Below are 57,671 nucleotides of genomic sequence, written 5' to 3'. Positions count from 1 at the left end.
TTATTGACCATGTACTATTGTTATTATTGTTTTTATTTTTTCCGGATCTTTTCCACAAAAAGCTCCATCTTTGCTTACTTTTTCTACTGCGGAACTTAAATCGATCACATCCGGGTCAACTTCAGAAATGGCCCGTTTTACATTGGTTTCATCGATTCCACCCGCAAGGAAAAGCTCTGTTTTTTGTTTTTGTCTGATATGATCAAGCAGTTTCCAGTCAAATGTCTCTCCGCTTCCTGGATTCTTGCTGTCAAATACATACCCTTTGATCTTATCTTTTATTTCATATTCTTCTAACTTTTCCACATTGGAAATATTAAATGCTCTTAAAATCGGAAGCTGACACTGTTCATAGACTTCTTTGGTCATAGTTCCATGAATTTGAATAGAATCAAATCCAGCTTCTTCAATCTGCAGTAGTTGTTCTATTGTCGGTGAAACAACGACTGCTACTGTTTTTATTCGTTTATCTGCCTTGGCAAGCAGCTCTTTTGCCTGTTTTATCGAAATGTTTCGTTTACTTTTCGGAAAAAATAAAACAAACCCAATATAATCCGGCAAATACTTGTTCACTGCTTTAATATCTTCCTCACAAGTCATTCCACATATTTTAATTTTTGTCATATAAAGCCTTCCAATCTGCCGCCAGCTCTTTTGGATGTTCCGATAACATAAAAGCGCCTCCGATCAACAGGGCATCCACTTTGCATTCTTTTAAAAATGCGATATGTTCCTTTGTTGTCACACCACTTTCTGAAACAAATACCGTTCCTTCTGGAACCATCGGACGAAGTCTTTTTGTATTTTCAAGAGAAATCGTAAAATCCTTTAAATTCCTGTTGTTTACACCAATAATCTTTGGATGAATTTTTAATGCCCGTTCCATTTCTTCTTCATCGTGTGTTTCTACTAACACATCCATACCAAGTTTCGCCGCAAGCTTATCATATTCTTTCATTTGATCATCTGAAAGAATTGCCGCAATCAAAAGGATACAATCCGCTCCGATTACTTTTGCCTCATAAATCTGGTATGGATCAATGATGAAATCCTTTCGTATCATCGGAAGTGGCGAAATCTTTCTGATTTCTTTAAAATATTCTGTATTTCCAAGAAAATGGTCTTCTTCTGTCAGACAGGAAATGGCATCTACTGACTCATTATATTCATCAATTCTGTCGGTAAGCTCCATCGTCATCTTAATCTTACCCATACTTGGAGAAGCCTTTTTAAACTCTCCGATGATGGATAATCCCGGCTTTGCCAGCGCTTCATAAAAAGAAATACTTTTTCTTTCACAGGCAAGTGCAAGCTCTTTCATTTTTTCTTCACTGATGCGGTTTTTATGCTCTTTTAATTTCTTTTTCTTATCTTCTACAATTACATCTAAAATCATCGTTTTTATGTCACCTCTTTTTTGTCATGAGTACTTATCATAATTTCAAAAAATTCTCTATCATCTTTTTGCCATGATCGGTATAAATAGATTCCGGATGAAACTGAATTCCAATTAACGGATATTCTTTATGCTGCATCGCCATAATTTCTCCATCTTCTGTTCTTGCCAATATTTCAAAAACGTCCGGCAGCGTCTTTTCATCTACCGCAAGAGAATGATATCTTGCTACATGCACCGGACTTGGAATTCCTTCAAAAATTCCTCTTCCATCTTGTGTGATCAAAGACTGTTTTCCATGCATCAGTTCCTTTGCATGAACAATTTCAGCTCCAAATGCTGCTCCGATGCTTTGGTGTCCCAGACAGATACCAAGAATCGGCTTTTTCTGATAAAAATGTTTTACAACATCTATGCAGATTCCTGCTTCTTTCGGACTTTTCGGTCCCGGTGAAAGAACGATTCTATCCGGATTTAACTGTTCTATTTCTTCTATCGTCACCTTATCATTTCGAACAACCTTAATGTCTTTTTCAAAGATTCCCATATACTGATATAAGTTGTAGGTAAAAGAATCATAATTATCAATCAGCAATATCATAAATTTTCCTCCTGAACTAATACCTTGGCAAGCGCCCTTACTTTGTTGCAGCATTCGTTATATTCACTTTCCGGATCACTATCTGCTACAATACCTGCTCCTGCCTGAATATAAACCTTATCCCCTTTTTTAATCATCGTTCGTATCGTAATACAGAAATCCATATCGCCGTTAAAATCAATATAACCGATCGCTCCACCGTAAAGTCCTCTTCTTACGGATTCGAGTTCATCAATAATCTCCATCGCCCTTACCTTCGGCGCTCCACTTAAAGTTCCTGCCGGAAGAAAAGCATTTACAAGATCAAGCGGATGGAACTCCCCTTTTTTTCTTCCCTCTACCAGCGAAACAATGTGCATTACATGCGAATATCGTTGAATATGCATGAAATCTTTTACCTTTACCGTTCCAAACTCTGCGATGCGCCCCATATCATTTCTTGCAAGGTCAACAAGCATCACATGCTCCGCTTTCTCCTTTGGATCTTTCATCAATCCATCCGCAAGCAGCTGATCTTCTGCCTCATTTTTTCCACGAGGTCTTGTTCCCGCAATCGGACAGGTCAACACCTTATTATCCTTCTGCTTAACAAGCATCTCCGGAGAACTTCCGATAATCTCAAACTGTTCAAAATTAAAATAATACATATACGGAGAAGGATTGATCTCTCTTAATTCTTTATACAGATCAAAACCTTTCTGTTTCGTCTCAATCGTCCATCTCTGGGAAAGTACCGTCTGGAATACATGTCCATCTATAATATACTGTTTGATTTTATTTACTTTTTCACTATATTCTTCTAAAGTATCTGACTGCTTTATAATCTTTCCATCTGGTTGAAATTCTGACTTCTCATCTTTCTGGATATTCGCAAACGCTTCCTTTACCATTTCTTCACAGCGGAACATCGCTTTCTTTCTTCCTGCTTCTGTATCATCCTCCACAACAACCGCTGTCATTGTTTCTGCGAAATGGTCAATAGATAAAAACTCTGTAACAAGCATCAATGAAATCGTACTAATTCCAATCTCATCCGGATTCTTATCCGGCAGCTCCTCCTTATACCTTACAAAATCATAGCCAAGACCACCGACAAGACCGCCTGTAAACGCAAGCTGTTCATCATCCTTATGGATTTCAAAATCACTGTAATACTCTTTTAAAAGATCCACCGGATTCCCGTTAAGTTCTTTTGTTATGCCATCTGCCCTTGCAATAAGCAGCCCGTTTTCTTTACTTGTAATGACCTCTTCCGGGTCCTTGCCTATAAAAACATACCGCCCGTTATTTTTATCGTAACTCTCAAGAAGAAATCCTCTTCTCTTCCCTACAAAACTTCCATAAATCTGTACTGCTGTCTCATCAATAAGACTGACTGTTTTACTGTATGCCCTTCTTATACGCTTCATATGTACTCCCTTCTTTCTGTAGGCGATAAAATAGTATAAAAAAATCCCTGACGTTCATAAAAAACGTCAGGGACGAAATATTCCGCGGTGCCACCCTTAATTAATCACTTAAAATCATTCTTAAAAAATCATTTCCTGCCATCCGCTCTGCCTAAGATGTGCCAGACAACATATACAAAGATTCTTCCAGATAATTCTATGTTATTCTCTCTAAATCCGATACGGACAAAAGCTCTCTTATAACTTCCATCGATATCCTACCCCTGTAACGCGAGGACGCGGCATCAGCTACTGTTACTTTCACCTTGCATCTCCCAAATCCATTCCCTCTTCCCTCACATATCGGCTTCCACCTGACCCGACTCTCTGGTATGCTGTGGATAAAAGGTACTATTTTTGTTCAACGATTTTCCTACAGTCTTAATATGATTTACAGTATAGCAACTTTTACGCTTTATGTCAATAAATTATTTTAAATTAGTGAGGAGGTGGGAATAAACAGACGAAGTCCCGAAACCTCTAATATGTAAAAATGCTTCGTATCACTGCACTCTTAATGCCCGTCCGCATTAAGAGCTTGCTCTAAGGCGCATTTTTACATATTAGGAGCTTCGAGACTTCTGTTCTTTCTAAGTCTTAACTTACAATTTTTTCTCTGCTTCTGTGTATTCTACTCCCACAAATTAGTGATGGAGAATCAGGAAATGCGAATGAGAGTACTATACTTTTGCTATTATACTATACTTTCATAAAATCGTAATCCTCTGAAAAATCCTCAAATCTCTCGACATAAAATTCTGATTTCTTTCCAACAGCAAAAAAACAGCTCTCTTAGGAGCGTCTACCTTGCCTGCGGCAAACCAGAATTCCCTATTCTCTTATTGTAGTTAAAAGTGCATCACACACACCTTCTACGCTATATTCTCCGCTTCCGGCGGTAAGAAAAATACTGTCTCCCTTTTTATAGGATACACACTCACCATTACTGGTAATTTCTCCTTCGCCGTCAAGTACAAGAATGCTTAAGAAGGATTTTTCCGAAACAGTTCCCTCCATTTTGTTAAAGGTTTTACCATCGAGGTTAAGCTTATCTACTGTAAAATAATCACAGTCTGCGATATGTGGATAATGGCTTCCATCCTTTTTCGCCGGTGCACGATTCGTTACGTCCAAAGCTTTCTCGATGTGGAGTTCTCTCTTCTTTCCGTCCTTTCCAACTCTTCCGTAATCATATACACGATACGTTACGTTAGAGTTCTGCTGAATTTCTGCAATAATAAGTCCCTTACCGATTGCATGAATGGTTCCGGCTTCGATAAAGAATACATCTCCTTTATGGACCGGTACTTTATTCAACACTTCAAGAAGAGTGTCTTCTTCAATTCTTTTTGCAAATTCGTCTTTGCTGATTTCTTTTTTAAATCCATGATAGAGATAAGCACCTTCTTCTGCATCCACTACATACCACATTTCAGTTTTGCCATATTGCCCTTCATTTTTTAAGGCATACTCGTTATCTGGATGTACCTGGATTGAAAGGTTATCCTGTGCATCAATGAATTTTGTTAAAATTGGAAAGTCCTCAAAACGCTCGCAGTTTGTTCCAAGTACTTTCTTTCCATGTTCCTCAATATACTGTCTTAATGTCTTTCCGGCATCTTCGCCATTTGCAACAAAGCTTGGACCATCTGGATGACAGGATAATTCCCACGTTTCTGCGAGTCTGTCACCTGTCATTTCTTTTCCGTAGTTATCTACAAGTTTATGTCCACCCCAAATGTAATCTTTTCCGCTTGGTTTTAATTTTAAAATTGCCATCTTCGTTCTCCTTTTAGCAAAAAGTACTTTTAAGTTTTCTGAATCGTTTCAATCAGAATCATTATAATACTTCCATCATAAAATGTTAAGGTCAAAAGGTATTTTGTCCCTAACTTGATGTCACTGATATTTACTTTTTAAAAGCTCTTTTTAACACGTCAAAAAAGCTTAAGGAGCGAACCATATGGTCAGATGGAACATAATTTCTTACCGCACGAAGAAGTTCTTTTGGTTTCTTTGCTGCAAAGGTAAAGGTTCCGCTTTTTTTTGTCTGAATGGCGAAGCGAGGAATATATTTGCCCTTAAACATAACAGATGCTATGACATAATCAACCTCTTCCCATGGAATCTGGATATAGTCATTCATCTTTTTTTCGTTATAATATTCGAAACCTCTGTCGCCAATCATAATTTTTCCGTAATTATTCATTCCGTGAAAGGAAGTGGCATCCATAACCAGATCCACTTTAGTATTGAGTGATTGTGCCATTATGCATCCTCCTTTGTATACATAACATAGCAAGGGCTGTGCAAAAATATCGGAAATATTTTTGTCACAGCCCCCTTTGTATTGTTTATTCCGCTTTAATTAAACTTAAATTACAGAATACCTACTACATGTCCTAAGATACCTACTATGAACAATGCAAGGATGATTACGATAGGAGAAACTTTCTTCTTAAGTAACCACATACATAACAGTGTCAGTAATAATGGCATAAGACCTGGGATTAAGGAATCTAAGTTATCCTGTAATGTTGTAATCTTTGTAGGCTCTAAAGCCATTCCGGAAGCATACTGGGAAATTGCTGTCTTAATACCTTCTGCTCCTGCTGGAAGGCTCTTCCAGTCAATGTAAGCACCCTCACTTAATGTTACTTTTGATACAACTGGAGTAAAGTTGATACTTACCCAGCGTTCAATCAGCGAACCGAGTACGAACATACCAAGAATAGATGCAATCTTTGTTACTTTCTGTAAAAGTCCGCCAGAAAGGTCTTCAGAAATCTTGCTACCAGCCTGGTAACCAAATTCCTGTGTATACCACATGAATGCCCAACGGATCACATTCCATAATACGAAGAATAAGATTGGTCCTAAGATACTTCCACCCATAGCGAGGGATGCACCTAACGCACCAAGCATCGGACGAGCAGTAAACCAGAATACCGGATCACCAACACCGGCTAAAGGTCCCATCATACCTACTTTCACACCCTGGATAGCTGCGTCATCTACCTGCGCACCGTTTGCTTTCTCTTCTTCTAAGGCAAGTGTTACACCAAGTACAGGAGAAGCTACATATGGATGTGTATTGAAGAACTCAAGGTGTCTCTTTAAAGCTGCCTTCTGATCTTCTTTGTTTGTGTACAGTTTCTTAATCGCCGGAATCATGGCGAAACACCATCCACCGTTCTGCATACGTTCATAGTTCCATGAACCCTGAAGGAAAGTAGAGCGGAGTGCAACAGATCGACGATCTTGTTTTGATAAAGTAATTTTTTCTTCTGCCATTTCTATACCCTCCTTACTTCTTAATAGTCATTTAAAATGTCATCGAGTGGATCACCAACGTTTCCGCCACCGTTTCCGTTTCCACCTTTTTCAGATAAGTTGATGTAGATGAAAGCGATTGCAAGAGCGATTGCACCAAGTGCGATCAGTGTAAGGTCTGAAATAGCTGCCAGACAGAAACCGATTGCGAAGAATGGCCAAACTTCTTTTGTTGCGATCATGTTGATAACCATTGCATAACCAACGGCTACTACCATACCACCACCGATGGACATACCATCTGTTAACCATGCAGGCATAGACTGTAAGAAGTTCTGTACTGTTTCAGTAGGGATTGCAAGAAGACATGCTGCCGGGATTGCAATACGAAGTCCCTGTAAACAAATGGCAATGATGTGCCATAATTCAATACCCTTGAAGTTTGCTTTTTCAGCTTCAGCGTCCATACGGTGAACACATGCTACAGAAAGAGTACGAACAACCATTGTTAAGAATAAACCTGCTACAGCAAGAGGGATAGCTACAGCAATCGCTGTACTTACACCTTTTACTCCCTGTCCACCAAGAACAAGAATAATAGCAGATGCAACAGATGCTAAAGCTGCATCCGGTGCTACAGCAGCTCCGATGTTAGCCCATCCAAGAGCGATCATCTGAAGACTACCACCAAGAACAATACCTGCCTCAAGATTGCCTGTTACCAGACCAATCAATGTACATGCTACCAAAGGCTGATGGAACTGGAATTCATCAACAACACCTTCGATACCAGCGAGAAAGGCAACTATAACAACTAAGATCATTGAAATAATTGACATGACGTTTCCTCCTAATATTAATTGTTAAATACTATTTTGCTAATTCAGCTTTTGCTTTTTTCAGGATTTCATCCATGTTATCCTGAGAATCACTTGGAACTTTACGAACATCAAACTTAACGCCTAACTTCTTAAGTTCTTCGAATGTCTCAATATCTTTTTCATCTAAAGATAATACTTTGCTGACTGCTACCTTGCCAACAGAGTGAGCCATAGAACCAATGTTAAGTTCCTTAATATCTACTCCACCTTTGATTGCTGCAAGAGCATCCTGCGGTGTTTCAAATAATAATAATGCCTTTGTGTTTCCAAAACGGGTATCTTTTGCTACCTGAATCATCTTGCTGATTGGAACTACGTTCGCTTTTACCCCTGGAGGCGCTGCTTCACGAATCATGCTCTTACGAAGGTCATCGTGTGCTACACCGTCAGATACAACGATAATTCTGTTTGGTCCTGTAGTCTTTGTCCATGCTGTTGCTACCTGTCCATGGAGCAGACGGGAGTCGATACGTGCAAGCACATATTTAATCTTTCCATCTCCTACTACAGTTCCTTCTGGTAATGCTCCCCTTGGCTGTCCATCAGAAGTAGCTGCTACCTTTTTCTCTTCCTTTGGCTCTAAGCTTTCTGGGTAAATCTTAACGCCTTCTTTTGCACTTCCGGAAATCTGAACAGCAAGTTCATGTGCTGTATCCATCATCATACGGGAAGCGTAAGCGTCAATGAGCATTGGCAGGTTAAGACCAGCAACAATTGCCCATGTATCCTCGTGACCAGCGATCAGGCCATTAGCCTGATTAAATGGAGTACCTCCCCATAAATCAACGAGAATTAACACCTGTTCCGGGTCTTCGAAAGATGCAACTGCTTCTTCCATTTTCTTTCTCACATCATCCGGTCCTTCGTTAGGCTGCAGTGTTACGGCTGCCACGTTTGGCTGTTCACCAAAAATCATGGAAGCTGACTGCTGGATACCGGTCGCAAAATTGCCATGTGTTGCGAGAATAATTCCTACCATGTTAACTTCACATCCTTTCCTCTCCTGTTAGAAATTATTAGTTACTCTATCTCAATATTTGAAACAGCTTTTGTCTAAAAACCTCATCTGGAAGATTCTTTTCCATCTGAAGTTTTTTGATACTTTCCTCTACTTCCGGATCTGCCATCGTCCGATAAAATGTATTAAAAAGCATCGGTTTTTCTTTGAGCATCTCTGAGGATACTGCGAATAAAAATGCACAGCTTACTTTAGAATCATCCCACAAAATCGGATGATTCATTCTTCCAATGACAAGTCTTGTATTCTGAACCATTGCCGGATTTCCATGTGGCAGGGCAATGTGGTTTAAACTTGTGGAAGACATCTCCTCTCTTTCGAGAACAGACTGCAAATATTCTTCTGTTACAAAATCTTCTTCTAAAAGTGGCTGTACCATCGCTTTTACTGCGGATTCCATATCTTTTTCTTCTATTGGAAGAATAATTGCTTCTAATATATTTAATTCCAATAAATGGTTTACCTGAATTTCTTTAATTCCTTCCTTAATCTTTTGCATCTCACGCTCCGGAAGAGCCATTGAAATGTAGATAATCGGAAAATCAGCTTTGAGAATGCGCTCGGTTGTCACAATGCAGTCGCAATCTGGATTCTTAAGCTGCTTAAATTCCTGCAGGGAATACATTCCCGTGACTTCCACACCAACAAGCTTTCTCTCGATTTTAGAGCGGATAATTCTGGCCGCTGCCGCACCGAAATGACAGACAATAATAATTTTCGTCTTCTCACCCGCATCCTTCATTCGCTCTATCGCCGCCTGAAAATGAATGGCTAAATAAATAAGATCATTCTCTTTCATAGACAGATTATAGATATCTGCTATGTAATCTGCCGCAATGGCCGCCATCTCAAATCCAAAAGGATACTGACGTTTCATGGACTTTAACATATATTCATCTGTCTCAACATCCAAATGATTTCCACGAAGAATCGTCGTATAAATATGAGAAGATAACCCCTCAATCAAATCTTCGTCCTCGCTGAAATCTGCACTGAGTCTCTCGCTGATTCCTTTAAGAATCTCCTTAATCGGATGCCGCATCTTATCTATAATCTGGTCCTGACAGGCGATTTTTTGTTTACGTAGCGATAACAGTAATGTATACATATATCGCAGTTCTTCTTTAGAATCCGGCAGACGAAATTCCTGACACCATCCAGGTATCCATTCATACAATCCGTCAAATTCCTGCGTATTAATAAAATCTTCCTGTACCGCAACCAGCTTTTCTGTATTCTCACGGTCTGCATGACGCGTGAGAAACAAAATATAAAGGAAAAGCTGCTGCAAGGATTCATCAGTAAGCTGAAACCATTCCAGCCTCTGCAATGCCTGAATTGCTCCTCTTGTCCTTAACATCTGTTCCTTTGTAAAATAATGAAACAGTGGAAAATGGAGACTATCAAACTGCTCCAAAGCTACGATGTAATCCTCCCCGAATAAATATGGAAAAAGTATCTTTACAAATACCTCTCTTCTCTTATTCTGGGATGCTGCATAGCGGATACCATAATGCCGCTGTGCCTGAATATCTTCCTGATACTTTTTCATGATTGCCGCTAAATGCTTCTCTGCGTAAGACTTGCTTACTAAAAGCTCATCTGCAATTTCCTGTATGGTAAGGAAATTATCATGTAGTACCAGAAGTAAGAGGAATCTTCTCTCAAATTCCATCTCAAAGCGAGGGATGCTCACACTCATCACTTCCGCAAACTTCTCATGCCCCTTTACAAGTATTTGATTACTCGAAACAAACTGGACATCCACTCCGAATTCTTTCAGTGTCTCGGACAACTCCTTTAACTGATTCTTCAAAGTCTTTACAGATACTCCCAGATACTCTGACATAGCCTTAAATTCGACAACTTCATAATCTCTTAAGTACTCTATCATCTTCATATCCCGTCTTGTGAATCTCATGTTTACGAACCACTCCTCACTCACCAAAAATTCTATCAAATTCTTCAAAAATGTAAAACTCATAGTTTGACTTATTTTTGAACAAAAGATGTGCTTAACTTAAGATTTTATTTCATTTTACTTGCAATTTCAATATGTGAAAGGGTATTTTTTTGAAAAAAATGTCAACTTTGTACTGTTGTTTTCTATCTACTGGAATTTTATCTATTTTTTTCTTGTCGTCTCTTAAATGCTAATACGATTGCAATAGAAAGTGCTGTTCCTGCCATCACACAAAGAAAATATAATGACATATAGTTCGTAGCTTTAAATAAAGCCACAACTAAGCCCCCATGTGGCACAGCCGAAGTCACGCCGCACACAGCAGCAGCCGCTCCAGTAAGTGCAGAACCTGCAACAACTGCCGGAAGAACGTGTCCGGGGTCAGAAGCTGCAAAAGGTATCGCCCCCTCGCTGATTCCTATGATTCCCATAAATATAGTATATATTCCTGCACTCTTTTCCTCAGGTGTGAACTTATCTTTTCCAACAACTGCTGCGATTCCCATAGAGAGCGGAGCCACTGCAATGGAAGTAGATACAATCCCCATAATCTGAAGATTTCCCTGTGCAATTGAAGTCACACCAAAGAAAAAGGCGACCTTATTGATCGGACCTCCCATATCTATGCCAACCATCGCACCAAGCACAATACCAAGCACAACTGCACTGGAAGGATTCTTCGCAAGTTCCACAAGCAAACTGTTTAACAGATCCGTTATCAGTGTAACTGGCTTTCCAACCACAAATATAAACAAAGCGGATACTACTGCGACACCGGTCAGCGGAATAATAAATATTGGCATCATCGGCTTAAACTCCTTAGCAAGATTCCAGCTGTTCATCCATTTCACAAGATAACCAACAAGATAGCCGACAATAATACAACCGATAAATCCCGTTCCTCCCTCCGTTCCAAGAATCTCTCCATCTGTTGCCACCATCGCCCCGATCATCGCCGGAGCAAGGGTTGCCCTTCCTGCAATAGAAAAAGCAATAAAACCTGACAAAATTGGATACATCAGCGTAAAGGCAAGATTCCCGATAGCATGAATCTTATTCCATAAACCAATATAGACAACCGTTCCATCTGCAGAAGTCTGTGCTCCCATTGATACCGACAGCGATACTAACAGCCCTCCCACAACAACAAATGGTATCATATAGGAGGCTCCATTCATAAGCTGTCCTATAATATCAATATCTGAAAGATCTTTGGGCTCTTTCTCCTGTTTTTTTTCTTTTTTTGTTTTTACTATCTTATTCTTATTATTTTTATCACTTTGTTTTGCTTTATTGTTCCCAGCTATTGACTGTTCATTTTCCAGTTCTTGCCTATAGCCTTTTCCGACTATCTTTTCAGCTTTCTGATTTTCTTGCGTATTTTCAACTATTCTACTTCTATTTATCGCATTTTGGTACGTTATATTTTGGTTTACCGCATCTCCATTTTTTTCTCTGTTTTCAATATTTTTATCTTCTGTATTTTCAGCATTTTTATCTTTTGCATTTTTATTTTGAAAATTCTCTATATTTCCAGAGTTTTCATTTCTGTTTTGATTATTCTCATTTTGAAAAGAAGCCCCTCCCATAATGAAACTATCTTGTTCTAACCGCTCAAAAACACCCTGTGTATTCTTTAATAACGGTTTGATTCTTGTTTTTAAAACCCACTTGCCATAAAATCTCTCTGGCTCCTCAATTACTACATCCGCGGCTATGATTACATAATCCGCTTTTGCAATCTCCCGTTTGGTCAGCTTATTTTCCGTCCCCTGCGAGCCTTGTGTTTCTACTTTCACCTCATAGCCCAGTCTCTCACATTCCTTTTCTATGCGGGCTGCTGCCATATAGGTATGTGCGATTCCGGTAGGGCACTTGGTAACTCCAATTATTTTCATATCTTTCCTCTATAATTGCTCTTTGAACATTATTCTTAAAATATTCCAAAATCATTCCAATTCATTCTTTACATACTGATAAACTGCCTCTGTGCTCCTGCAATTACGAAAATCAGCAATAAACTTCTCATCCACAAGTTTTCTGGCAAGCCTGGACAAAAACACCAGATATTTTTCCTGTCCCTTCTCTTCTGGTGCGATAATCGCAAATGCAATATCTACTTTTTTGTCATCAAATGACTCCCACTCTATAGGATATCGAAATCGGACAATAAATAACTGTACTTCATCAATTTCTTTTATAATTGCATGAGGAATGGCAATCCCCTCACCACATCCTGTCGAATCCCACTCTTCTCTCTTCCAGAATGCTTCCTCTAACTGTGTCGCATCCAACATAGTCTGTTTTGCGCAAAGTCTGCTTATCGTTCTTATTGCTTCCTTTTTTGTACCAGAAACTGCTACGATATTGTCAAATATTTTTTCCTTTTTTACTAGCATATCCAATTACTGCTCTCCCTTATTTCCAGTCTTATTTTCCAGAGTATATTTGAAAATGCAAAAAGTAATCCACCTATCTCAATTACAAAAAAATTTTCAAACACACTCTGATTTTCATTTTTTACCATCAGTCGCAATACTTATTGATAACACAGCTCTCTTCTATATTCTATTTTCCCTATTCTACTGTCTTTATTGTACCAAAAGAAAAACAACGGTAAAACACTTTCTTTTTCCGTTTTTATTCCTTTCTATACGTCTTTCAACCGTCATTTTTTGTTTGTTTTCAGGAACAATTAGTTATTTTGCTCATAATAATTGTTCTCCTATCAATGCAATATAACCCAATTTATTCATAATGCCAAGAAAAAACGAAAAAAAACGGTTATTCTTGGCAAACTCATGCATAGACATTTTTATCGAAAATTGGTATACTTAAGCCAAGATGAGTGATACGATTTCATCTCGTCTCAACTATTCAATTAAATTATCCAATAGAGCAGTCACTCCTCCTCCTTCAATAGTGACTGCTCGCAAGAACACCGTTTCCTATCAGCCATCAGAACGGTGTTTTTTTGTATCATTTTTTCCAGAAGGCAGTGAACTGAACATATAAATAATAGAAGTAGGTTACGTATGATAAGTATAGAATAGACACAAAAACAGAAATGTTTTTTGCATGTCTTTGTTATCTTTTTCATATGATGGTAAAAAGATTTTAAGACAGGACTTTTATTATGAAAGATTACATTGAATTACGTGCGATTGAAGTAGGAAGATATATTATTGATTCTAAGGCTACCGTACGAAAGACTGCTACAAAATTCGGAGTTAGTAAATCGACTGTACATAAAGATCTTACAGAACGTCTCCCACAGATCGATCATCATCTCGCTGAAGAGGTGCGTGATATTTTAGATATCAATAAATCTGAGCGGCATATACGAGGGGGTATGGCTACCCGGCAGAAATATCTGCTTTTACATCGGGTAAATTAACAGACATTTTTTATTAGCAGACATTTTCTTATAGAAAAACTTCTGTTTATTTTTGCTTTATTTCTACCGAAATTTTTAAATTCGAGCCAAACGTACGCAAGCGGCTCAATGCATAATTTCGGTCAATGTCAGCTAAAATAAACAGAAGTTTTCTCTCTTAATTATCCAATTGTTTCTGCAGGTACTCAAGCTTCTCACCTACTATATCAAAATGTCTCTGCATCGCAAAGCTTCCCGCTACAAAATCCTTCGCTACTAAAGAATCATAAATATTCCAGTGCGCTCGCCTTAACGCTTCTGCCTGTCTTGGATCTGCCATAATACGAACACGAAAATCTGAGATAAACCGATTCATTAATTCTGCGATCATTGATGAATATAATACGATCAGACGATTATGAGATGCTGCGATCAGCTTGTTATGAAACTCCATATCCAGCCTACCACTCTCTTTTGGATCTTCAACCTCATCCATCTTTATTAAAATCTGATGAAGCTGTTCAATTTCCTCTTCTGTTGCATTTTTAATCGCTAACTGTAACGCTACGGTTTCATATCCCATACGGATATCATATACTTCTGTATACTCAATTTTATGAAGCGCCATGACCATATTCATGAACTGTATCATATATTCCTGCGGTTCACAGCGGATATAGTTCCCGCTTCCCTGACGACAATCAAGCAGTCCGTTAATTTCTAACATATGCATTACTTCACGAATGGAATTACGACTTACATCCAGCTTCTCTGCGATTTCTCTTTCTGGTAAAATCTTGTCATTTATCTTTAATTCACCAGATAAAATCTGCTCAGAAAAATAATCAAATACATATTGGTATATCTTTTTATTCTTCATTTTGTAGGTTTTAAAATCTGTGAATTCATTCATTTTTTTGTCGCCTCCCCGTCACATTTCTGTTAGATTTTTATCATTCTTTATTTCTAAATGTTTATTTTATAGGATTCCTGCTTTTTTTGCAAGTGCAAAATATTAACAATACAAGGGAAATAAATGCGCATCCCAAATTTCTCTGCTACCGAATCATTATACTAAAAAAATGGCGGACCTGCTGCTCATTTGCAGGCCCGCCTACAAAATGCGAAAAATGAATTTCACATTAAGCAAACATGTTTGACTATTAATTTTCTGGTTTTTTTACCATAACGGAAACTCCATCCGGAATAATTGAAATATGGGCATCTTTTCCCTTTTCTTTTATTGCCATCTCAAGAGCTTCGTTTACATCATTTGCAACAGCAAATCCCATCTCCTGTGCCATCTTACGATTTTCTTCGCACATAACATAGATGACTTTGTGCTGCATTAAGATACGACATTGTATCTGATATTCCCACTGATCTGGTTTTGTCTGATCCTGTGGAACTTTTAAGATTTCTTCCATAAGGTCTGCCGGACTGGAGCAGTTTTTCAAAGCTTCATAGAAACCTTCTCCTCCATGTCCGTCACCACAATTGGAAACCATGATAAGAATACCATCATCTTTGGCTGCTGCCTCTGCGGCAGTCATTCCTTTTACGGACTGATACATATTCTGGTCAAGCGGGTATCCGCCGTTGGTTGAAATAGCGATGTCTGCGGCTTTTTTAGGAACTACCTGACAATAATCCTGCAGGAATTTGCATCCTGCGGCATGGGCTTCTATCGCATCGCCTGCAACGGCGTGTACCACTTTTTTATCTGCGTCAATAATTACATTAACAATATATTTCTGATGTGCCATTTTACTGGCAGCTACCATATCTTTATGAATCGGATTTCCTTCTAAAATTCCAGTTCTGCTATATGGAGAATCAATAAATTTAGAACAGTGATTTCCAAGCACTGTGACTTTACTAGATACTCCCGGAAGGATGCTCTTTCTTCCTCCGGAGAAACCTGCAAAGAAATGTGTTTCAATGAATCCCTCACTTACAAGAAGATCTGCATTTGCTGCAACCTTGTTAATCAAAAGAGGGGCCCCAGATGGCAAAGTTCCTATGTTCTCCATTGCGTCCATATCCTGGCTGTCATGAATAACAATATGTTCATGATCTACGATTTCTTCTCCAAACTTACCAACTAACTCTTCTCTCGTTGTTGCTCTGTGAAATCCTGTAGCAATTAAAAGGGTGATCTTTGCATCCGGATTACCTTCTCTGATTTCCTTTAACATAAAGGGAATAATATGTTTACTTGGAACAGGTCTGGTGTGGTCGGAACAAATGATTACTACATTTTCTTTTCCTTTTGCAAGCTCAGAAAGCTTTGGAGAACCAATCGGATGTGCCATTGCATCAAGAACGATCTCATCTTCTGTCTTATCGCTCTTTGGCATGGACTCGATGGACGAGGATAAAACCTCGTAGTCCATCGAATCGTCAAGATGCAGCATCATACCGGTAGTTGAAAAAGGTAATTTCATATCCATGCTGCTCAACTCCTTATTTAACACCCATCCATCCAGAGATAACCATCATCTGTACTTCAGAAGTACCTTCATAAATTTCTGTAATCTTAGCATCACGCATCATTCTCTCGATTGGATAATCTTTTGTATATCCATATCCACCGTATAACTGTAAGCAGCGTGTTGTTACATCCATAGCGTTTCTTGCTGCTACAAGTTTTGCCATAGCTGCTTTATGTGAGAATGGTTCATGATCATCTTTTGCACATGCTGCCTGATATACAAGAAGCTTAGCTGCTTCTGTCTGTGCACGCATCTGTGCCATTTCAAACTGTGTATTCTGGAACTGAGAAATTCTTCTTCCGAACTGTTTTCTCTCTGTGATGTACTTTGTTGTTTCCTCTAATGCACCTTCTGCAATACCAAGTGCCTGTGCTGCAATACCAACACGTCCACCATCTAATGTCATCATTGCATATTTGAAACCTTTTCCAAGTTCACCAACAAGGTTTTCCTTAGGAACGATACAGTCTTCAAAAATAAGTTCACATGTAGAAGAAGCACGAATACCTAATTTATCTTCATGTTTTCCGATAGAGAATCCTTTGTATCCTTTTTCTACGATAAATGCGGAGATACCTTTTGTTCCCTGAGATTTATCTGTCATAGCAAGTACGAAGAATACATTTGCTGCTCCTGCATTTGTAATAAAAATCTTAGATCCGTTTAATACCCAGTGGTCACCAGCATCTACTGCAACTGTCTGCTGGCCTGATGCATCTGTACCAGCGTTAGGTTCTGTTAATGCGAAAGCACCAATCCATTCACCTGAACATAATTTAGGAAGATATTTCTTTTTCTGTTCTTCGGAACCAAACTGATAAATAGGTGTTGCACATAAGGATGTATGAGCGGAAAGAATAACACCTGTAGATGCACAGTATTTACTTAATTCTTCTACTGTCTGGATATATGCTAATGTATCCATTCCAGCTCCGCCGTACTCTTCTGGGAAAGGAATTCCCATCAGTCCCATTTCAGCCATCATTTTGACATTCTTCATTGGGAACTCTTCTGTTCTGTCGATTTCAGCAGCTAAAGGTTTTACTTCGTTTACTGCAAAGTCATGCACCATTTCTAATATATCCTGATGTTCCTCGTCCTGTCTAAAATTCATAACTATTTCCTCCTGTCCGGTCATTTTTAACACATTGTTTTTTAATTTTGAATTTAAAATATTGAATTTAAAATAATACCACAATAAATATTATTGCTGTTATAATTGCTTGTTTGATTTTTTTTTAACAATTTGCCTGTGACTTCATTCACAATACTATTATCTGACGGCTATTTCATTTTATATCGTACTAGAAATCTCTGTCTGATTAATATATTGCTTTTATATGTTCAGGTCTGACCTTCCGTTAAAGGAAGGTCGGCCATTGACAAACTTTTTAATATTTTTTTCTATATATGCTATCAAGCTTTAAGCTTTCTGTGCTTTGAATGCTTCTGTTAACGCTGGAACTACTTCATTTAAGTTTCCAACGATTCCGTAATCTGCTACATCAAAGATTGGAGCATCTGGATCCTTATTGATTGCTACAATCGTATCAGCACCGGAAATACCTGCTACATGCTGAATTGCACCGGAAATACCGATTGCGAAATATAACTTCGGAGCAACTGTTTTACCAGACTGTCCTACCTGATGTGCATGTGGCATCCAGCCTGCATCTACTACTGCACGGCTACATCCAACAGTTGCGCCAAGTACATCGGCAAGATCCTGTAATAACTGGAAGTTTTCCTGAGAACCAACTCCACGTCCACCGGAAACAATAATCTCTGCTTCTTCAAGATTAATAGATTCAGCAACTTCTTTTACTCTCTCTATGAGGGTTGTACGAATTTCATCTGCTGCTACCGTAATCTCTTCTTTTACGATCTCACCTGTTTTTGCTTCATCATAAGCACCTTTTTTAAATACTGCCGGACGAACAGTACCCATCTGAGGGCGGTTTTCCGGACACATGATTGTTGCCATCAGGTTTCCACCAAATGTAGGACGTGTCCATGCAACATTTCCTGTCTCTTCATCGATTGCGATTGCTGTACAGTCTGCAGTAAGACCTGTTTTTAATCTACAGGAAACTCTAGGTCCTAAATCACGACCATTGTTTGTAGCACCAATCATCAATGTTTCTGGTTTATATTTTTCTACTAATGCAACAAGTGCTTTTGCAAAAGCATCTGTTGTATAGTATTCATATTCTGGTCCATCAACGATAATTGCGGAATCTGCACCATAGCAGATGGCATCTTTTGCAACACCTTCAATGTCTTTACCAATAACAACTGCGATCAATTCACAGCCTTTTTCCTGTGCAAGTGGTTTTGCTGCGTTGATTAATTCAAAACCAACATTTTTTGGCTTACCACATTCTGTTTCAATAAAAACCCAAATATTTTTATAATCTGCAAGATTCATTCTTCAGTCCTCCTTACAAAATTTTTGCGTCGTAAATTAATTTAACAACCTGTTTTGCTGCATCTTCTGCTTCAATATCCTGAAGTTTTACACCATTCTTTTCTGTTACTGGTGTATATGTCTTCTTTACTTTTGTTGGAGAACCACTTAATCCGCAACGCTCCAGATTGATTGCAGGAATGTCTTCTTCTGTAAGAACAGGAATCTCTTTTTTCTTTGCAGCCATTTTGCTCTTGATGGTTGGGTATCTAGGTTCGTAAGGAAGTCTAACTACTGTAACTACTGCCGGAAGCTGTGTAGAAATCATATCATAACCTTCATCACATTCACGTTTTACCTGGATATCTCCGTCTTTTTCAATGATGTCTAATGCATATGTAATCTGTGGAAGTCCAAGATGTTCTGCGATTTCCGGTCCAACCTGTGCGGTATCACCGTCAACTGCCTGTTTACCACAGAGAATTAAATCAAATTTTAATCCTTCTTTTTCCTCTACTGCTTTGATTGCTTCAGAGAGGATATAGCTTGTTGCTAATGTATCTGATCCGCCGAACTTTCTGCTGGAAATAAGATATCCTGCGTCAGCTCCTACAGAAAGACAGGTTTTAATTGCTTCTTTAGCCTGTTCTGGTCCCATGGAAATAACAACTACTTTGCCGCCTAATTTTTCTTTTAAGCGGACACCTACTTCCTGTGCATAGGTATCAAAAGGATTTACAATACTTGGAACTCCCTTTCTTACCAGTGTATGTGTAACTGGATCTACCTTAATCTCATTAGTATCAGGTACTTGTTTGATACAAACACAAATATTCATTCTTCTTCCTCCTTAATATTACAGACGGTAGCAAACTTTGCCTGGATTTAAAATCATCTTAGGGTCAAATACTCTCTTGATGCCTTCCATGATTGCCATGTTTGTTTCTCCAACAGAATCAACAAGATATTTTACTTTACCTGAGCCAATTCCATGTTCACCGGAAACAAGACCGCCGCAATTTGTTGCTTCTTTATAAATAATGTCAAAGAATTTATCTACTCTCTTCTTAAACTCTTCTTCTTCCAGATCATTGGAGCACTGGTAGATATGAAGGTTTCCATCTCCGGCATGTCCGAAGGATTTGATAACAAGACCACATTCTTCTCCGGTCTTATTTACAAATGTAAGGTATTCTGCAATCTTATTAACAGGTACAACTACGTCACACTCGTCAAGAAGCTTTGTTTCTTCCATGATAGCCTCTAAGAAAGAAGAACGTGCTGCCCATGCATCTTTCATCTTAGCAGATGTATCTGCTACTAATACATCAATTGCTCCCGCTTCTAATACAAGCTCTGCAGCCTGCTCGATCAATGCATCTACTTCATCCTCACTGTTACCATCTAATGTAACAAGAAGATATGCACCAATCTGAATTCCGTCCATTTCCTGTGGGAATACAGACTTTCCAACATAGCGTTCAGAAGCAAGTACGATTTCTCTCTCCATGAACTCAATCGCCTGTGGATTCATGTGAGCCATTTTAAATTTAGGTACGGTTGCAAGTGCTGTCTCTAAATCTTCGTAAGGGATAATTAAAGATGCAACAGCTTTTGGTGCTGGAATAATCTTTAATGTTAACTCTGTGATAATACCAAGTGTTCCTTCAGAACCAATCATAAGATTTAATAAGGAATATCCTGAAGATGTTTTGGAAACAGTTGCTCCAAGATGTGTAATCTCACCAGTTGGTAATACAACGGTCATAGCTCTTACATAATCACGTGTTGCTCCATATTTAACAGCTCTCATACCACCTGCGTTTGTTGCTACATTACCACCAACACATGCGAACTTTTCACCTGGATCCGGCGGATATAACATTCCTTTCGACTGACAATCCTCTGCCAAATCATTTAACAGAACGCCAGCTTCAATTTCAACAACGAAGTTTTCCATATCGTAGGATTTAATCTTGTTCATTTTTGAGATATCAATTAAAACACCACCATATAATGGAACTGCTCCACCAGCAAGACCTGTACCAGCTCCTCTAGGTGTTACAGGAATATTATTCTCATAACAAATCTTCATTACTGCTGCAACTTCTTCTGTAGAGCGTGGCTGTACTGCTAAATCTGGCATATGCGTACCATAAATCGGCATCTCGTCCTTCGCATAGTCCGGATTAATCTCTTCTCCCATGAAGACATTATTGGAAACTTTTTTAATTTCTTCGATAATTTCCGGTGTCAACTGATTGTACATATTTCTACCTCCTAATCATTTCCTCTTTATATAAAAAATAATAAAGTTCTTTAAAAATTTCTTTAACTTAATACATCGGTTAAAATCCTGCCATAGAACCTGCATAACAGATAATTCCGGCAATAACTACATAAATCACAAAATACTTAAATACTTTTCTTAATATCTCACTTTCAGAACCAACTGCACCAATCGCACCGGCCCCAATCGCAATACCCTGTGGACAGATCATCTTTCCAATGCCGGCTCCCATAACATTTGCCGCTGCCATCCATGAAGGATTCAGTCCAAGAGAGAGCGCTGTCTGGCTTTGTAATCCACCAAATAATACACAGGTAGATGTTCCGGAACCTGTAACAAATGCTCCAAGTGCTCCAACCAATGGGGAAATCAATGGATAGAACGGACCTGCTACAACAACTAATGCTGCTGCAATATCAGAAATCATTCCGCTGTATCCCATAATCTTTGCTGTTGCCATAACGCAACAGATCGTAAGAATCGTCTTCCAGTATTTTTTCAGAGTTTCTACAAGAACTTTTCCCATTGTTCCAAAAGAAGCTCCCTGAATCAGTCCACCGATAATTGCGGCGATGAAAATCATAACACCTGGCGTATTAATCCAGCTAAAGGAAAGAGAACCAGGATTCTCTCCCGCATACACAGTAACTGTCGTCTTTATATCGGCAATCAGATTATGAATTGGCGGACATAACGTTGAAGTAAACATCAAAAGTAAAAAGATTAAAATAAATGGGCTCCAGGCTTTAACACCTTCCGAAGCAGTAAATCCACTGCTTTCTTCTTCACCAGATAATGCTACTCTGTATTCTTCTTCCGGATTCTTATTTAAAAATCTTGCTGCCACAACCATACAGATCATAGAAATAATCGATCCGATGATATTCGGAAGCTCACATCCAATTACCTGAGCAGCAATAAACCATGGTACAGTAAATGAAAGAGAAGCAATTAAAATCATTGGCAATACACTCTTTATTGCTTTGAATCCCTTTCCAACGATAAATACCATAAAGAACGGTGACAAGAATGTAAGAATTACCTGAATCAATGCAACATTTCCTGACAACTGTAAAACATCAAGATTTGTTACGGATGCAAGTGTTACTGTCGGAACTCCAACAGAACCAAATGCTGTCGGTGTGGAGTTAACAACCAAACAAGCAATAACCGAAAGAATCGGATTAATACCAATCGCTGCCAACATCGATGCCGGAATCGCTACCGCTGTTCCGAATCCAGCCATACCTTCCATGAAATTACCGAACCCCCATCCGATAATTAAAAGTAACACTCTCTGGTCAACGGAAACACTGGCTAGCATCTTTTTAATCAACTCCATCGCCCCGGTTTCCAACGTCAGATTATATGTAAACAATGCCGCTACAATAACCAGACAGATTGGCCACAATGCATTAAGCACGCCCTCAAGTCCTGCTGTCGCAGTACATACGAGACTCAACTTCCAGTAACCTGCTGCTAATACTGCCGTAATCACCAATGCGATTAAACAAGCTTTATGACCTGCAATTTTTAGTACACTCAACGCGATTATCAGCCATAAAATGGGCAGTATTGCTAAAAAAAACTTCAAAAACAACGATACAGCACCTCCTCTGCATACCCTCTAATGGGTCACCCAATGTTTATGTTTGTATTATACCACTTGACTAAAATAATGCAATACTTTTTATTTTTTTCGGCATTATAACATATATAGACAATATGTTTTTGGTGAAAATTTCAATATTGGGCATTACAATCTATACAACTTCAACAATGGGTCACCCATTTTAAATACACATTGCACAATAGATTACTCTCTAGATGCATTTTTTACCTCTTTTTTAGGCTTTTTGCATCTTTTATTCTACATTCGCAAAATGAATGATATTTTTTTGTTATTCTAATATGATGCCCCCATCCTTTTTTCAGACGAAACATACACAAAGCATTCCTTATATTCAACTTCAAATTGCTAATCTAGCATGGATGAGATATAATTTTTATATGACACCAGGGTCTCAAAGTCAAACGCCTTATCGTGCAAGCACGAACGGTGTTTTGACTTTTGGGCCCGCAGAACATGAGATTGTAATAAAATAAAATGTACTCTCGGAATCTTTTTGTGCTTGATTTTGTGAGAAGATTTTTTGTCAGTTGTGCCCAAATTTTTGAGGCGTACGCGGTGCGTACGTTAATGAAATTCGGGTACAACTGGCGGGAAATCAGCCACAAAAGCAAGTGCAAGAAAGACTCCGAGAGTACATTAAACAGACCAGGAGGTTTTTTATGAATTTTCGTGCTAAAACGGTACAAGAATCTATTGTAGAAACTGTACACATCATCCGTCCATCTGATCTCAATGATGCAGGCCGCCTTTTTGGAGGCGTTCTGATGCAGTGGATTGATGAAGTTGCCGCACTCGTGGCAAAACGGCATTCCCAGATGAATGTCACTACCGCTTCTGTTGATAATCTTCAATTCTTACATGGTGCTTTTCAGCGAGATGTCATTGTCATCATTGGAAAAGTCACACATGTTGGACATACTTCCATGGAAGTTAAGGTAGAGACTTATGTAGAAAATACAGATGGAAAAAGAGCATTGATCAATCGCGCTTTTCTAACTCTAATCGGTCTCGGACCAGATAACCGCCCTGCCATTCTCCCTCGCCTTATCTTAAAATCCGAAGAAGACAGAAAAGAATGGGAACGAGCAGAGATCAGACGGTCACTTCGGAGAAAACAACGAGAAGAAGGATTTCACTTCTACGGAGAATAACCATTTGATTCATTGAGAGGAAAACAGACGAAAATAAAAAGAATAGACCATAACAAATATAAAGATATCACTGCGTAGAAAATGCCTGTTCGGCATTTTTACTTGCTCTCACATTACATTTGTTATGGTCTATTCTTTTTATTTTCTGCTTGTTGGCCCCAGAAGTAATGAATGCAATAGTCTTTGGGAGGAATTAAGGGGGGAGAGGTCAGAAGTCTTCTGCTACCCAGAAAGTATGCCTGCCGGCATTTTTACTTGCTCTCACATTATATTGGCTATGGGCTAATATTTTTATTTTCTGCTTGTTGGCTCCAGAAGGAATGAATGCAATAGTCTTTGGGGAGGAATTAAGGGGGGAGAGGTCAGAAGTCTTCTGCTTGCTCGGAAGGTATCTCGTCCGAAGAGAAAAATGATATATTGCGACAATATAATGATAAATTTGTCATGTAAAGTAATAGCTTGCGGCATCATCTTATCATCAGTGAAACTTGAAAAAAAGATTCTGCATAGTGAAAATGACATCAGAATAAGCCACAACCTTCTGTCCCCTTCCCCTCTCTTTCCCAAAGACTATTGCATTCGTTCCTTCTGGAGCCAAAACACAGAAAAAAGAAATAATGCCATATTCCAGATGCGGCTCGGAGCAAGCAGTAGTCTTCTGACCTCTCCCCCTTATCCCTCTCAAAGACTATTGTATTCATTCCTTCTGGAGCCAAAACACAGAAAAAAGAAATAATACCATATCCCAGATGCGGCTTCGGAGCGTGTTTAAGATGCGGATAAGCATCTTAAACACAGCGACTACAGAGCAGATGGGATATGGTATTATTTCTTTTTTCGTCTGTTTTCTCTAATGAATCAAATAGTAAACTACTTTCTTTTTCCTGTGGAATGTCTTATTATTAATTGCGGTTCATATTCTAAACGCATGATTGGACGTTTCTTTTCTTTTTTATCGTCTTTTTGTTCCATGCGGGTTCTCTGATTTCTAAGCATAGATACCGCATAGGCTCCTTTTTCTCCAATACAATGATCGATCGTTGTAAGAGAAATTCCTGAGAAAGAAGCTACAAGTGTGTTATCAAATCCACATACAGAAAAGTCTTCTGGTATGCGGTATCCGAGGCTCGTGATTGCATCCATAATCCCAATTGCCACAAAGTCGTTCGTCCCAACAAAGGCTGTGATATTCTCCAGTTCTGCATTTGTTTCTTCTTTCTTTTTTAAGATATCTTCTCTTTTTTTGAAATATTTTCTTGTCAGGCCATATCCGGTGTCATAATGCTTATTTCCTGTAATCGTTTCCTGTTCTTCTCTTTTCCCTGAAATGACATGGATGAAAGAAGAATCCAGTCCCTGTCTCTCATACTCTTCCTGCATTCCTTCTAAACGCCTGCGTCTTGGCACTTCTATGGACGATAGCGGGGTGGTCATGTAACCGATGTCACGATGACCGAGTTCTAAAAGATGTGCTGCAATCAGCCGGCCAGACTTTTTACTGTCAAGTTCTAGTAATTCCATCTTTAAATCTGGATTGTGGTCATTGATCAGGACTAATGGAAGCTTTTCATATAAATGATTTAAAGAAGATACCGCTCTTGGCGCATACGTGTAGATAATCCCATAAAATCCGGTATCTGATGCCATATTAAGGTAATATTCTTCCCTTTCTTTTGAACGATTCGTATAGGCTATCAGCGTATACAACCCATGTTCCTGTGCTTCCTGCGTAATAAACTGAATCAATGTTGTATAATACTGTGTTGCCAGAGAAGGACACATGATCATAATCGTATCGTTTGTCCCTGTCTTTTTCTTTTTGGCTCTGCCCCTATATTCGTACCCCATCTCTTTTGCCGTTCGTTTTACCCGTTCAATTGTCTCTGGGGCAAAATGAATATCTTCCCGACCGCTTAATATCATCGAAACTGCTGACTGAGATACAAAGCATGCTTTTGCAATATCTCTTGTTGTAGTACGTTTCTTTCCGTTCATTCTACATTTCCTCTAAAATTTATTTTAATTAAACCAAATTGACTTTCTACCCTGTATTTCTCTTCATACTGCACATTACTAATCATTTTTGAAAAATTAATCAGAATTGCACTTCTCTCGTGTTTTCTTCTTGATTAGTAATCAAACTGACTGGTTTGCACCTATTTTTTCATACATTTTTACTAATCATTTTCTTGATTAATTGTACTATGATTTTGATTAGTAATCAACAGTTTTCACCTGTATTGACGGATGATTTTTTGTGAGTATACTGTGATATATCAAAACAACAGCACAGCATTTACCCGTCATTTTAATCACCCAATCACATAATAGACAGGTAAAAGAACACTGGCAGACAGCAATAGTACTCTCGGAATCTTTTTGTGCTTGTTTTCGTGAGAAGATTTTTTGTCAGTTGTGCCCAAATTTTTGAGGCGTACGCGGTGCGTACGTTGATGAAATTCGGGTGCGACTGGTGGAAAATTAGCCACAAAAGCAAGTGCAAGAAAGACTCCGAGAGTACATCAATAACTATGGAGGTATTTATCATGGCAACGAAACTTAATCTGAACGACTACTTAGGACACAACATGAATTGCACTTGTGGAGAAGAACATAAAACAAATCTTAAAATTGTAGACATTGACAAAAATGCCGTAGCCCGCCTTCCAAAGCATATCGAAACACTTGGATATAAAAATCCTTTCCTTGTTGCTGACGTAAATACATGGAATGCCGCCGGCACACAAGTTACAAAAGAATTAGAGACTGCTAATATTTCCTATAAAAAATATATTTTCAAGGACAAGGAACTTGTTCCTGACGAAAAAACGCTCGGTTCTTTAATGATGGCATTTCCAAGAGACTGTGATGTTATCATCGCAATTGGCTCTGGAACTCTGAATGATCTATGCAAATTTTCCAGTTTTCAGCTTGGTCTTGATTATATGGTTTTTGCTACGGCACCTTCCATGGATGGCTTTGTATCCATTGGAGCCGCCCTCATTACCGATTATGTAAAAACAACGTATCAGGCGCACGTCCCTCTGGCTGTAATCGGCGATACCGATATTCTCGCTGCGGCTCCGATGGAGATGATTACTGCCGGTCTTGGAGATATCCTTGGAAAATACACCTGCCTCTTAGATTGGAAAATGGCGCATATTATCACTGGGGAATACTACTGCAAGACCATTGCGGATATGGTAAAAGAAGCCGTTGAAATCGTTGTGGAAGAAAGTACAAGAATCAAAGACCGTAATCCAGAAGCAATAAAGGCAGTTACCGAAGCTCTTGTGTTAAGCGGAATCGCTATGAGTTTTGTCGGTAATTCCCGTCCGGCTTCCGGAAGCGAGCATCACCTTTCCCACTATTGGGAAATGAAATTTCAGGCAGAAGGCAAAAAACCCGTCTTACATGGCATCAAAGTTGGTATTGGCATGATTATTGTTACAAAAATGTATGAAATGCTTGAACAGGAACATTTTGACTTTACTTCTTTAAAAGAACGTTCCTTTGACTATGCCGCATGGGAGAAAAAAGTCAACGATTGCTATCAGGATGCAGCCCCTGGTATCATTGCTTTAGAAGAAAAAACACAGAAAAATAATCTTTCCGAAAGAAATAAACGTCTTACTATCCTTGAGGAAAAATGGTCAGAAATCGTGCAGACAATACGAGAAAGCCTTCCTTCTTCCGCAGAAATGGAATCTTTACTTTCCTGCCTTGGAGCACCGACGAAACCTGCACAAATTGGCATATCTCCTCAGCTTGTAGAAGATGCGATTTTACTTGCAAAAGAAGTAAGAAACCGCTTTACTTTATTACAGATTCTGTGGGATACCGGATTATCAGAAAGTTATGCAAAAACAATAGCAAATCTACATTAATTTTTACTGACCAATTAAATTCGACATAAAAATCATTTACTATTGTAAATAACTTTTTACTCTGATATCATAATATCAGGTTCACAAAAGTCAACTTATAAAAATATAAAACAAAACAACACGAAGGGAGAACGTACAAAATGAGTAAATATGCAATTGGGGTAGACTACGGAACACTTTCCGTACGTGCATTACTTGTAAACATTGAAACTGGAGAGGAAGCTGCAACTAGTGTTTATGAATATCCACATGGGGTTATGGAGGAACATCTTCCAACAGGAGAAAGACTTCCTTCCGGCTGGGCTTTACAGGAACCGCAAGACTATGTAGAAGGCTTAATTCTTACGATTCGTAATGTCCTCGCTGAGAAAAAAGTGCTTCCGGAAGAAGTAATCGGTATTGGCGTTGACTTTACCTCCTCTACTGTTATTCCTGTAAAGTCTGACCGCACACCACTTTGCCACCTTGAAAAATTTGCAAGAAATCCTCATGCCTATGTAAAACTGTGGAAACATCATGGTGCAGAAGAAGAGGCACTTCAGATTGACCGCATTGCAAAAGAACGCGGTGAAAAGTGGCTTCCACTTTACGGCGGAAAAGTATCCAGCGAATGGATGATTCCTAAAATCTTAGAAACATTACATCATGCTCCAGATGTTTATAAAGAAGCTGACCGCTTCATGGAAGCGCTCGACTGGATCATCTGGCAGATGACTGGCGAAGAAACAAGAAGTGCCTGCGGTGCAGGATACAAAGCCTTCTATCGTCACGATAGCGGCTACCCAACAAAGGACTTCTTTAAGGCACTTGATCCTGCTATGGAAAATATCGTTGAAGAAAAACTGGATGCTCCGATCAAATCTATTGGAGAAACTGCTGGATACTTAACAGATTCTATGGCAAGAGAACTTGGGCTTTTAGCTGGTACCCCTGTTGGAACAGGTATCATTGATGCACACTCTTCTCTTCCTGGATGCGGAATTGGAAAGCCTGGTACAATGATGATTATCGTAGGAACCTCTTCCTGTCATATGATGCTTTCTGAAACAGAAGCAGGAATCGCCGGTGTTGGTGGACTTGTAAAAGATGGTATCATGCCAGGCTACTTCGGATATGAAGCTGGACAGTGCTGTGTAGGCGATCATTTCGCCTGGTTCACAGATAACTGCGTACCGGAAAGCTATGAGCAGGAAGCCCGCTCCCGTGGCATCTCCATCCATCAGCTTCTCACAGAGAAATTATCTGGTTACAAGGCCGGACAGAGTGGATTATTAGCACTCGACTGGTTCAACGGTGTTCGTTCCCCATTAATGGACTTTAACTTAAATGGTCTGATCATGGGTATGAACCTCCTTACAAAACCAGAGGAAATTTACCTTTCTTTAATCGAAGCAACTGCTTACGGTACCCGTATGATCATCGAACAGTTTGAAAATGCAGGTGTTCCGGTAAACGCACTTGTATTAAGTGGCGGTATTCCAGCTAAAAACAAGATGCTTGTTCAGGTTTATGCAGATGTATGCAACAAAGAAATCCGCATTTCCGGAACAGATCAGGCAAGCGCTCTCGGTGCTGCAATCCTTGGTATCGCTGCTGCTCCTGAACGCATTACCGGCTTTAAAAATGCAAACGAAGCCGCTGAAAAACTTGGAAAAGTCCGCGATGAAGTATACAAACCAAATCCGGACAACGTAGCAGTTTATGATAAACTGTATCAGGAATACGAAACATTACATAAGTACTTCGGAACAGGAGAAAACGATGTAATGAAGAGACTGAACAAAATCCGCGAAGACAGATTAAGTGAATAAGTTCTGATCTGTAGATTTCGTATAGACGAAAAAAGGAAAAATGATATATCCCATCTGCTCTGTAGTCGCTGTGTTTAAGATGCTCGTCCGCATCTTAAACACGCTCCGAAGACGCATCTGGGATATATCATTTTTTCTTTTTTCTGACTATTCTAAATCCACAGCTGGCGAGAATGGGGATTCTCCAGAAAGTTATGACTTTCCATGGAATTAAATTATCCCTTCTACTCTGTAGTCACTGTATTTAAAGATGTTCATCCGTATCTTAAATACGCTCCGAAGACGCATCTGGGATATATCATTTTTTCTTTTTTCTGACTATTCTAAATCCACAGCTGGCGAAAATGGGGATTCTCCAGAAAGTTATGACTTTCCATGGGATTAAATTCTAAAGGGTTAACATTCAACAGGAAGTGTATTCCTTCTGGAGATTTTCATTCCAAATTCAAGTCGAGCAGCCGTAAATATCTTAGGCAATCCCCTCTTTTTTCTGACAAAAATATTGATTCCATCTGGTGCCAAAGAACAGAAAAGCAGAACTTTTATATAGAATCCAATGTGATGTCAGAGCAAATAAAAATGCCGGGCAGGCATTTTCTATGCCGCGACTATCTTCACATTGGATTCTATATAAAAGTTCTGCTTTTCGTCTGTCTTGCCCTACAAATCTATATTTATTGTTTTTACCTCTTCTATTGCTTCTTCTTTGAAATTCTGTTTTTGTACTTCGTCAATATCAGGAAGTTCTTCGATAGATGATACTCCGAAACAACGAAGAAATTCTTCTGTCGTTCCAAATACAATGGGATGTCCTATTGTATCGAGTCTTCCCAGTTCTTTTATTAATTGATACTCCAGCAATTTATTGACTGCAAAGTCACTTTTTACACCTCGGATAGCTTCGATTTCCTGTTTGGTTACTGGCTGCTTATAGGCAACAATCGAAAGTGTTTCTAACATAACATCGGTAAGTGAACGCTTTTTCGGCTGACTTACCAGCTTTTTCACATACTCGTACGTTTCAATCTTCGTACAAATCTGATATGCTCCATCTAATTCGATTAGACAGATTCCTCTGTCTTTACCTGCATAATCGCCTTTCATTTCCTCTAATAAATCTTTCAGGGCTTCTTCTTCTACTTCAAGAACTTCGGCCAGACGGGAAAGTGCAACGGATTCTCCCATCGTAAATAAAATCGCCTCAACGATTCCTTTTATTCTTTCTTTATCCTTCACAAACAAAATCCTTTCATTCTTGTTTCGTACATATTTTTATTGTTTTTTTATTGCTTTTTCATTCTTGTTCATCAGTTTCTTTTCTTATTCACAGGAATCCAGATAAATTTCTGCAAAGTTGTGTTCCTGAACTACCTTGACTTCTCCTACTTTCATCAATTCAAGCACCGCAAGAAATGTCACAATAACCATCTCTTTCACTGGCTGTATATCAAGTAAGGTACGGAAGTTAATTCTTTTCAGTCCCCGAATCTGACATCGTATATCGTCCATACGGTCTTCTACTTTATATTTTTCTTTTTGAATCTTTCCAAATTGGCTTCGTACCGGATCTTCTCTATCTTTTTTCCGGCGCATGACCATTTGAAAAATCTGGTTTAATTTTTCTAAGGTAACATCTCCAACAATTTCACCCGGCCGGATTGGTTCTTCATAATGCTTGATTTCTTCCGGCACAGTTTCAGATTTAAAAAATACTTTCTGCGCATCCACACTTAAATCTTTTAGCTCTTCTGCTGCATATTTATAAATCTTATATTCTGTAAGCCGGCGTACTAGTTCTTCTCTTGGATCTTCTTTCTCTTCTTTTTCCGGCTGCGGAAGTAGCATCTTTGACTTTATCTTTAATAATGTCGCTGCCATAACAAGGAACTCACTCATAGATTCCATAGAATAACTCTTCTCCATCTCGCGAATATATTCCATGTACTGGTTCGTAATCTCCACAATCGGAATATCATATATACTTACTTTATTTTTCTCTATTAAATGTAAAAGAAGATCCAAAGGACCTTCAAATACATCCAATTTAATATCAATTTTCATGCTCTGCTCTAATTTCATGCTCTGTTCTAAATCTCTTTCGATCAATATCTAACGATGCCTCATCTAGCATCGGTAAAGGTATTTCTTTTGGTTCCAGAAGAAATTCTACTTTATAAATAATCGCTGCTAATGCCGGAATCGTAATCTTGAACTTTCTCTTCCACCACTTATATCCTGTCAATTCTGTCAAGATATCTGCCTTTGACCCATCAAAATATCCGCCGTATTCCTTTCTCTCACCAGATAGCACCTCATGGAGTACAGCATAATGATCATATCCAAATTCAAAGTCATTATACTGTTCATCACTCATATTCAATACAATAATAAAATGATCTTCCCCACACATTCTCTCATAAATGTAAACTCGTTCTTCTACCGCTTCCACTTCAATCCAGCGGAAGTTCGCAGAATTATAATCTCCATTAAAAAATGCCGGTTCATTAATATAAATCTGATTTAAATCTTTTATAAAACGATGGAAATCCTGATGCTTTGGATAATCTAACAGCATCCAGTCACATTCTTTTTCTTCATCCCACTCTCTGAATTGTCCAATTTCGTTACCCATGAAATTAAGCTTCTTTCCAGGATGCGTATACATATAAGTATAGAGAGTCTTTGCCTGCTGGAACTTCAGATCATACTCTCCCCACATCTTCTGTAAAATCGTTGCCTTTCCATGTACTACTTCATCATGTGAAAATGGAAGCAAATAGTGTTCATTATAAAAATACATCATAGAAAAAGATAATTTATGATAATGGAACTTTCTATCATATGGATGAATCTTAAAATAATCTAATGTATCATTCATCCATCCCATATCCCATTTATAATCAAAGCCCAGACCATCGTACTCAACCGGTGCCGTTACTTTTGGAAAGTTTGTAGAATCTTCCGCAATAAGCATAACAGAAGGATGCAATTTTTGCAAACCTGAATTCATGCATTTGATAAAATCAAGTGCCCCTTCATTAATTCCCTTTGAAGAATCCCCCTGCCAGTAAATCGCATTACTGATCGCATCCATACGGATTCCGTCAAAATGAAACTTCTCCATCCAGAAATTCGCAGATGACTGTAAAAAGCTGCGCACTTCTCCCCGGTAATAATTAAAGTTGCAGGTTCCCCATTCACTGTAGCCTTTATCGTCATCCGCATACTCATAAAGAGCAGTTCCATCAAACTTATTAAGCGCATAAGTATCTGCAATAAAATGTACCGGAACAAAGTCCATAATCACTCCGATTCCTTCTTTATGGAAAAGATCCACCATCTCCATTAACTCCCCTGCTGTTCCATAACGGGAAGTTGGACAGAAATATCCACTCGCCTGATATCCCCAGGAACAATCTGCCGGATGCTCCGTAAGCGGAAGAAATTCAACATGCGTATAGCCCATTTCCTTTATATAAGGAATAAGCTGTCTTGCAAGTTCATTATAATGATACCAGCCGTTCTCCTCATCTGCTTCATTCTTTCTCCATGAACCAGCATGCACCTCATAAATATTCATCGGAAGATCATAATTCTTACATCTCTTCTTTATCCATGCACTATCAGAAAAATGATACTGGTCAAGATCTACGATAATTGATGCAGTATCTGGCCGCACCTGTGAACCAAAACTATACGGGTCAAAACGGTCAAGTACAATTCCATCCTTCTGATAAATTCGATACTTGTACATCATTCCCGGCTCTGCATCTTCCTGTACACATTCAAATACACCGCTTTGTGCATCCTGAATCATCTCATCCTCGCTGCCATCCCAGTCATTAAACTCTCCAATCAGTTCAATCTTTTCCGCACAAGGTGCGTAAACTCGAAACAGCACGCCTTCTTTCGTTATGTGTGCTCCAAAATATTCATACGCATCAAATGCTTTTCCAATATAAAATTCATGTAAATTCATACTCGTTATCCCCTCATTTTATTTCACCCAGATATTTACTTCTATTTTAAGCAATTTTCTTCAGAATGGCAACAAGGAAATGCATATTTTTAGTCACCAGCCATAAAATGTACTAATTCTTATTTGGAGTATCCTATGCTAAAATATTTTTCCAAACACTTAGGGCAAAAAACGTTTTATATTTTCATCTTCCTGCTTACAACAAGTCTTTTCTTTTCTCCTATTTTTTCTCCTGTAAAGACATTCGCCTCATCCACTTTACGGCAAGTAACTAAAAACAAGGAAACAAATCACCCATCTAGCATCGGTTTTCAATCTGCCGCCCCGAATGCCATTCTAATGGAAGCCTCCACCGGTACCATTCTATATGAAAAAGACGCTGACAAAGAAAAACCTCCTGCCAGCGTCACAAAAATCATGACTCTTTTACTTATATTTGATGCACTGTCAAAAAAACAGATTACTTTAAATGATACCGTTACCGTCAGCGAACACGCCGCATCTATGGGTGGCTCACAAGTATTTTTAGAACCCGGAGAAACACAGACTGTAGACACCATGATTAAATGTATTGCTGTCTCTTCAGCAAATGATGCCTGTGTGGCAATGGCAGAACATATTTATGGAAGTGAGGATGCCTTTGTTGCAAAGATGAATGCAAGGGCACAGGCTCTTGGCATGAAGCATACTCATTTTATTAACTGCTGCGGCTTAGATGCCGAAGGACATTATACGAGTGCAAGGGATATTGCCCTTATGTCACGAGAACTTATTATAAAGCATCCAGATATTTTTCATTATACGACTATATGGATGGAAAATATCACTCATGTGACAAAGCGGGGAGAATCGGAGTTCGGACTTTCCAATACGAATAAATTACTACGGCAATATCAGGGAGCTACCGGACTAAAGACTGGAAGTACTTCCAAAGCCGGTTTCTGTCTCAGTGCGACCGCAGAGCGTAATCATATTTCACTGATTGCCGTTGTTATGGCCTGTCAAAGTGCAAAGGAGAGAGTAAAAGATTGTGCCTCCCTCCTTGATTATGGCTTTTCTCTTTGTAAAGTTTATACAGACAAACAGCCACCTGCACTTTCCCCGGTTTCCATACATAATGGTACACAGGAAATGCTTTCCTGCAAATATGATAAAAACTTTTCCTATGTTTTTACTTCTGAAATTAATCCAAATAAAATTCAGAAAAAAGTGATATTTCAGAAAAATCTTTCAGCTCCAATTAAGAAAAATCAGGTAATTGGCAAACTGGAGTATTCTTATTATCAAAAAAATATAGGGTCTGTCTCCATACTTGCCTCGCACTCAGTAAAAAAAGCTACTTATCTCGACTACTTAAAAAAGTTAATTTTAAGCTGCTAAAATTTAAAGGATATCGATATGTTCTCCTGCTAATGCTTTGTTCATGCTTCGTACTGCACAGAACTTTCCACACATAGAACAGGTATCTTCATGTTCCGGTTTTCTGTCATCGCGGACTTTCTTTGCTGTTTCCGGATCCATTGCACATGCCCACTGAGCTTCCCAGTCTAATACTCTGCGGGCATCTGCCATTTTATCATCGATTTCTCTTGCACCGCGAACTCCTTTGGCGATGTCGGCTGCATGTGCCGCAATTTTAGAAGCCATGATTCCCTGTTTTACATCTTCAAGATTTGGAAGTGCCAAATGTTCTGCCGGTGTAACATAACAAAGGAAAGCTGCTCCGTTCTGGGCGGCGATGGCGCCTCCGATTGCTGATACAATATGATCATATCCCGGTGCAATATCTGTTACGATCGGTCCAAGTACATAGAATGGTGCACCAGAACAGATTGTAGACTGTAACTTCATGTTGGCGGCAATCTGGTCCATTGGCATATGTCCTGGTCCTTCTACCATTACCTGTACATTTTTCTCCCATGCACGTTTTGTAAGTTCTCCAAGACGAACCAGTTCTTCAATCTGGCATACATCGGAACCATCTGCAAGGCAGCCTGGACGGCAGGCATCACCAAGAGAAATCGTCACATCGTATTCCTGACAGATATCAAGAATTTCATCGTAATATTCATAGAATGGATTTTCTTCGCCTGTCATTGTCATCCATGCAAATACAAGAGAACCGCCGCGGGATACGATGTTCATTTTTCTTTTATGCTTTTTAATCTGATCGATTGTTTTTCTTGTGATTCCACAATGTAATGTTACGAAATCTACACCATTTTCTGCGTGAAGACGTACTACATCAATAAAGTCTTTTGCAGTAAGTGTATCTAAATCTCTCTGATAATGAATTACTGAGTCATAAATCGGTACTGTTCCGATCATAACCGGACATTCTGCAGTCAGTTTTTTACGGAATGGTTCGGTGTTTCCATGAGAAGATAAGTCCATGATGGCATCTGCTCCCATATTAACTGCTTCCATTACTTTTTGCATTTCTATGTCATAATCTTTACAGTCTCTTGAAACACCAAGATTTACATTAATCTTTGTCTTTAACATAGAACCAACGCCCTGAGGATCTAAGCATTTATGATTTTTATTCGCACAGATAGCAACCTTTCCTTCTGCAACGAATGCTCTGATTTCTTCTGGTGTCATACGTTCTTTGGCTGCAACTTTTTCCATTTCCGGAGTAATAATATTCTTTCTTGCTGCATCCATCTGTGTTGTATAATTTCTCATCTTCTGTTACCTCCAATTTATTATTAATATTTATCGTGTACTTTTTTATAAATCCCACATATGATTAAGCGGGCCGTTTCCCTGCCCAAGATTCAGCATCGCTCCAATGGCTCCGCTAATATAATCTTTTGCTTTTTTTACAGATTCTTCTATCGAAAATCCTTTTGCAAGATTCGCGGCTATCGCACTTGAAAGTGTGCACCCGGTTCCATGGGTATTTGGATTATCAATCCTGCAGGCTGGATACCAGACTTTCTTTGGGCACTTGAAGGCTTTCTCATACAAGAAATCATCGGCATTTTGCTCACTGTGCCCTCCCTTGCTAAGAACTGCACAGTTCCATCGTTTTGCAATGATTTCTGCCGCTTTTTCTCTCGTCTTCCTGTCTGTGATCTTCCCTCCTGATAAAAACTCAGTTTCCGGAAGATTTGGAGTCAGTAAAGAAATGTTCGGAAATAGTTTTTCATATAATACTTCTCTTACTTCCTCTTCTACAAGAACCGTTCCGCTCGTTGAAATCATAACCGGATCTGCTACTACCTGCTTTATTGAATATTTTTGCAAATACTTTGCAATAATCTCAACCTGTTCTTTGGATGCGATCATTCCAATCTTTACGACATCCGGCTTTATATCTGAAAAAACACTATCCATCTGTTCTTCAAAAAAGTCTGGCGGCACTGGCATAATACCGGTAATCCCTTTTGTATTTTGCGCTGTAAGTGCGGTAATACAGCTTGTAGCATAAACTTTATGCACCGTTAATGTTTTTATATCTGCCTGAATTCCTGCCCCACCACTTGCGTCACTTCCTGCAATTGTAAGAACTGTTTTCATTTTGCACTTCCTTATCTTCTTTCTGACAGTCTGTGTAGCTGCTGTTTTTTGCGTTGAAAAACCTGACAGCTTTCTATTTCATAAAAATCTTTTACATAAATATCAGAAAATGTTCGGATTTCTTCTGTATTATCCCTGCTATATGCATCATAAATACTACATACAGGAAACCCTGCTTTGGAAGCAGTCTTTACTGCATATAAAGAATCTTCAAACACCCAGGTTTCTTCTTTTTTCGTCTGTAAATGTTCTCTTGCCAGTTCGAATACTTTAGGACTTGTCTTTCCTGCTCCTGCCTCTTCACAGGTAATCATTCCGTCAAAATCTTTCCATATACCATTACGTATAAGAGCCGCCTTTGCCATCTCTGCATCCGTTGCTGTCGCAATAATTAACCTGACCTTATTTTTCTTTAACTTTTGTATCAGATCACAGACACCTGGTTTTAACACTGCCTCTTTAAAATAAAAATCTTTTACTACCTGATTGACACCTTCTAATATTTCCTCTATCGTTACGGAAAGTTTATATTCTGTTTGCATATATAAGGCACCTTCCGGAAGGGATAATGCATCAAGTCTTTCCTTTAAATCTGACCTGGCTTTTATGCCAAGTGTGGCAAGATATCTCGCCCCGGCGTTCTCCCAGACAGGCATCGAATCAAGTAAGGTTCCGTCGATATCAAAAATTGCTCCCTTTATCACACTCTAATGCCTTTCCTTGTCGTTTACCATCGCTGTTGTTTTTTCCAGTAAAACTCCTGTAGCATCTTCAATATCTTTTGCTGCAAAAATAGCACTGACAACTGCAATTCCACAAATACCGCTTCCTTTCAGCGTCAGAATATTATCGGCTGTAATTCCACCTATCGCAATAACCGGGATATGAACTGCTTCACAAATTGCTTTTACTCTTTCTTTGCTGATAGCGGATGCATCCTTCTTCGTCGATGTAGAAAAAACAGCTCCGACTCCAAGATAATCTGCCCCCATCTTCTCTGCAAGAACTGCCTGTTCTACTGTCTGTGCAGACACACCAAGAATCTTATCTTCTCCAAGAATCTTTCTTACATCATCCGCTTCCATATCGCTTTGTCCGACATGCACCCCGTCTGCATCCATCTCCTTCGCAATCTTTACATTATCGTTAATGACAAATGGAACATGGTATTTGTGACACAATTCTTTCAGGGCGATTGCTTCTTCTAGAAAATGTTCTTCATCTAATTCTTTTTCCCGAAGCTGGATAAATGTCGCTCCACCTTTTAATGCTTTTTCTACCTGTTCATACAGTGTTTCTTCTCCAAGCCAGGAACGATCTGTTACCGCATATAAAAGTAAATCTTTTTTTAACTGTTCTCTGTTAACACAGCTCATACTTTGCTCTCTCCTCCAATATACTGACTTCAGACTTCTAATTATTCAAAAAAACAAATACACTTACATGAATTATTATATATTCATAAAAGGGAAGTAAATTAAGGATATCCTCTTAGAATATGGATAAAGAAACGATAAAATAATAATAACTTCTGATACTGAAAATATGTATCAGAGAAATATCAGAATTTTTAACTGACTTTCAATGATTTTAAACTCTGAAAAGAAAAACGCATATACACCAATTACGGTATATATGCGAATCTATCTACGCTATCCCTACGTTGGCATTATCCAAATCAGGTTATGGGTCTAAGCACCTTAGCTTACTCTCAGCCTGCTCCTGCAAGCTCCCCGTGTATGAATTTACCAATATAGTACGCTATTTATTCAAAAAAAGCAAGCATAAATTCCAAAACAATCTGCAATCTATACATCAGTTATCCTAACGCAACATCTAAAATCATCATAAGACTAAACCCGATCGCAAACATAAAAATGCCGATATTTGTTGTTTCTCCAACTGACATTTTCGGAACAAGCTCCTCCACAACGACATAGATCATCGCTCCCGCTGCAAAGCTTAAAAAATACGGAAGAACCGGAACAACCAGACTGGCTGCCCATACAGTAAACAACGATGCCACCGGTTCTACTGCCCCGGAAAGGACTCCATATATGAATGCTTTTCTTTTTGACATTCCTTTTGTACAAAGCGGCATTGAAATAATCGCCCCTTCCGGGAAATTCTGAATCGCAATTCCTAATGCAAGAGAAAACGCTCCCATTGCTGTAATATGATCTGCATGATTCAATAATCCCGCATAGATCACTCCAACAGCCATTCCCTCCGGAATATTGTGGAGGGTCACCGCCAACAGCAGATTATCTTTTTGTTCTCCTTCTATGCATTCCGGTGGAGCAAAATAATCAATTGCCATTAAAAATAAAATTCCAATCCAAAATCCAATTGCTGCCGGAATAAAACGCCACACTCCAAGTGAAGCCCCCTGTTCAATTGCCGGAAGCAACAAACTCCATATTGATGCTGCTATCATTACTCCCGCTGCAAATCCAGTAAGTGCTTTCTGCATCCCCTTGCCAAGTTCATTTTTCAAAAAAAATACACAAAATGCACCTAATGTTGTTCCTATAAAAGGAACACTGAGACCTTTTATTATCTCTATAAGCATAAAATCCCTCCAAAGACATCTTTATTAAGCATCTCTTGCAGATTTTTATTTTATTATTTTTTATTTTAAAATAAAAATCTGTCCTATTTCTTAATATGTCTTTGAAGGGAAATGTTTCTTTTTTTATTTCTTTTTTTACAACATCTTTTTCTTTTTAAAATAAGCAACACACAAAATTACGATCGTAAGACTTACATTTTCTGTACATTCATATATGCCTGATCATAGAAAAATTCCTGTGAATTTAACGGTGTTTCCTGCACTGCCACAATCTCATAATTTCCATGGCTGTCTTCTTGTCTTGCTTTTTGGTTATCGCTAAGCATTGTGATAAACATTTCTTCTAACTGCACTTTTAAATCTTTATCATAAATCTTCTTATCGGTAAGTGAATTCATTTTCAAACCGATATATGCTTCCTTTCCTTCTTTAGCATAGGATATTTCCTCATCGATCATCGATAAAATTCTGTTCTGAAGACATCTTGGCGCAACAAGCAGATGCTCTACATTATCCACTGTCTCTTCCATGGAAAGTGCCTGGAATACTTTTGCTGCTTCAACTCCAATCTCTACATTGGCTGTCATAAGAGATAAATCTGTATATAATCTTGCTGTTTTTTCATTATAATTTCCTGTTCCGATCTGTGTATAATATTCTCAGAATCTTCTCACATCTGATAACTGGGCTATGATAACACAGGAAAGTAAAATCTGAGAAAGCAGTCCCGTAAAATGAAAGTAAAATACTAAGTTCCGGTTTTCTGTTTTTGGAACGAAATGGAGATTTGTATTTTGGGGGCCATCCACCTATTTTGACAAATGTAAGATTGCTTCCAATACTCCTCCAGCAACACATCTTGCTTTATCAGATATATGATAACAGTTCTCCTGTTCTTTTACACGAGGATCGACATCAGCAATTTTTAATCCTTTTTTTACCGGATATCCTTCCCGGATCATACCACGAATAACTCCTCCTATCACTGTTTTTACCGGGGTACCTTCTATATCTGCAATCGTATCCCCTGCCTGTACTATTTCACCTATCTGTTTTAAGATATGCAGATTCCCTGCCGCCGGGGCATAAATGACTCTTTCTTTCGCATAACCCCCTATCATTCCGGGAATTCCGGTATTCGGAGCTGCTTCTCCTTCATAGATAACTCTTCCAAGATTGTGGCCTCTTTGCGTTTCAATTACTGCATCTACATCTTTTTCTGCACAAAACCCTGGACCGACTCCAATAACAACAGGCGCATCTGTTATCTTTGTTCCAAGGTTTCTTTTTGCCAGAATAGCATCTACTACAACGGGTGGATGTACTTCCTGTATTATACTTCCACTTTCATCAATTATCACCGGAATCTGTCCCTGTTCATAAATTGCAAATGCCTCTTCTAATGAATCTGCCCGTTTTGCAATTACACCTTCCACCTCGACTTCTTTATCAAAAACTGCTTCGCAAAAACTGATTGTCCGGCGAATACAGCTTGGATTCGCAATTTCCAATACCAATACAGGAAACCTGCTCTGATGTAATTTATAAATCGTACCTGTGGCAATATCTCCGCCACCGCGGACTATGATTAATTTTTTCTTCCATTCTTCAAATGTATGCATTTCTCTTTCCTCGTATTTTCTCTTTGTGAAAAATATTCTCTTTCCATTCTGTGTGTGATATATTATATACTATATCAGGATACACAAATCTGTTTCTAACTATCCGTCACAGAACGGAATCATGTTTAAGCAATATTAAATATACTATCGAACGAAATCCAGGTCAAATATTTGATTATGAATATTTGAAAAATCATTTTTTATTTTATTAATTTTTTCGCAAGGGAGCTTTATTTTGAAAAAAAATTTTTTTAACCATAACCTTTCTTCTCTTCTCGGTCTTACTGACAGCCATATCTTAACCTTTGTCGGTGGGGGTGGCAAGACCTCTCTTATGAATACTCTGGGCATAGAATTTGCAAAACAGAGAATCCCAACACTTCTTACTACAACAACGCATATTATGAAGCCAGACTTCCTTCCCAGTAAAGCTTGCATTGAAGAAGAGAATTTAGAACAGATAACCTCCTTTTTTATGAATTTAGAGGAAGATATTTTACCTCTTGCCGCTTTAGGAATTCCTGAAAAAAAGATATATAATAAAGTCAAATGGAAAAGTCCGTCTATAAACTTTATGAAAAAACTTTCCCTATTTTCACGAAAATATTCTAATATTTCTCTGCGTATTTTATGCGAAGGCGATGGTTCTAAAAGATTTCCGATCAAACTTCCTAAAGATGGAGAACCTGTTTTTTTCCCAAAGACAGATACCATTATCGGCGTAATTGGACTATCCTGTCTTGGAAAACCAATAAAAGAGATGCTTTTTCGTTACGAACTCCTTCCAAAACTCATTTTTACTCAAAAAAATTTTTCTTCACAAAATAATTTCACGAAACTGCCACAAACCACACACAACATCACTACAGACTTTTTATACTGGCTATGTCTTTCTGAAAATGGGCTTCGGAAAAATATTTCTTCCGAAAAATTTTGTATTGTTTTTAATCAGGCGGATGTTCTCGACGAAAAAGCTCTCGCGGAAATGATTACATTGAGAAATAAAATAAGAGATGAGGGAATTTCCTGTCATATTCTTTCCCTGAAAAACAAATATATTATTAAGTAATAATTTGCCGCAGGCAAGCTAACACCTCCAAAGAGAGAAATGTCCGTCTTGCCTGCGGCAAATTACTACTTATCTAATAACTCTTGTTCATCTACTCCTTCTAAGACTGGTGCATCTTCTGGCAAAAATTCAATAAGATCTTTGTCAAGACGACCGACTCTTGCTTGAGAGTAAACATAATATCCAGCATCTTCCAATCTTTTTCTTCCCTTCTGGAAAGACTTTTCAATCAATATTCCAATCCCGGTTAAATCTGCACCGGATTCTTTTATGAGGCGGCTGGCTCCCATAGCTGCTTCTCCATTTGCAAGGAAATCATCAATTAATAAAACTTTATCGTTTTGATCAATATAATCCTGATATAAGGTCAGTTCATAGCTTGTTCCTTTTGTAAAGGAAGTTACTCTTGTCTGATATACTTTTCCGTTTAAAATTTTGGAAGTCTGTTTCTTTAAAATGACCATAGGAACATCCAGATATTTTGCTGTCATCAATGCAGGAGCAATTCCTGAACTTTCAATAGTAAATACTTTTGTAATTCCGTACTCTTTAAAATGCTCTGCAAAATCTTTTCCGAGTGCATCCATAAATTCGGAATCTACCTGATGATTAATAAAACTATCTACTTTTAATACTGTTTTTCCCAGTGCTTTTCCGTCTTTTTTTATTCTTTCTTCCAATAATTTCACTTTTTCCACCTCATATTATGTTTTTTTCCAAATTTATTTTATCCTCTTGATAATCCATATCTGATAATTCCTGCTCAGTAACATAAACTTTATATATCATTTCCGGATGTTCTTTTGCAATCCGCTTACCTCCCTTATCCCCTTCTAATGCCATCAGTTCTTCAAATAGGATTTTAGGAAATATTACGGGATTTCCTTCTCTTTCTTTTGTTACACACATATGGATTCCTTCTGGATTTCTGTAAAAGCTTTCAAAAAGCTTTTGCAAACTTTGTTTTTGCAATAACGGCTGATCACAGACCATAAAGCAGCAACCGGCATATTTTTCGTAATCTTTTGACTGTCTCAAATGATGAATTCCCAAATGAATGGATTCTGAAATTCCACGTTCCGGATGGGCATTCCATACAATATCCATCTTCGGGGCATTTTCTTTTACATAATGCTTAATCGGCTCATATCTCGTTACAATAATTTTCATTGCTGCATCAGATGCATATGCCAAATCTACGGCATAAGTAAAAAGGCATCGATTCCCGAACGGTTCTAATAGTTTATTTGAACCAAATCGTTCACTGTAACCCGAAGCCATGAGTACGACAGCTATACGTCTCTCCATTCCTCTATTCTTCTTCTCTTTCTAGAAGTCCCATCATAACCTGTTCCGCTGTAATTGGAAGGGTTCGGAAACGAAGTCCTGTCGCATTATATACTGCATCCGCAATTGCCGGTGCCGGTGTATTGATTACAATCTCTCCGATAGACTTTGCTCCATAAGGACCGGTTTGCTCATAACTGCTCTCAAATTCCACGCTGATACTGCCCATATCAAGTCGTGTAGGAATCTTATAGGACATAAAGTTTCGATTCTTCATCTTTCCTGCCTCTGTATACTGCACATCTTCATACAGAGTCATTCCCATTCCCTGCACAATACCACCTTCTGTCTGTATACGTGCAAGGTTCGTATTGATAACGGTTCCACAGTCTACGGTAGCTACGTAATTAATTGGAGTAATCTTTCCGGTTTCTAAGTCCACTTCAATCTCTGCGGCTCCTGCCATAAATGGTGGTGGTGAAACTGGTGAAGTATGAGACTCCGTCACTTCGATTATTCGTCCCTTCCCTGCTTCTAAACTTGTAATCAGATCAGATAATGTCATGCTGTGTTCTGGATTATCATTCTCGCTGATCGTCTCTCCATCAAAATCTACTTCGCCTGACTTTAGTCCCATAATTGCAGCTGCTTCCTCACAGATTCTCTTTCTCATGGATTCACATGCCTTTACAACTGCACCACCGGTAATATACGTTGTACTTGAAGCATAGGAACCACTATCATATGGCGACTGATCGGTATCTACTCCACGAACAATGATGTTATCCATATCACAGCCAAGACCATCCGCTGCCATCTGTGCAAGAATAGTATCACAACCGGTTCCCATATCAGAACATCCAATCATTAATGTGTAAAATCCATCATCATTTAACTTAAGCTGAACAGATCCTACATCCAGACCACCTATACCGGAACCCTGCATTGCCATAGCCATTCCTACAGAACGAACCGTATGCGGACCCGTTTTCACATAAGGATACTTTTCATCCCATCCAATCATTTCTTTTACTTTAGCGACACATTTATCAAGATTACAAGACTTTGTTACTTCTCCAAAATAATTCGTTAAAACGTCGCCTTCTTTTACCATATTCATTTCACGAATCTTAACCGGATCCATATTTAATTCATGTGCCAGTTCGTTCACAGCAGATTCTACTGCAAAAATCCCCTGCGTTGCCCCGTAACCACGATAAGCTCCGGCAGACACTACATTCGTATAAACAACCTCGGTCTTGAAGCGGAAAGCTTCCATATTGTATAAAGATAATGACTTCGTACCTGATAAATCTACGGTTGTCGGACCATGTTCTCCAAATGCACCGGTATTAGAGAGTGTAGATAAATCTATTCCCCGAATTCTTCCGTTTTTATCTGCTCCTAATCGTACATGTACCTGCATCTCATGTCTTGGTGAACCATGAATAAAACATTCTTCTCTTGTAAATACTATTTTAGCCGGCTTTCCAGTTTTATAAGTTACAAATGCCGGATAAATTTCTACTACCGCCGTCTGTTTTGCGCCAAATCCTCCACCAATTCGCGGTTTTACCACTCTGACCTTGGATTTCGGAATATTTAATCCTCTGGCAACGATTCTTCTTGCATGAAACGGAATCTGTGTAGAGGATATTACCTTGATTCTTCCGTAAATATCAATAGAAGTAAAGGCACAAAATACTTCCATCATCGCCTGGCTCACTGCCTTTGTATGATAGGTCCGATCAATAATATACTCACATTCTGAGAGTACTTTATCAATATCACCATTACCTCTGCACTGAGAAGCACAGATATTTCTCTTTACATCGTTTCCGATATTACTCTTGACTACATAATTATCTTCCGGATGAATAATGATTGGATTATCAATTGCCTTCGTAAAATCAAGAATTGGTTCTAATACTTTATATTTTACCTTAATTCTCTTCATAGCCTGATTTACGCAGTTCTCATCTTTTCCGGCAATAATCGCAACCGGATCACCGTTATATCGAATATGCTGATCAAGAATAAGTCTGTCATCCGGGCTTGGCTCAGGGAAAGTCTGTCCTGCCTGGGTATATCTTTTCTCTGGTACATCTTTATAAGTAAAAACCGCTTCGATTCCAGGAACTTTTAATGCTGCATCCACAGAAATATCTTCAATCCAGGCATGCGCATGAGGACTTCTTAATAACTTCACCACCAGACAATCCGCCGGGGCAATATCATCTGTATATACCGGGCGGCCGGAAAGAAGAGCCTGTGCATCTTTTTTTACGATTGCTTTATTTACAAATCTGGTATTTTCCATCTTTTGTATTATTCCTCCACTCCAAAATATTTTGCAAGGGCACGATACTGACCCTGATATCCCGTACATCTACATAAATTACCAGCTAAATATTCCTTTACCTGCTGCATTGTCGGATTCGGAATTTCTCGTTTTAAAGCCAGTACATTCATTATCATTCCCGGACTGCAGTAACCACATTGATCTGCTCCTTCCTTCGCAAGATAATCTGAAAATTCTGCTGCCTCTTCCTGTACACCTTCTAATGTTGTAATCTTATGTCCTGCTGCTCTCGCTGCCGGAATACTGCAGGAAAGAACCGGTTTTTCATCCATCCATACCGTACAAAGCCCACAGTTTCCTGTATCGCAGCCTCTTTTCATGCTCTTATAACCCTGTTCTCTTAAAAAGTCTAACAGCATCTGATCCGGGGTTGTCTCTGCCTGAATCTTCTTTTCATTTATAAATAACTCTATTATCATCTGTCTATTCCTCCGTAAGCCGGGAAATACAACGGCTAATCAATACTTTTGACAACTGCTTTCTATACTGTTTGCTTCCTCGGATATTGCTGCCATACTGAAGTTTATCGATTACTCTCTTGGCATATGATGCTACATCTTCTTTCGATAAAGAATCTGCCAGTTCCTCATCAATTACTACCTCTGCATGTTTTGGTCTTGCACCAAGGACTGTTTCAAAACGACCATCTACCATGGCCATCGCACAGGTCAGTGTTGGAAAATCGGTTTCTGTCATTCTAAAACTTTCATATGCAGTCTTTCTTCCGTCCTTTTTCACATAGATATGTGTCAAAATGTCGTTATCTAATGGCATATAAATAAATTCTCTTAATGAAACTTCTCCTTTTTTATAGAGGATAACCTGTGTATCACATGCTAAAAATGCAGTCAGAACATCTGAAAAGCCTAGTTTCGGAAAAATACTTCCACCTACTGTCGCACAATTTCTAAACTGCACCCCAACAATGTGACGAACTGCTTCTTTAAATAAATCCTGAAACTCTTTATTCAATCCCTCATGCATCTCAATGTCACGTAATGTTGCCATACATCCGATTCGAAATCCACTCTCGTCTTCTTCTATACAATCTAATCCAAGTGTAGATAAATCAATCGCATTTAAAATATTTCTGTTTCCCATCTTCAGCCACAGGTTTCCACCAATAATGACATTGTTTCTTCCTTTTTGGTTCAGTTCCCACGCCTGTTCGAGAGACTCTGCCATAATATAATTTCTTATTGTGTGCACTTTAACTCTCCTTTGTATTTTATTATCTGCCTACAAGAAAAATCCTAACTTACAGGATTCTACGTTAATTTATTATTATACATGAAAATCTTTATATTTTCCATGCCTCAGCAAAATCCTACGGAAAAATACTAAAAATCTTTTTTAATATCAGAGGACTTATGTATGCCTCTAGGTAACATCCTACAAAAAACAATCCTATTATAAGTAAAATTATGATAATCCTGTCTTTAAGTAAGGTTTGCGAATTCCCATGCCTTCCCCTTGAAATAGCCATATAAAAATTTCCAATGACCGCATTTCGGAACAAGTAAATATATATGATAATAAAAATCATACCATAAAAAACATATTGTGGAAATAAAAAGCAGACTCCTCCGATCATGCCTGTCCAACCATATTTTAATACCATAACAGAAAGCAATATTCCAATAAATATTGATGTTATATAATCCAGAAGACAAAAAACAATATATGGCGAAAACAAAAACAGACCAATAAAAAATAATATTAACTGTCTGAAACGTACAAAAAATACATACGAACAAAATGTAGATAAATCTATATTTTCTAACATCTTCATATACTCTGTAAAATCAAGAAAATCAGATAGTTTAAATATCTGCATTTTCATCGTAATATTAAAAAAAAGCGTTCCCGTTATCAATCCTGCTATATACAAAATCCCAAGAACTCTTTTGCCTTCAATCGTATAATACATAACATCCTCCCTGCAAACATATTTATTAAAATATATTCACAGAAAATAATCTTATGATTTAATTCATTAGAAGCGGAAATCCAGCCTTCTATCATCATGGTACCGGGAGGAATCCCATGTAAAAAGTATTATTAAAAAAAGCAAAATTCTTTCTCAAGAATTTTGCTTTTTTATTCTAATCTGTATCAGTCTTCTGCTTATAAGATAAATATCTTACTTTGCGTAATCAACTGCTCTCGATTCGCGGATCACATTGACTTTAATCTGTCCCGGATAACTCAATTCATTTTCAATCTGTTTTGAAATATCCCTTGCTAATAAAATCATGTCAGAATCACTTACCTGTTCAGGAACTACCATAATTCGAATTTCTCTACCGGCCTGAATGGCAAAAGTCTTATCAACTCCCTTGAAGGAGTTAGCTATATCTTCTAACTGTTTTAATCTTGTCGTATAAGTTTCCAATGTCTCCCGTCTGGCACCAGGTCTTGCAGCAGAAATCGTATCTGCTGCCTGTACGATACAGGCAATCAGGCTTGTTGGCTCAACATCACCATGGTGAGATTCCACTGCATTAATTACGACAGAGGATTCTTTGTATTTCTTACACAAATCCACACCTATTGAAATATGAGAACCTTCCATCTCCTGATCGACAGCCTTGCCGATATCATGGAGCAATCCGGCTCTTTTTGCCAAACGTACATCTTCGCCTATCTCTCCAGCTATTAAACCGGATAACTGGGCTACTTCGATGGAATGTTTCAATGCATTCTGTCCGTAGCTTGTTCGATATTTCATCTTACCAAGCAGACGAACCAATTCAGGACGAATTCCATGTACACCTACTTCTAAAACAGCGGCTTCTCCTTCTTCCCTCATTGTCTGCTCTACTTCATTCTGTGCCTTCTCCACCATCTCTTCGATCCTTGCCGGATGAATTCTTCCATCAACAATTAACTTCTCAAGAGCAATTCTTGCAACCTCTCTCCGAACCGGATCAAAGCTTGATAAAATAACTGCCTCCGGAGTATCATCAATAATCAGATCGACTCCTGTCAATGTTTCTAAAGTACGAATATTACGACCTTCACGACCGATAATTCGTCCCTTCATCTCATCATTCGGCAGCTGAACTAAAGAAATTGTTGTCTCGGCTACATGGTCTGCCGCACATTTCTGAATTGCTGTTACGACATATTCCTTTGCCTTTTTGGATGCTTCTTCTTTGGCCCTGGTCTTCATTTCTTTGACCATGACCGCCATTTCCCTTTTTACGTCATCTTCGACAGTTTTAAGCAGATAATCTTTTGCTTGTTCAGAGGTTAATCCTGAAATCCTTTCCAGTTCCTGCAGACGTTTTTCATGCAACTCTTCAACTTTTGCTTTCTGTTTTTCGAGAGCGCCTTCTTTATGAGCGAGAGACTGTTCTTTCTTCTCTAATACATCAGATTTACGATCAAGTGCTTCTTCCTTATTCAGGACACGTTTCTCATATCTCTGAAGCTCCATTCTTCGTTCTCTACTTTCCTTCTCAAAGTCATTCTTAGCTCTGAGCGCTTCTTCTTTCGCTTCTAATAATGCCTCTCTTTTCTTTGCTTCGGCATTCTTTAACGCATCATCAAGAATCTCTCTTGCCTTTTCCTCCGCACTTCCTACTTTCGCTTCTGAAACACTCTTACGATAAGCGATCGTTGCAAAAACAGAAATAACGGCAGTCAGAACAACTGCAATCAGAATAGCAATCACAGTAATTGGTGACATATCTACAGGAGCACCTCCTTATTTAGTTTTCATTGTACAAAAGTACAACACTTAGATTCTATACTTATATTGACAAAAAGTCAAGTATAATATGAATCTACTATAAAAACTGCACAGATTATTCCGTCATTTTATCCTATATAATATTACTTATGCCAAAATTTAAAAGATATTCAAATTTTTCTTTGTTAACGCTATCTGTATTTCTCTTTTTTTCCGAAATACAGACAAGTACGCAGTAAATCCGTCCCAAAAAAGTCTTTATTGCTCAATGAAAGAAGTTCTCTGTATCACTTTCTTCTTCTAATAATTCCTCGGCTTTTGTCATCGCTTCACGAATCAGCTCACTATTGTAGCCTTTTCGCGCAAAATGTGCATAAATCTTCTGTCTTGAAACATAATCAAGCTGCGGAAATCTTCTCATATACTTCTTTACCTGCATCAGTATATCTTCCATCTCCTGACCGCCTTCTTCTTCAAAGACAGTTTCTAACACCTGCGATGAAATTCCCTTCTTTTGAAGTTCCATCTTAATCTGTAAAAAACTTTTTCTTCCTTTTTTAAAATAAATATAGTCTCTTGCATACTGAACATCGTCCACATATCCGCAGGTTCTGACATAAGATATCGTCTCTTCAAGCGTTTTTGTATCTGTAAGTGACTGCTGAAGTTTATCTCTTAATTCCTTCTCTGTCTTATCTCTTTTCGCTAATATTGCAATGGCACGATGCTTTGCCCTTGGCAAAGCGTACTGAAGACGAATCCTTTCGAATTCGTCTTCTTCTAACATACTGCCTTCTAAAAGCTTTAACTTCTTTATCTCTCCCGGATAGAGATAGATTCCTTCTCTTATTCCCGGATCCACGTAAACCTTCTTCTTATCCGTTTCCCTCAGTGTAACTGTATAACTCATCTTCTTATTCTTCCGTTACGAGGTTGTCAAACTTATCTTTCGCTTCTTCCGTATCCGCAGTCTGCACAGCAGTTTCTACTACGGTATCGGCAGGAAGTCCGTAATATTCTCTTACCTGTACTTCTACTTCTGCCATGATCTCAGGATGTTCTCTTAAGAACGTTTTCGCATTCTCTCTTCCCTGACCGATCTTCTCTCCTTTATAAGCGTACCATGCTCCACTCTTCTGTACTGCATCTACTTTCACTGCAAGATCAATCAAATCTCCTTCTCTGGAAATTCCCTGACCAAACATAATATCAAATTCTGCTTCTTTAAATGGAGGCGCAACCTTATTCTTAACTACCTTCACTTTTGTATGGTTACCGATGATTTCTCCACCCTGCTTAATTGCCTCTACTCTTCGTACATCCATACGAACAGAAGCATAGAACTTAAGAGCACGTCCACCTGTTGTCACTTCCGGATTACCAAACATGATACCAACCTTCTCACGAAGCTGATTGATAAACACTACTGCACAGTTGGAACGATTAATCACTCCAGTAAGCTTTCTCATCGCTTTAGACATCAGTCGGGCATGAAGACCAACCTGCTGATCATCCATATCTCCCTCAATCTCTGCCTTAGGTACTAAAGCTGCCACTGAGTCAACAATAACAATATCAAGTGCACCGGAACGAATCATCGTCTCAGCAATCTCCAATGCCTGCTCTCCGTTATCCGGCTGAGATATGTAAAGATTGTCAATATCTACACCGATCTTCTTTGCATACTGTGGATCAAGCGCATGTTCTGCATCAATAAATCCTGCTATTCCATTCCTCTTCTGTGCCTCAGCAATCATATGAAGGGCAACGGTTGTCTTACCACTAGATTCCGGACCATAGATTTCAATGATTCTTCCACGCGGAACACCTCCGACTCCTAGTGCCACATCAAGACTGATTGAGCCTGTAGGAATCGCCTCGATATCTATATTCGCACTGGAATCCCCCAGCTTCATTATGGATCCCTTTCCATAATTTTTCTCTATTGCGGCTACCGCATTATTCAATGCGGCAAGTTTCCCTTCTCTGTCATCTCCAAGGTACTCCACTCTGCCTGCATTCATATTCTCTTTCTTACTTGCTGCCATGCTATTCTAATCCTTTCTAAATAATAAAATTAATAATAAAATTAATAAAATCTATAATACTGATAAAATATTCTTTCTCGTATCATTAGTATAGCACATTTGTTCTTCAAAAACAAGCGTTCGCAAAAATTTGTTCGTATTTTATCGATTATCTACCTTTTCCGGATAAAGATCATGATTTACAAGACGATCCACCGCCACTTTTTCCCACATTGTTCCCGGCTTTCCATAGTTAGTATACGGATCAATCGATATTCCTCCTCGCGGAGTAAACTTGCCCCACACTTCAATGTACTTTGGCTCCATAAGCTGAATCAGATCCTTCATAATGATATTTACACAATCCTCATGGAAATCCCCATGATTTCTAAAACTGAATAAATACAACTTTAAAGACTTGCTCTCTACCATCTTCACATCCGGGACATAGGAAATATAAATCGTCGCAAAATCCGGCTGTCCGGTCATTGGACAAAGACTTGTAAACTCCGGGCAGTTAAACTTTACAAAATAATCATGATCTTGATGTTTATTTATAAAAGTTTCCAGCATTTCCGGTGCATAATCCTGCGGATACTTTGTTTTCTGATTTCCAAGGAGAGTCACTCCCTGTAATTCTTCCTTTTCTCTGCTCATATATTTCTCCATTTTTACTTTTATTATTATTTGCTATTTATTTCATTCCAATTTACAAAAAACGTCCCTGCACTCCGAAATCATCACAGTACTGAAATGTAGTATATACATTTTCTTTTGGTACTTTCAAATCTTCTTCCATAATTGCAAAAATCGCTTCATTGAACTTTTCACAATCCGTTCTTGTCACTCCTGTTTTAAAAACAACATGAACATATGCTCCATATTCAAGGAATTCTCCTCCTTTGTAAATATGTTCATCAGAAGAAATAGACACCATAAGGCCTGCTGCCGTCTTTCCCGGTACTGTTGTGATTGCCTCCCCTAACTTCTCTGTAAGAATTCTTTCCTGTTTTCTTGATGCCTGCTTTGCTAACTTTACTTCAATATATGGCATAATATATCCCCCTTTTCTTTTACTTTCCCTTAATGTAGTTCCGGAACCGCATTCTTATAAGTAGTAAAATGATAGATCAGATCAAAACAATATCTCTCTTCACTTTTTTCTACTATACTCCAGTTTTCTTCTTTATCAAGATTCGGCATCCATGTATCTGCCTGATATTCATAATCAAGACGGGTAATATATGCCGTATCACAATAAGGAAGCAACATATGATAAATACTTTCTCCACCTGTTACAAAAATACTTTCTGTGTCATATTTGGAAAGTTCTTCCCACAATTCTTCTTCACTGTGAACAACAATTGCTCCTTTTCCATTATAATCTTTTTTATGTGTTAAAACAATATTAACTCTATTCGGAAGAGGTTTCCCTCCCGGAAAACTTTCTAAAGTCTTTCTTCCCATAACAATAACATTTCCTGTTGTCATTGCACTGAAGTTCTTCATATCTTCTGAAATACGTACTAAAAGTTCTCCATCTTTTCCAATAGCCCAGTTTTTATCTGCTGCTGCAATCAGTTTCATTTTTCTCCTCCTATCATACTCTACGCTTTCGGAATCTTTTCACAAAAGCAAATGCAGTGAAAACTCCGAAAGTACATCACTATTTATATTGCAATCGGAATATTCTTTATCTGTGGACCGGCCTGATAATCTTCAATCATAAAATCATCTACTGTAAATTTATAAAAATCCTTTACCTCTGGATTCAATGTAACTTTCGGTGCCGGATAAGTTGGCCTCTTTATCAGTTCCTTTATGATTGGGATATGACGATCATAAATATGCGCATCAGCTATCACATGGACAAGTTCTCCCGGCTCAAAACCACTTACCTGTGCAAACATCATAAGCAATGCTGCATACTGTACAACATTCCAGTTATTCGCTGCCAGAATATCTTGTGAACGCTGATTTAATATCGCGTTTAGACGATTGCCGGTTACGTTAAATGTCATGCTGTACGCACATGGATAAAGATTCATCTCGTGAAGATCTTCATGAACATAAATATTCGTCATAATCCTGCGGCTAAACGGATTCTCTTTTAAATCAAATAATACTCTGTCTACCTGATCCATCTCTCCTTCTTTATATTTATGCTTCTTGCCAAGCTGATAACCATATGCTTTTCCGATCGAACCGTCTTCATCGGCCCATTCATCCCAAATATGGCTATTTAAATCATGTACATTATTAGATTTTTTCTGCCATATCCATAAAATTTCGTCAATTGCCGAACGAATATATGTCTTTCTGAGGGTAATTGCCGGAAATTCTTTCGAAAGGTCATAACGATTTACCACACCAAACTTTTTAATGGTATATGCATACGTTCCATCCGGCCATTTTGGTCTTACCTTTTCCCCTTCTGTACTATAACCGTTTTCTATAATATCACTGCACATATCAATAAACAACTTATCTGCATAGCTCATATCGTAACTTCTCCTTTTTTAATCCTTATGTAATATACTCCTGGAATCTGTTTATGCTTTACTTTACTCCAAAAGTATATGTATTATCATTATTCGAAATCATATCGTATATTGTCAAACTGATTAGTAATTGATTTTCTTTTTAAAAAGTATTAGAATAAAATATAACAATCATACCAATACTTTCATTCGGAAGATTCTTCATGGGAATGCCTGAGGAATCAGAACCGACTGAATACAGAAAGGGCGTAATTATGAAAAAACATCGTATTATTTCAATTGCGTTATCCGTAATCGGTATCGCAGCAACAGTATCTCTGGCAGTATATCTTTTAAAAGACCGCATAAAAGGTTGTCCATTCTGCGGTAACAACTCTTCTGATGAACCCGAAGAAGATATCTTTGATTCCGATCTTGATGATTTAGAAGAGTTTGTTCCAGTAGAAAAAGAAGAAAAACCTTCTTCCCAGACAAAGATCCGTCGAGGATACATTCCATTAAAATTCCATTCCCATGAGGAAGAGGACGCTTAATTTTTAAGATCATTATTTTATCTATTGTACTTTATTTATAATGATTTTCCGGAGGCTGCAGGATTTATCTTGCAGCCTTTAACATTTCTTTTAATTCTTCTACACTGAAGGTATAGTGAGAATTACAGAAATGACAATTCACTTCAATCGGCTTTCCTTCTTCGATCATATCGGTGAGTTCCTTTTTTCCTACACTGACCACTGCCCTTGATACTCTTTCTTTTGAACAGTTACAATAAAACTCTGTAGGAATTTTATCTTCAATTGTCATATCCATTCCTTCAAACAACTCTGCCATCATATCTTCCGGTGTCTCCCCTTTGTCAAGATGTGAAGTTACAGAAGTAAAGTCTTTTAATCGTTCTTCTAACGCTGTGATAACTTCATCGCTGGCAAATGGCATCATCTGAATCATAAAACCTCCGGCCTGTCTTACCGTATTCTCCTTATTCATAAGAACCCCTAATGCTACTGATGTAGGAATCTGTTCAGAAGATGCAAAATAATAAGTCAGATCCTCTGCAATTTCTCCGGTAATCAGGTTTGTCTGTCCAGAATACGGTTCTTTTAAACCAAGATCTTTAATTACAGTAAGAACACCATTTCCGATTGCTCCACCTACATCAAGCTTTCCCTGGGCATTTGGAGGAAGCATAACATCTTTATTATAAACATATCCCTTTACCCTCGCCTTCGCATCAGATGTCACAACAAGCCCGCCCATAGGACCGTCTCCCTTAATCTGAACCGTAACAATATCGCTGTCATTCTTACACATACTTCCCATCATTGCTGTTCCTGTCATTAATCTTCCAAGCGCTGCTGTAGCAATCGGACTTGTGTTATGAATCTGTCTTGCTTTCTCTACTAATTCCTTTGTATTCGCAGCAAAAAAACGTACCTGTTTGTCAGCTGCCATACCTCTTATAATATAATCACTCATTCTAATTCCTCCTGTTTTTTCCATGTTCCTGCGCAACTACCACGATCCGGCCACTATCCGGCTGTGGAGCCTGCATCGTATATTCCTCATAGGCCTCTAAAAAAATCAGACCACTTTCTTCTAATAATTGTTTTATTTCATCAAGCGTATATCCCCTCTGGATATGCTCTTCCTGAAATTTTTGGTAAATGTTTCCTTCTTCCTGTACAAATACTTTAAGGTCAATATCATTCAAATGACTTTCCTCATCATATTCATTAAACCAGATGAAACTAACATCTTCCCTATCTTCTGCAATCACTGTCTCTCCGATCAGCTCGCGGTATTTATATTCTGTATTGAAATCAAAAATAAATAACCCTTCCGGATCAAGATAATTATTTACCAGCTGAAAAACTTTCCTTAATTCTTCCTTTTTTGTAATATAATTCACGCTGTCACAAACAGAAATTACTGCTTTTACCGTCCCATACAATTCAAACTCTCTCATATCCTGTAAAAGATAGAGGAAATCCTGTGAAGTCTTTTCTCTGGCAATCTGCAGCATCTCTACAGAATTATCTACTCCAATCATATCAAATCCCGCCTTGCCAAGCAAAGTCATCAGCTTTCCTGTTCCACATCCAAGTTCCAATACCAGACCTTCTGTTATCTTTCTGTCCTGCAAAAGATTTAAAATAAATTGTGCCCACTCTTCATAAGGCACATTATCCATGAGTTCATCATATACTCTGGCAAAATTTTCGTAACTTCCCATTTATTTTTCCTCGATTTCTTTTCCTATCGTTTCCGTCACATAGTTTCGTCTGTTTTTAATGATCGAATCTTTAATGTGCTCTCGGAATCTTTATGTGCTTGATTTTGTGAGTACATTTTATAATAACGGAGCAAAAATCCGCAAAATTCCCTGTAGCAATAAAAAAAACATATTTTTTTTGCACATTTCTTCTGTAATGTGGTTACAGTCTTCTAACGTATCTAATATGTCCTGCTTAATAGCCATGACTGTATCACAATCATATAAGAAAAGCCCATTTTCAAAATGTAGATATAAGCTGCGGTAATCAAGATTAATTGTTCCGACTGTTGCAATCTTATCATCACAGACAGCACACTTTGCATGAACAAATCCCGGTCTGTACTGAAAAATCTTTACGCCTCCTTCTACAAGCTGAGGATAATAAGACTGTGTTACAAGGAAGATCATCTTCTTATCAGGTATTCCCGGTGTAATAATCCTTACATCAACCCCACGCTTTGCTGCTAGGATCAAAGCCGTAACAACTTCATTGTCGATAATAAGATACGGTGTGAAAAAATAAATATATTTCTGTGCGCTGTTGATCAGATTAATGTATACACTCTCGCCTACAAATTCTGAATCGAGGGGATGATCCGAGTAGGGAAGAACAATTCCCCTTTCTTTTTCCGGCAATAACGCTACCTCTTCCAAAGAAAACTTCTCATAGTCAAGCTTTTCTTTTTCCGGTGCAAATGCATTCCACATCTGTAAAAACATCTGTATCATACTGTATACCGCTTTTCCCGTTATTCGCACTCCATTATCTTTCCAGTAACCAAATCTCTGCTTTTCATTAATATATTCATCTGCAAAATTAATCCCACCCGTAAATGCAGCATTTCCATCAATTACAAGAATTTTTCGATGATCTCTGTTGTTAAATACGGTAGAGAAAACAGGAATATATCTGTTAAAAACTACACACTTGATTCCTTTTTTGCGGAGAGAATCTGCATAATGTGATGGAAGATTAAAAATACATCCAACATCATCATACATAACCCTTACATCGACTCCTGCCTTTACTTTTTCCTCTAAAATATCAAGAATCGTGTTCCACATAATCCCTTCTTCTATAATAAAGTATTCCAGATAAATATACTTCTGGGCTTTCTTCAGTTC

The 57,671-nt window shown here is 38.4% G+C and carries 52 protein-coding genes, 1 pseudogene, 1 riboswitch and 1 other annotated feature (1 of these 55 only partly in view); of the genes and pseudogenes, 7 read left to right on the top strand and 46 right to left on the bottom strand.

The annotated features are described in order from the left end of the window. From FYJ25_RS02225 to FYJ25_RS02170, 12 genes are all read right to left on the bottom strand, one after another. On the bottom strand, window positions 1-624 hold the full coding sequence (locus FYJ25_RS02225) for a phosphoribosylanthranilate isomerase (RefSeq protein WP_154580417.1): 624 nt from the start codon (window positions 622-624) through the stop codon (window positions 1-3). Continuing rightward, complete coding sequence (gene trpC / locus FYJ25_RS02220) at window positions 611-1,396, bottom strand: indole-3-glycerol phosphate synthase TrpC (protein WP_154580416.1); 786 nt, start codon at window positions 1,394-1,396, stop codon at window positions 611-613. Before trpC ends, FYJ25_RS02225 begins: the two co-directional genes overlap by 14 nt. 37 nt (window positions 1,397-1,433) lie before the next feature. Beyond that, window positions 1,434-1,997, bottom strand: coding sequence for an anthranilate synthase component II (locus FYJ25_RS02215; RefSeq protein ID WP_154580415.1), 564 nt, complete (start codon window positions 1,995-1,997; stop codon window positions 1,434-1,436). After that, on the bottom strand, window positions 1,994-3,406 hold the full coding sequence (gene trpE, locus FYJ25_RS02210; RefSeq protein ID WP_154580414.1) for an anthranilate synthase component I: 1,413 nt from the start codon (window positions 3,404-3,406) through the stop codon (window positions 1,994-1,996). Before trpE ends, FYJ25_RS02215 begins: the two co-directional genes overlap by 4 nt. A gap of 65 nt (window positions 3,407-3,471) precedes the next feature. Next, window positions 3,472-3,819, bottom strand: a binding site (T-box leader). A 457-nt stretch (window positions 3,820-4,276) separates the two neighbouring features. Continuing rightward, a complete protein-coding gene (locus FYJ25_RS02205) occupies window positions 4,277-5,224 on the bottom strand; it encodes a type I phosphomannose isomerase catalytic subunit (RefSeq protein ID WP_096239532.1) in 948 nt (315 codons plus the stop codon). Between the two features lie 130 nt (window positions 5,225-5,354). After that, window positions 5,355-5,714, bottom strand: a complete 360-nt coding sequence (locus FYJ25_RS02200) for a DUF956 family protein (protein ID WP_005348155.1) — start codon at window positions 5,712-5,714, stop codon at window positions 5,355-5,357. Window positions 5,715-5,824: 110 nt separating this feature from the next. Next, complete coding sequence (locus FYJ25_RS02195; RefSeq protein WP_154580413.1) at window positions 5,825-6,739, bottom strand: PTS system mannose/fructose/sorbose family transporter subunit IID; 915 nt, start codon at window positions 6,737-6,739, stop codon at window positions 5,825-5,827. A 20-nt stretch (window positions 6,740-6,759) separates the two neighbouring features. Further along, a complete protein-coding gene (locus FYJ25_RS02190) occupies window positions 6,760-7,557 on the bottom strand; it encodes a PTS mannose/fructose/sorbose transporter subunit IIC (RefSeq protein ID WP_154580412.1) in 798 nt (265 codons plus the stop codon). Window positions 7,558-7,588: 31 nt separating this feature from the next. Then, window positions 7,589-8,578 (bottom strand): mannose/fructose/sorbose PTS transporter subunit IIB, encoded by a 990-nt coding sequence (locus FYJ25_RS02185; RefSeq protein ID WP_154580411.1) that lies wholly within the window; start codon window positions 8,576-8,578, stop codon window positions 7,589-7,591. 46 nt (window positions 8,579-8,624) lie between these two features. Then, on the bottom strand, window positions 8,625-10,538 hold the full coding sequence (locus FYJ25_RS02180) for a BglG family transcription antiterminator (protein WP_167513758.1): 1,914 nt from the start codon (window positions 10,536-10,538) through the stop codon (window positions 8,625-8,627). 200 nt (window positions 10,539-10,738) lie between these two features. Continuing rightward, window positions 10,739-12,478, bottom strand: coding sequence for a PTS fructose transporter subunit IIC (locus FYJ25_RS02175; protein ID WP_154580409.1), 1,740 nt, complete (start codon window positions 12,476-12,478; stop codon window positions 10,739-10,741). Between the two features lie 51 nt (window positions 12,479-12,529). Then, window positions 12,530-12,979 carry a PTS sugar transporter subunit IIA gene (locus tag FYJ25_RS02170; protein WP_154580408.1) on the bottom strand — a complete coding sequence of 150 codons (450 nt, stop codon included), beginning with the start codon at window positions 12,977-12,979 and terminating at the stop codon, window positions 12,530-12,532. A gap of 737 nt (window positions 12,980-13,716) precedes the next feature. Between FYJ25_RS02170 and spoIIID the strand changes: the two genes are divergently transcribed. Then, window positions 13,717-13,977 (top strand): sporulation transcriptional regulator SpoIIID, encoded by a 261-nt coding sequence (gene spoIIID, locus FYJ25_RS02165; RefSeq protein ID WP_021907156.1) that lies wholly within the window; start codon window positions 13,717-13,719, stop codon window positions 13,975-13,977. Between the two features lie 157 nt (window positions 13,978-14,134). Here the strand turns inward: spoIIID and FYJ25_RS02160 are convergent, their stop codons facing one another. The 7 genes from FYJ25_RS02160 to FYJ25_RS02130 all read right to left on the bottom strand — a co-directional run bounded on the left by FYJ25_RS02160 (window position 14,135) and on the right by FYJ25_RS02130 (window position 22,748). Beyond that, entirely contained in the window at window positions 14,135-14,869 is a 735-nt protein-coding gene (locus FYJ25_RS02160) for a FadR/GntR family transcriptional regulator (protein ID WP_154580407.1), read from the bottom strand. Between the two features lie 250 nt (window positions 14,870-15,119). Then, a complete protein-coding gene (gene larA, locus FYJ25_RS02155) occupies window positions 15,120-16,409 on the bottom strand; it encodes a nickel-dependent lactate racemase (protein WP_021907154.1) in 1,290 nt (429 codons plus the stop codon). Window positions 16,410-16,422: 13 nt separating this feature from the next. Beyond that, a complete protein-coding gene (locus tag FYJ25_RS02150; RefSeq protein ID WP_021907153.1) occupies window positions 16,423-17,565 on the bottom strand; it encodes an acyl-CoA dehydrogenase in 1,143 nt (380 codons plus the stop codon). Between the two features lie 309 nt (window positions 17,566-17,874). Next, window positions 17,875-18,879: an electron transfer flavoprotein subunit alpha/FixB family protein gene (locus FYJ25_RS02145; protein WP_021907152.1), complete on the bottom strand. Its 1,005-nt coding sequence runs from the start codon at window positions 18,877-18,879 to the stop codon at window positions 17,875-17,877. Window positions 18,880-18,892: 13 nt separating this feature from the next. Beyond that, window positions 18,893-19,696, bottom strand: coding sequence for an electron transfer flavoprotein subunit beta/FixA family protein (locus tag FYJ25_RS02140; RefSeq protein WP_021907151.1), 804 nt, complete (start codon window positions 19,694-19,696; stop codon window positions 18,893-18,895). 18 nt (window positions 19,697-19,714) lie between these two features. Next, window positions 19,715-21,127 carry a D-lactate dehydrogenase gene (locus FYJ25_RS02135; protein WP_096239524.1) on the bottom strand — a complete coding sequence of 471 codons (1,413 nt, stop codon included), beginning with the start codon at window positions 21,125-21,127 and terminating at the stop codon, window positions 19,715-19,717. Between the two features lie 79 nt (window positions 21,128-21,206). Further along, entirely contained in the window at window positions 21,207-22,748 is a 1,542-nt protein-coding gene (locus FYJ25_RS02130; RefSeq protein ID WP_096239523.1) for an L-lactate permease, read from the bottom strand. A gap of 692 nt (window positions 22,749-23,440) precedes the next feature. Here FYJ25_RS02130 and FYJ25_RS02125 point away from each other — a divergent pair. Beyond that, window positions 23,441-23,932, top strand: a complete 492-nt coding sequence (locus tag FYJ25_RS02125; protein WP_021907148.1) for an acyl-CoA thioesterase — start codon at window positions 23,441-23,443, stop codon at window positions 23,930-23,932. A gap of 870 nt (window positions 23,933-24,802) precedes the next feature. Here the strand turns inward: FYJ25_RS02125 and FYJ25_RS02120 are convergent. Further along, window positions 24,803-25,927: a LacI family DNA-binding transcriptional regulator gene (locus FYJ25_RS02120; RefSeq protein ID WP_154580406.1), complete on the bottom strand. Its 1,125-nt coding sequence runs from the start codon at window positions 25,925-25,927 to the stop codon at window positions 24,803-24,805. A gap of 551 nt (window positions 25,928-26,478) precedes the next feature. Between FYJ25_RS02120 and FYJ25_RS02115 the strand changes: the two genes are divergently transcribed. Then, a complete protein-coding gene (locus tag FYJ25_RS02115; protein ID WP_154580405.1) occupies window positions 26,479-27,819 on the top strand; it encodes a sn-glycerol-1-phosphate dehydrogenase in 1,341 nt (446 codons plus the stop codon). Between the two features lie 140 nt (window positions 27,820-27,959). Then, window positions 27,960-29,630 (top strand): ribulokinase, encoded by a 1,671-nt coding sequence (locus FYJ25_RS02110; protein ID WP_147607323.1) that lies wholly within the window; start codon window positions 27,960-27,962, stop codon window positions 29,628-29,630. Between the two features lie 660 nt (window positions 29,631-30,290). Here FYJ25_RS02110 and scpB read toward each other — a convergent pair. The 3 genes from scpB to glgB all read right to left on the bottom strand — a co-directional run bounded on the left by scpB (window position 30,291) and on the right by glgB (window position 33,609). Continuing rightward, complete coding sequence (gene scpB / locus FYJ25_RS02105; protein WP_330399878.1) at window positions 30,291-30,866, bottom strand: SMC-Scp complex subunit ScpB; 576 nt, start codon at window positions 30,864-30,866, stop codon at window positions 30,291-30,293. 84 nt (window positions 30,867-30,950) lie between these two features. Continuing rightward, on the bottom strand, window positions 30,951-31,691 hold the full coding sequence (locus FYJ25_RS02100) for a segregation and condensation protein A (RefSeq protein WP_154580442.1): 741 nt from the start codon (window positions 31,689-31,691) through the stop codon (window positions 30,951-30,953). Continuing rightward, the gene (gene glgB / locus FYJ25_RS02095) at window positions 31,681-33,609 is read right to left on the bottom strand and encodes a 1,4-alpha-glucan branching protein GlgB (RefSeq protein ID WP_154580404.1); all 1,929 of its coding nucleotides are present in this window, start codon (window positions 33,607-33,609) and stop codon (window positions 31,681-31,683) included. The genes FYJ25_RS02100 and glgB overlap by 11 nt, the downstream gene beginning before the upstream one ends. A 135-nt stretch (window positions 33,610-33,744) precedes the next feature. Between glgB and FYJ25_RS02090 the strand changes: the two genes are divergently transcribed. After that, entirely contained in the window at window positions 33,745-34,989 is a 1,245-nt protein-coding gene (locus FYJ25_RS02090; protein WP_154580403.1) for a D-alanyl-D-alanine carboxypeptidase family protein, read from the top strand. Window positions 34,990-34,992: 3 nt separating this feature from the next. Here the strand turns inward: FYJ25_RS02090 and thiC are convergent, their stop codons facing one another. The 7 genes and pseudogenes from thiC to yqeB all read right to left on the bottom strand — a co-directional run bounded on the left by thiC (window position 34,993) and on the right by yqeB (window position 41,328). Next, a complete protein-coding gene (gene thiC, locus FYJ25_RS02085) occupies window positions 34,993-36,297 on the bottom strand; it encodes a phosphomethylpyrimidine synthase ThiC (RefSeq protein WP_096239513.1) in 1,305 nt (434 codons plus the stop codon). 45 nt (window positions 36,298-36,342) lie between these two features. Continuing rightward, window positions 36,343-37,134 (bottom strand): bifunctional hydroxymethylpyrimidine kinase/phosphomethylpyrimidine kinase, encoded by a 792-nt coding sequence (thiD, locus tag FYJ25_RS02080; protein WP_154580402.1) that lies wholly within the window; start codon window positions 37,132-37,134, stop codon window positions 36,343-36,345. A gap of 11 nt (window positions 37,135-37,145) precedes the next feature. Then, complete coding sequence (locus FYJ25_RS02075) at window positions 37,146-37,838, bottom strand: HAD family hydrolase (RefSeq protein ID WP_154580401.1); 693 nt, start codon at window positions 37,836-37,838, stop codon at window positions 37,146-37,148. Between the two features lie 3 nt (window positions 37,839-37,841). Continuing rightward, window positions 37,842-38,510 (bottom strand): thiamine phosphate synthase, encoded by a 669-nt coding sequence (gene thiE / locus FYJ25_RS02070; RefSeq protein ID WP_021907195.1) that lies wholly within the window; start codon window positions 38,508-38,510, stop codon window positions 37,842-37,844. 261 nt (window positions 38,511-38,771) lie between these two features. Beyond that, window positions 38,772-38,880, bottom strand: a riboswitch (TPP riboswitch). A gap of 73 nt (window positions 38,881-38,953) precedes the next feature. After that, window positions 38,954-39,706 (bottom strand): ZIP family metal transporter, encoded by a 753-nt coding sequence (locus tag FYJ25_RS02065; protein ID WP_096239509.1) that lies wholly within the window; start codon window positions 39,704-39,706, stop codon window positions 38,954-38,956. Between the two features lie 191 nt (window positions 39,707-39,897). Continuing rightward, window positions 39,898-40,365, bottom strand: a pseudogene (locus FYJ25_RS02060) (hypothetical protein); the annotation flags it as partial. 150 nt (window positions 40,366-40,515) lie between these two features. Further along, on the bottom strand, window positions 40,516-41,328 hold the full coding sequence (gene yqeB, locus FYJ25_RS02055) for a selenium-dependent molybdenum cofactor biosynthesis protein YqeB (protein WP_154580400.1): 813 nt from the start codon (window positions 41,326-41,328) through the stop codon (window positions 40,516-40,518). 235 nt (window positions 41,329-41,563) lie between these two features. Here yqeB and yqeC point away from each other — a divergent pair, with 235 nt between their 5' ends. After that, complete coding sequence (yqeC, locus tag FYJ25_RS02050; protein ID WP_096239506.1) at window positions 41,564-42,397, top strand: selenium cofactor biosynthesis protein YqeC; 834 nt, start codon at window positions 41,564-41,566, stop codon at window positions 42,395-42,397. A gap of 65 nt (window positions 42,398-42,462) precedes the next feature. Here yqeC and FYJ25_RS02045 read toward each other — a convergent pair whose 3' ends face one another. The 13 genes from FYJ25_RS02045 to thyA all read right to left on the bottom strand — a co-directional run bounded on the left by FYJ25_RS02045 (window position 42,463) and on the right by thyA (window position 54,271). Further along, on the bottom strand, window positions 42,463-43,086 hold the full coding sequence (locus FYJ25_RS02045; RefSeq protein WP_021907200.1) for a xanthine phosphoribosyltransferase: 624 nt from the start codon (window positions 43,084-43,086) through the stop codon (window positions 42,463-42,465). A gap of 10 nt (window positions 43,087-43,096) precedes the next feature. Further along, window positions 43,097-43,705 (bottom strand): nucleotidyltransferase family protein, encoded by a 609-nt coding sequence (locus FYJ25_RS02040; protein WP_096239504.1) that lies wholly within the window; start codon window positions 43,703-43,705, stop codon window positions 43,097-43,099. A 4-nt stretch (window positions 43,706-43,709) separates the two neighbouring features. Beyond that, on the bottom strand, window positions 43,710-46,004 hold the full coding sequence (locus FYJ25_RS02035; protein ID WP_154580399.1) for a xanthine dehydrogenase family protein molybdopterin-binding subunit: 2,295 nt from the start codon (window positions 46,002-46,004) through the stop codon (window positions 43,710-43,712). Window positions 46,005-46,012: 8 nt separating this feature from the next. After that, window positions 46,013-46,465 (bottom strand): (2Fe-2S)-binding protein, encoded by a 453-nt coding sequence (locus FYJ25_RS02030; protein ID WP_096239502.1) that lies wholly within the window; start codon window positions 46,463-46,465, stop codon window positions 46,013-46,015. A gap of 4 nt (window positions 46,466-46,469) precedes the next feature. Next, the gene (locus tag FYJ25_RS02025) at window positions 46,470-47,255 is read right to left on the bottom strand and encodes an FAD binding domain-containing protein (RefSeq protein WP_096239501.1); all 786 of its coding nucleotides are present in this window, start codon (window positions 47,253-47,255) and stop codon (window positions 46,470-46,472) included. 118 nt (window positions 47,256-47,373) lie between these two features. Then, window positions 47,374-47,976 carry a stage II sporulation protein M gene (locus FYJ25_RS15105; protein ID WP_021907205.1) on the bottom strand — a complete coding sequence of 201 codons (603 nt, stop codon included), beginning with the start codon at window positions 47,974-47,976 and terminating at the stop codon, window positions 47,374-47,376. Between the two features lie 213 nt (window positions 47,977-48,189). Continuing rightward, a complete protein-coding gene (gene rny, locus FYJ25_RS02020; RefSeq protein WP_021907206.1) occupies window positions 48,190-49,740 on the bottom strand; it encodes a ribonuclease Y in 1,551 nt (516 codons plus the stop codon). 268 nt (window positions 49,741-50,008) lie between these two features. After that, on the bottom strand, window positions 50,009-50,653 hold the full coding sequence (locus tag FYJ25_RS02015; protein WP_154580398.1) for a regulatory protein RecX: 645 nt from the start codon (window positions 50,651-50,653) through the stop codon (window positions 50,009-50,011). 4 nt (window positions 50,654-50,657) lie between these two features. Then, window positions 50,658-51,767: a recombinase RecA gene (gene recA, locus FYJ25_RS02010; RefSeq protein WP_154580439.1), complete on the bottom strand. Its 1,110-nt coding sequence runs from the start codon at window positions 51,765-51,767 to the stop codon at window positions 50,658-50,660. A 165-nt stretch (window positions 51,768-51,932) separates the two neighbouring features. Next, window positions 51,933-52,427, bottom strand: a complete 495-nt coding sequence (queF, locus tag FYJ25_RS02005) for a preQ(1) synthase (protein WP_154580397.1) — start codon at window positions 52,425-52,427, stop codon at window positions 51,933-51,935. A gap of 52 nt (window positions 52,428-52,479) precedes the next feature. Further along, window positions 52,480-52,824: a tautomerase family protein gene (locus FYJ25_RS02000; RefSeq protein ID WP_021907210.1), complete on the bottom strand. Its 345-nt coding sequence runs from the start codon at window positions 52,822-52,824 to the stop codon at window positions 52,480-52,482. Window positions 52,825-52,853: 29 nt separating this feature from the next. Continuing rightward, window positions 52,854-53,357, bottom strand: coding sequence for a dihydrofolate reductase (locus FYJ25_RS01995; protein ID WP_021907211.1), 504 nt, complete (start codon window positions 53,355-53,357; stop codon window positions 52,854-52,856). An 83-nt stretch (window positions 53,358-53,440) separates the two neighbouring features. Continuing rightward, window positions 53,441-54,271, bottom strand: coding sequence for a thymidylate synthase (gene thyA / locus FYJ25_RS01990; protein ID WP_021907212.1), 831 nt, complete (start codon window positions 54,269-54,271; stop codon window positions 53,441-53,443). A gap of 254 nt (window positions 54,272-54,525) precedes the next feature. On the opposite strand from thyA, the gene FYJ25_RS01985 reads away from it, so the two are divergent. After that, window positions 54,526-54,804, top strand: coding sequence for a hypothetical protein (locus FYJ25_RS01985; RefSeq protein ID WP_123864837.1), 279 nt, complete (start codon window positions 54,526-54,528; stop codon window positions 54,802-54,804). Window positions 54,805-54,868: 64 nt separating this feature from the next. On the opposite strand, the gene hslO is transcribed toward FYJ25_RS01985, so the two are convergent. The 3 genes from hslO to cls all read right to left on the bottom strand — a co-directional run. Beyond that, window positions 54,869-55,747, bottom strand: coding sequence for an Hsp33 family molecular chaperone HslO (gene hslO, locus FYJ25_RS01980; RefSeq protein ID WP_096239497.1), 879 nt, complete (start codon window positions 55,745-55,747; stop codon window positions 54,869-54,871). Between the two features lies 1 nt (window position 55,748). Continuing rightward, window positions 55,749-56,504, bottom strand: a complete 756-nt coding sequence (locus tag FYJ25_RS01975; RefSeq protein ID WP_096239496.1) for a class I SAM-dependent DNA methyltransferase — start codon at window positions 56,502-56,504, stop codon at window positions 55,749-55,751. Between the two features lie 117 nt (window positions 56,505-56,621). Next, window positions 56,622-57,671, bottom strand: partial view of a cardiolipin synthase gene (gene cls / locus FYJ25_RS01970; protein WP_096239495.1) — the 3' portion only. 489 nt of this gene lie beyond the right edge of the window; the window shows 1,050 of its 1,539 coding nt (coding positions 490-1,539); its start codon lies off the right edge, out of view; the stop codon is at window positions 56,622-56,624.

Source organism: Anaerobutyricum soehngenii (assembly GCF_009697165.1).
GTDB classification, from domain to species: Bacteria; Bacillota; Clostridia; order Lachnospirales; family Lachnospiraceae; genus Anaerobutyricum; species Anaerobutyricum soehngenii.
The sequence above is the reverse complement of the archived record's forward strand: the minus strand, read 5'-3'. Positions and strand labels throughout refer to the sequence as shown.

Bases quoted from the DNA above. Each gene is read 5' to 3' on its own strand.
- FYJ25_RS02175 (WP_154580409.1), bottom strand. From the start codon at position 12,478: ATGAAAATAATTGGAGTTACCAAGTGCCCTACCGGAATCGCACATACC.
- FYJ25_RS02015 (WP_154580398.1), bottom strand. From the start codon at position 50,653: ATGAGTTATACAGTTACACTGAGGGAAACGGATAAGAAGAAGGTTTAC.
- FYJ25_RS02180 (WP_167513758.1), bottom strand. From the start codon at position 10,538: ATGAGATTCACAAGACGGGATATGAAGATGATAGAGTACTTAAGAGAT.
- FYJ25_RS01975 (WP_096239496.1), bottom strand. From the start codon at position 56,504: ATGGGAAGTTACGAAAATTTTGCCAGAGTATATGATGAACTCATGGAT.
- FYJ25_RS15105 (WP_021907205.1), bottom strand. From the start codon at position 47,976: ATGTATTATACGATTGAAGGCAAAAGAGTTCTTGGGATTTTGTATATA.
- FYJ25_RS02065 (WP_096239509.1), bottom strand. From the start codon at position 39,706: ATGCTTATAGAGATAATAAAAGGTCTCAGTGTTCCTTTTATAGGAACA.
- FYJ25_RS02170 (WP_154580408.1), bottom strand. From the start codon at position 12,979: ATGCTAGTAAAAAAGGAAAAAATATTTGACAATATCGTAGCAGTTTCT.
- hslO (WP_096239497.1), bottom strand. From the start codon at position 55,747: ATGAGTGATTATATTATAAGAGGTATGGCAGCTGACAAACAGGTACGT.
- rny (WP_021907206.1), bottom strand. From the start codon at position 49,740: ATGTCACCAATTACTGTGATTGCTATTCTGATTGCAGTTGTTCTGACT.
- FYJ25_RS02145 (WP_021907152.1), bottom strand. From the start codon at position 18,879: ATGAATCTTGCAGATTATAAAAATATTTGGGTTTTTATTGAAACAGAA.
- FYJ25_RS02215 (WP_154580415.1), bottom strand. From the start codon at position 1,997: ATGATATTGCTGATTGATAATTATGATTCTTTTACCTACAACTTATAT.
- FYJ25_RS02185 (WP_154580411.1), bottom strand. From the start codon at position 8,578: ATGGTAGGAATTATTCTCGCAACACATGGCAATTTTGCGACCGGTATC.
- FYJ25_RS02205 (WP_096239532.1), bottom strand. From the start codon at position 5,224: ATGGCAATTTTAAAATTAAAACCAAGCGGAAAAGATTACATTTGGGGT.
- queF (WP_154580397.1), bottom strand. From the start codon at position 52,427: ATGAGCAGAGAAAAGGAAGAATTACAGGGAGTGACTCTCCTTGGAAAT.
- FYJ25_RS02225 (WP_154580417.1), bottom strand. From the start codon at position 624: ATGACAAAAATTAAAATATGTGGAATGACTTGTGAGGAAGATATTAAA.
- FYJ25_RS02195 (WP_154580413.1), bottom strand. From the start codon at position 6,739: ATGGCAGAAGAAAAAATTACTTTATCAAAACAAGATCGTCGATCTGTT.
- FYJ25_RS02120 (WP_154580406.1), bottom strand. From the start codon at position 25,927: ATGAACGGAAAGAAACGTACTACAACAAGAGATATTGCAAAAGCATGC.
- spoIIID (WP_021907156.1), top strand. From the start codon at position 13,717: ATGAAAGATTACATTGAATTACGTGCGATTGAAGTAGGAAGATATATT.
- FYJ25_RS02000 (WP_021907210.1), bottom strand. From the start codon at position 52,824: ATGCCATATATTGAAGTAAAGTTAGCAAAGCAGGCATCAAGAAAACAG.
- recA (WP_154580439.1), bottom strand. From the start codon at position 51,767: ATGAATGCAGGCAGAGTGGAGTACCTTGGAGATGACAGAGAAGGGAAA.
- FYJ25_RS01985 (WP_123864837.1), top strand. From the start codon at position 54,526: ATGAAAAAACATCGTATTATTTCAATTGCGTTATCCGTAATCGGTATC.
- FYJ25_RS01995 (WP_021907211.1), bottom strand. From the start codon at position 53,357: ATGAAACTGATTGCAGCAGCAGATAAAAACTGGGCTATTGGAAAAGAT.
- larA (WP_021907154.1), bottom strand. From the start codon at position 16,409: ATGGATATGAAATTACCTTTTTCAACTACCGGTATGATGCTGCATCTT.
- glgB (WP_154580404.1), bottom strand. From the start codon at position 33,609: ATGAATTTACATGAATTTTATATTGGAAAAGCATTTGATGCGTATGAA.
- FYJ25_RS02150 (WP_021907153.1), bottom strand. From the start codon at position 17,565: ATGAATTTTAGACAGGACGAGGAACATCAGGATATATTAGAAATGGTG.
- FYJ25_RS02035 (WP_154580399.1), bottom strand. From the start codon at position 46,004: ATGGAAAATACCAGATTTGTAAATAAAGCAATCGTAAAAAAAGATGCA.
- FYJ25_RS02160 (WP_154580407.1), bottom strand. From the start codon at position 14,869: ATGAATGAATTCACAGATTTTAAAACCTACAAAATGAAGAATAAAAAG.
- FYJ25_RS02200 (WP_005348155.1), bottom strand. From the start codon at position 5,714: ATGGCACAATCACTCAATACTAAAGTGGATCTGGTTATGGATGCCACT.
- FYJ25_RS02100 (WP_154580442.1), bottom strand. From the start codon at position 31,691: ATGAAAATTGATATTAAATTGGATGTATTTGAAGGTCCTTTGGATCTT.
- FYJ25_RS02040 (WP_096239504.1), bottom strand. From the start codon at position 43,705: ATGGAGAGACGTATAGCTGTCGTACTCATGGCTTCGGGTTACAGTGAA.
- FYJ25_RS02140 (WP_021907151.1), bottom strand. From the start codon at position 19,696: ATGAATATTTGTGTTTGTATCAAACAAGTACCTGATACTAATGAGATT.
- thiE (WP_021907195.1), bottom strand. From the start codon at position 38,510: ATGAGCTGTGTTAACAGAGAACAGTTAAAAAAAGATTTACTTTTATAT.
- FYJ25_RS02135 (WP_096239524.1), bottom strand. From the start codon at position 21,127: ATGTACAATCAGTTGACACCGGAAATTATCGAAGAAATTAAAAAAGTT.
- FYJ25_RS02190 (WP_154580412.1), bottom strand. From the start codon at position 7,557: ATGTCAATTATTTCAATGATCTTAGTTGTTATAGTTGCCTTTCTCGCT.
- trpC (WP_154580416.1), bottom strand. From the start codon at position 1,396: ATGATTTTAGATGTAATTGTAGAAGATAAGAAAAAGAAATTAAAAGAG.
- FYJ25_RS02115 (WP_154580405.1), top strand. From the start codon at position 26,479: ATGGCAACGAAACTTAATCTGAACGACTACTTAGGACACAACATGAAT.
- thyA (WP_021907212.1), bottom strand. From the start codon at position 54,271: ATGAGCTATGCAGATAAGTTGTTTATTGATATGTGCAGTGATATTATA.
- yqeB (WP_154580400.1), bottom strand. From the start codon at position 41,328: ATGCATACATTTGAAGAATGGAAGAAAAAATTAATCATAGTCCGCGGT.
- thiC (WP_096239513.1), bottom strand. From the start codon at position 36,297: ATGAGAAATTATACAACACAGATGGATGCAGCAAGAAAGAATATTATT.
- FYJ25_RS02125 (WP_021907148.1), top strand. From the start codon at position 23,441: ATGAATTTTCGTGCTAAAACGGTACAAGAATCTATTGTAGAAACTGTA.
- thiD (WP_154580402.1), bottom strand. From the start codon at position 37,134: ATGAAAACAGTTCTTACAATTGCAGGAAGTGACGCAAGTGGTGGGGCA.
- FYJ25_RS02110 (WP_147607323.1), top strand. From the start codon at position 27,960: ATGAGTAAATATGCAATTGGGGTAGACTACGGAACACTTTCCGTACGT.
- trpE (WP_154580414.1), bottom strand. From the start codon at position 3,406: ATGAAGCGTATAAGAAGGGCATACAGTAAAACAGTCAGTCTTATTGAT.
- FYJ25_RS02090 (WP_154580403.1), top strand. From the start codon at position 33,745: ATGCTAAAATATTTTTCCAAACACTTAGGGCAAAAAACGTTTTATATT.
- FYJ25_RS02030 (WP_096239502.1), bottom strand. From the start codon at position 46,465: ATGATAATAGAGTTATTTATAAATGAAAAGAAGATTCAGGCAGAGACA.